General features: G+C 62.1%; 55 protein-coding genes and 1 pseudogene (2 of these 56 running past the window's edge). 25 read left to right on the top strand and 31 right to left on the bottom strand.

Annotation, left to right across the window (positions count from 1 at the left end; genetic code table 11):
• From M5B99_RS11125 to M5B99_RS11105, 5 genes are all read right to left on the bottom strand, one after another.
• Positions 1–1,003 carry the 5' portion of a uroporphyrinogen-III C-methyltransferase gene (locus M5B99_RS11125; RefSeq protein WP_248804059.1) on the bottom strand. Its footprint begins 125 nt before the window's first position, so only the first 1,003 of its 1,128 coding nucleotides appear in the window; it begins with the start codon at positions 1,001–1,003; its stop codon lies off the left edge, out of view.
• Positions 1,004–1,021: 18 nt separating this feature from the next.
• Entirely contained in the window at positions 1,022–1,789 is a 768-nt protein-coding gene (locus M5B99_RS11120) for a uroporphyrinogen-III synthase (protein WP_248804058.1), read from the bottom strand.
• Positions 1,786–2,727, bottom strand: coding sequence for a hydroxymethylbilane synthase (gene hemC / locus M5B99_RS11115; protein ID WP_248804057.1), 942 nt, complete (start codon positions 2,725–2,727; stop codon positions 1,786–1,788). Before hemC ends, M5B99_RS11120 begins: the two co-directional genes overlap by 4 nt.
• A gap of 139 nt (positions 2,728–2,866) precedes the next feature.
• Positions 2,867–3,613, bottom strand: coding sequence for a LytR/AlgR family response regulator transcription factor (locus M5B99_RS11110; RefSeq protein WP_248804056.1), 747 nt, complete (start codon positions 3,611–3,613; stop codon positions 2,867–2,869).
• A complete protein-coding gene (locus M5B99_RS11105; RefSeq protein ID WP_248804055.1) occupies positions 3,610–4,692 on the bottom strand; it encodes a sensor histidine kinase in 1,083 nt (360 codons plus the stop codon). Before M5B99_RS11105 ends, M5B99_RS11110 begins: the two co-directional genes overlap by 4 nt.
• Positions 4,693–4,877: 185 nt before the next feature.
• Between M5B99_RS11105 and argH the strand changes: the two genes are divergently transcribed.
• Complete coding sequence (gene argH / locus M5B99_RS11100; RefSeq protein ID WP_248804054.1) at positions 4,878–6,272, top strand: argininosuccinate lyase; 1,395 nt, start codon at positions 4,878–4,880, stop codon at positions 6,270–6,272.
• Between the two features lie 243 nt (positions 6,273–6,515).
• Here argH and M5B99_RS11095 read toward each other — a convergent pair whose 3' ends face one another.
• Complete coding sequence (locus M5B99_RS11095) at positions 6,516–7,175, bottom strand: glutathione S-transferase family protein (protein ID WP_248804053.1); 660 nt, start codon at positions 7,173–7,175, stop codon at positions 6,516–6,518.
• A 124-nt stretch (positions 7,176–7,299) separates the two neighbouring features.
• On the opposite strand from M5B99_RS11095, the gene M5B99_RS11090 reads away from it, so the two are divergent.
• The 3 genes from M5B99_RS11090 to M5B99_RS11080 all read left to right on the top strand — a co-directional run bounded on the left by M5B99_RS11090 (position 7,300) and on the right by M5B99_RS11080 (position 11,029).
• The gene (locus tag M5B99_RS11090) at positions 7,300–7,584 is read left to right on the top strand and encodes a hypothetical protein (RefSeq protein WP_248804052.1); all 285 of its coding nucleotides are present in this window, start codon (positions 7,300–7,302) and stop codon (positions 7,582–7,584) included.
• Positions 7,585–7,760: 176 nt separating this feature from the next.
• Complete coding sequence (locus M5B99_RS11085) at positions 7,761–8,006, top strand: TIGR02647 family protein (RefSeq protein WP_218224547.1); 246 nt, start codon at positions 7,761–7,763, stop codon at positions 8,004–8,006.
• 176 nt (positions 8,007–8,182) lie between these two features.
• Positions 8,183–11,029 (top strand): class I adenylate cyclase, encoded by a 2,847-nt coding sequence (locus M5B99_RS11080; RefSeq protein WP_248804051.1) that lies wholly within the window; start codon positions 8,183–8,185, stop codon positions 11,027–11,029.
• Between the two features lie 61 nt (positions 11,030–11,090).
• On the opposite strand, the gene rnk is transcribed toward M5B99_RS11080, so the two are convergent.
• From rnk to cyaY, 3 genes are all read right to left on the bottom strand, one after another.
• Positions 11,091–11,504, bottom strand: a complete 414-nt coding sequence (gene rnk / locus M5B99_RS11075; RefSeq protein WP_100942132.1) for a nucleoside diphosphate kinase regulator — start codon at positions 11,502–11,504, stop codon at positions 11,091–11,093.
• Between the two features lie 268 nt (positions 11,505–11,772).
• Positions 11,773–11,997, bottom strand: coding sequence for a DUF1289 domain-containing protein (locus M5B99_RS11070; RefSeq protein WP_248804088.1), 225 nt, complete (start codon positions 11,995–11,997; stop codon positions 11,773–11,775).
• Positions 11,997–12,353: an iron donor protein CyaY gene (gene cyaY / locus M5B99_RS11065; RefSeq protein ID WP_248794977.1), complete on the bottom strand. Its 357-nt coding sequence runs from the start codon at positions 12,351–12,353 to the stop codon at positions 11,997–11,999. The genes M5B99_RS11070 and cyaY overlap by 1 nt, the downstream gene beginning before the upstream one ends.
• A gap of 214 nt (positions 12,354–12,567) precedes the next feature.
• Between cyaY and lptM the strand changes: the two genes are divergently transcribed.
• From lptM to M5B99_RS11035, 6 genes are read left to right on the top strand one after another with little or no spacing between them, the layout of a single operon-like run.
• The gene (lptM, locus tag M5B99_RS11060; protein ID WP_191490125.1) at positions 12,568–12,729 is read left to right on the top strand and encodes an LPS translocon maturation chaperone LptM; all 162 of its coding nucleotides are present in this window, start codon (positions 12,568–12,570) and stop codon (positions 12,727–12,729) included.
• A 9-nt stretch (positions 12,730–12,738) separates the two neighbouring features.
• Positions 12,739–13,986, top strand: a complete 1,248-nt coding sequence (gene lysA / locus M5B99_RS11055; protein WP_248804050.1) for a diaminopimelate decarboxylase — start codon at positions 12,739–12,741, stop codon at positions 13,984–13,986.
• 4 nt (positions 13,987–13,990) lie between these two features.
• Complete coding sequence (gene dapF / locus M5B99_RS11050) at positions 13,991–14,821, top strand: diaminopimelate epimerase (RefSeq protein ID WP_248804049.1); 831 nt, start codon at positions 13,991–13,993, stop codon at positions 14,819–14,821.
• 13 nt (positions 14,822–14,834) lie between these two features.
• Positions 14,835–15,560 carry a DUF484 family protein gene (locus M5B99_RS11045; RefSeq protein WP_248804048.1) on the top strand — a complete coding sequence of 242 codons (726 nt, stop codon included), beginning with the start codon at positions 14,835–14,837 and terminating at the stop codon, positions 15,558–15,560.
• A gap of 2 nt (positions 15,561–15,562) precedes the next feature.
• Positions 15,563–16,459, top strand: a complete 897-nt coding sequence (xerC, locus tag M5B99_RS11040; RefSeq protein ID WP_248804047.1) for a tyrosine recombinase XerC — start codon at positions 15,563–15,565, stop codon at positions 16,457–16,459.
• Positions 16,459–17,166: an HAD family hydrolase gene (locus tag M5B99_RS11035; protein WP_248804046.1), complete on the top strand. Its 708-nt coding sequence runs from the start codon at positions 16,459–16,461 to the stop codon at positions 17,164–17,166. The genes xerC and M5B99_RS11035 overlap by 1 nt, the downstream gene beginning before the upstream one ends.
• A gap of 235 nt (positions 17,167–17,401) precedes the next feature.
• Here the strand turns inward: M5B99_RS11035 and sutA are convergent, their stop codons facing one another.
• The 4 genes from sutA to glnK form a co-directional block, all read right to left on the bottom strand.
• Positions 17,402–17,731, bottom strand: coding sequence for a transcriptional regulator SutA (gene sutA / locus M5B99_RS11030; protein ID WP_248804045.1), 330 nt, complete (start codon positions 17,729–17,731; stop codon positions 17,402–17,404).
• A gap of 102 nt (positions 17,732–17,833) precedes the next feature.
• Positions 17,834–18,259 (bottom strand): secondary thiamine-phosphate synthase enzyme YjbQ, encoded by a 426-nt coding sequence (locus tag M5B99_RS11025; protein ID WP_248804044.1) that lies wholly within the window; start codon positions 18,257–18,259, stop codon positions 17,834–17,836.
• Positions 18,260–18,471: 212 nt separating this feature from the next.
• Positions 18,472–19,812 carry an ammonium transporter gene (locus M5B99_RS11020; RefSeq protein WP_248804043.1) on the bottom strand — a complete coding sequence of 447 codons (1,341 nt, stop codon included), beginning with the start codon at positions 19,810–19,812 and terminating at the stop codon, positions 18,472–18,474.
• A 34-nt stretch (positions 19,813–19,846) separates the two neighbouring features.
• Entirely contained in the window at positions 19,847–20,185 is a 339-nt protein-coding gene (gene glnK / locus M5B99_RS11015; RefSeq protein ID WP_002555808.1) for a P-II family nitrogen regulator, read from the bottom strand.
• 416 nt (positions 20,186–20,601) lie between these two features.
• On the opposite strand from glnK, the gene M5B99_RS11010 reads away from it, so the two are divergent.
• The 6 genes and pseudogenes from M5B99_RS11010 to M5B99_RS10980 all read left to right on the top strand — a co-directional run bounded on the left by M5B99_RS11010 (position 20,602) and on the right by M5B99_RS10980 (position 25,038).
• A complete protein-coding gene (locus M5B99_RS11010; protein WP_152736696.1) occupies positions 20,602–20,862 on the top strand; it encodes an accessory factor UbiK family protein in 261 nt (86 codons plus the stop codon).
• Between the two features lie 298 nt (positions 20,863–21,160).
• A complete protein-coding gene (locus M5B99_RS11005) occupies positions 21,161–21,724 on the top strand; it encodes a hypothetical protein (RefSeq protein WP_248804042.1) in 564 nt (187 codons plus the stop codon).
• A gap of 136 nt (positions 21,725–21,860) precedes the next feature.
• A pseudogene (locus tag M5B99_RS10995) lies at positions 21,861–22,016 on the top strand (phage antirepressor protein); the annotation flags it as partial.
• A 154-nt stretch (positions 22,017–22,170) separates the two neighbouring features.
• Positions 22,171–22,635, top strand: coding sequence for a transcriptional regulator (locus tag M5B99_RS10990; protein WP_248804041.1), 465 nt, complete (start codon positions 22,171–22,173; stop codon positions 22,633–22,635).
• Positions 22,626–23,213, top strand: coding sequence for a mobile mystery protein B (locus tag M5B99_RS10985; protein WP_248804040.1), 588 nt, complete (start codon positions 22,626–22,628; stop codon positions 23,211–23,213). Before M5B99_RS10990 ends, M5B99_RS10985 begins: the two co-directional genes overlap by 10 nt.
• A 331-nt stretch (positions 23,214–23,544) precedes the next feature.
• A complete protein-coding gene (locus tag M5B99_RS10980) occupies positions 23,545–25,038 on the top strand; it encodes a YifB family Mg chelatase-like AAA ATPase (protein ID WP_248804039.1) in 1,494 nt (497 codons plus the stop codon).
• A 66-nt stretch (positions 25,039–25,104) separates the two neighbouring features.
• Here the strand turns inward: M5B99_RS10980 and M5B99_RS10975 are convergent, their stop codons facing one another.
• The 3 genes from M5B99_RS10975 to M5B99_RS10965 all read right to left on the bottom strand — a co-directional run bounded on the left by M5B99_RS10975 (position 25,105) and on the right by M5B99_RS10965 (position 29,534).
• Positions 25,105–26,319 carry an aldose 1-epimerase family protein gene (locus M5B99_RS10975; RefSeq protein ID WP_248804038.1) on the bottom strand — a complete coding sequence of 405 codons (1,215 nt, stop codon included), beginning with the start codon at positions 26,317–26,319 and terminating at the stop codon, positions 25,105–25,107.
• Positions 26,320–26,455: 136 nt separating this feature from the next.
• Positions 26,456–28,432, bottom strand: coding sequence for a methyl-accepting chemotaxis protein (locus M5B99_RS10970; protein ID WP_248804037.1), 1,977 nt, complete (start codon positions 28,430–28,432; stop codon positions 26,456–26,458).
• 181 nt (positions 28,433–28,613) lie between these two features.
• The gene (locus M5B99_RS10965; protein ID WP_248804036.1) at positions 28,614–29,534 is read right to left on the bottom strand and encodes a LysR substrate-binding domain-containing protein; all 921 of its coding nucleotides are present in this window, start codon (positions 29,532–29,534) and stop codon (positions 28,614–28,616) included.
• Between the two features lie 153 nt (positions 29,535–29,687).
• Here M5B99_RS10965 and M5B99_RS10960 point away from each other — a divergent pair, with 153 nt between their 5' ends.
• On the top strand, positions 29,688–31,091 hold the full coding sequence (locus tag M5B99_RS10960) for a NorM family multidrug efflux MATE transporter (protein WP_248804035.1): 1,404 nt from the start codon (positions 29,688–29,690) through the stop codon (positions 31,089–31,091).
• 24 nt (positions 31,092–31,115) lie between these two features.
• Here the strand turns inward: M5B99_RS10960 and M5B99_RS10955 are convergent, their stop codons facing one another.
• Positions 31,116–32,786 (bottom strand): putative bifunctional diguanylate cyclase/phosphodiesterase, encoded by a 1,671-nt coding sequence (locus M5B99_RS10955; RefSeq protein ID WP_248804034.1) that lies wholly within the window; start codon positions 32,784–32,786, stop codon positions 31,116–31,118.
• Between the two features lie 264 nt (positions 32,787–33,050).
• Here M5B99_RS10955 and rep point away from each other — a divergent pair, with 264 nt between their 5' ends.
• The gene (gene rep / locus M5B99_RS10950; RefSeq protein WP_248804033.1) at positions 33,051–35,060 is read left to right on the top strand and encodes a DNA helicase Rep; all 2,010 of its coding nucleotides are present in this window, start codon (positions 33,051–33,053) and stop codon (positions 35,058–35,060) included.
• Between the two features lie 56 nt (positions 35,061–35,116).
• A complete protein-coding gene (locus tag M5B99_RS10945) occupies positions 35,117–35,689 on the top strand; it encodes a xanthine phosphoribosyltransferase (protein WP_248804032.1) in 573 nt (190 codons plus the stop codon).
• Positions 35,690–35,818: 129 nt separating this feature from the next.
• Here the strand turns inward: M5B99_RS10945 and M5B99_RS10940 are convergent, their stop codons facing one another.
• From M5B99_RS10940 to dadA, 6 genes are all read right to left on the bottom strand, one after another.
• The gene (locus tag M5B99_RS10940; protein ID WP_248804031.1) at positions 35,819–37,732 is read right to left on the bottom strand and encodes an acetyl-CoA hydrolase/transferase C-terminal domain-containing protein; all 1,914 of its coding nucleotides are present in this window, start codon (positions 37,730–37,732) and stop codon (positions 35,819–35,821) included.
• A gap of 188 nt (positions 37,733–37,920) precedes the next feature.
• Positions 37,921–38,391: a c-type cytochrome gene (locus M5B99_RS10935; RefSeq protein ID WP_248804030.1), complete on the bottom strand. Its 471-nt coding sequence runs from the start codon at positions 38,389–38,391 to the stop codon at positions 37,921–37,923.
• Positions 38,392–38,576: 185 nt separating this feature from the next.
• Complete coding sequence (locus M5B99_RS10930) at positions 38,577–39,125, bottom strand: cupin domain-containing protein (RefSeq protein WP_100942162.1); 549 nt, start codon at positions 39,123–39,125, stop codon at positions 38,577–38,579.
• A gap of 129 nt (positions 39,126–39,254) precedes the next feature.
• On the bottom strand, positions 39,255–40,328 hold the full coding sequence (alr, locus tag M5B99_RS10925; protein WP_248804029.1) for an alanine racemase: 1,074 nt from the start codon (positions 40,326–40,328) through the stop codon (positions 39,255–39,257).
• Between the two features lie 88 nt (positions 40,329–40,416).
• Positions 40,417–40,770 carry a RidA family protein gene (locus M5B99_RS10920; RefSeq protein WP_248804028.1) on the bottom strand — a complete coding sequence of 118 codons (354 nt, stop codon included), beginning with the start codon at positions 40,768–40,770 and terminating at the stop codon, positions 40,417–40,419.
• Positions 40,742–42,046, bottom strand: coding sequence for a D-amino acid dehydrogenase (gene dadA / locus M5B99_RS10915; RefSeq protein WP_248804027.1), 1,305 nt, complete (start codon positions 42,044–42,046; stop codon positions 40,742–40,744). Before dadA ends, M5B99_RS10920 begins: the two co-directional genes overlap by 29 nt.
• A 159-nt stretch (positions 42,047–42,205) precedes the next feature.
• Here dadA and M5B99_RS10910 point away from each other — a divergent pair, with 159 nt between their 5' ends.
• Complete coding sequence (locus M5B99_RS10910; RefSeq protein ID WP_017125528.1) at positions 42,206–42,694, top strand: Lrp/AsnC ligand binding domain-containing protein; 489 nt, start codon at positions 42,206–42,208, stop codon at positions 42,692–42,694.
• A 2-nt stretch (positions 42,695–42,696) separates the two neighbouring features.
• Here the strand turns inward: M5B99_RS10910 and M5B99_RS10905 are convergent, their stop codons facing one another.
• Positions 42,697–43,050 (bottom strand): YkgJ family cysteine cluster protein, encoded by a 354-nt coding sequence (locus M5B99_RS10905; RefSeq protein ID WP_248804026.1) that lies wholly within the window; start codon positions 43,048–43,050, stop codon positions 42,697–42,699.
• 171 nt (positions 43,051–43,221) lie between these two features.
• Positions 43,222–43,467, bottom strand: coding sequence for a DUF1127 domain-containing protein (locus tag M5B99_RS10900; RefSeq protein WP_248804025.1), 246 nt, complete (start codon positions 43,465–43,467; stop codon positions 43,222–43,224).
• Between the two features lie 182 nt (positions 43,468–43,649).
• Here M5B99_RS10900 and M5B99_RS10895 point away from each other — a divergent pair, with 182 nt between their 5' ends.
• Together M5B99_RS10895 and M5B99_RS10890 are read left to right on the top strand one after the other, a co-directional pair.
• Positions 43,650–45,083, top strand: coding sequence for a PLP-dependent aminotransferase family protein (locus tag M5B99_RS10895; protein WP_248804024.1), 1,434 nt, complete (start codon positions 43,650–43,652; stop codon positions 45,081–45,083).
• 60 nt (positions 45,084–45,143) lie between these two features.
• On the top strand, positions 45,144–46,697 hold the full coding sequence (locus M5B99_RS10890; RefSeq protein ID WP_248804023.1) for a phospholipase D family protein: 1,554 nt from the start codon (positions 45,144–45,146) through the stop codon (positions 46,695–46,697).
• 104 nt (positions 46,698–46,801) lie between these two features.
• Here the strand turns inward: M5B99_RS10890 and M5B99_RS10885 are convergent, their stop codons facing one another.
• Positions 46,802–47,953 carry an MFS transporter gene (locus M5B99_RS10885; RefSeq protein ID WP_248804022.1) on the bottom strand — a complete coding sequence of 384 codons (1,152 nt, stop codon included), beginning with the start codon at positions 47,951–47,953 and terminating at the stop codon, positions 46,802–46,804.
• Positions 47,954–48,184: 231 nt separating this feature from the next.
• Positions 48,185–49,678, bottom strand: a complete 1,494-nt coding sequence (locus M5B99_RS10880) for an aldehyde dehydrogenase (RefSeq protein WP_248804021.1) — start codon at positions 49,676–49,678, stop codon at positions 48,185–48,187.
• A 237-nt stretch (positions 49,679–49,915) separates the two neighbouring features.
• Between M5B99_RS10880 and M5B99_RS10875 the strand changes: the two genes are divergently transcribed.
• Complete coding sequence (locus M5B99_RS10875; RefSeq protein ID WP_248804020.1) at positions 49,916–50,278, top strand: cupin domain-containing protein; 363 nt, start codon at positions 49,916–49,918, stop codon at positions 50,276–50,278.
• On the opposite strand, the gene M5B99_RS10870 is transcribed toward M5B99_RS10875, so the two are convergent.
• The 3 genes from M5B99_RS10870 to rpmB form a co-directional block, all read right to left on the bottom strand.
• The gene (locus tag M5B99_RS10870; RefSeq protein WP_248804019.1) at positions 50,279–51,658 is read right to left on the bottom strand and encodes a hypothetical protein; all 1,380 of its coding nucleotides are present in this window, start codon (positions 51,656–51,658) and stop codon (positions 50,279–50,281) included.
• Positions 51,659–51,819: 161 nt separating this feature from the next.
• Entirely contained in the window at positions 51,820–51,975 is a 156-nt protein-coding gene (gene rpmG, locus M5B99_RS10865; protein ID WP_003177274.1) for a 50S ribosomal protein L33, read from the bottom strand.
• Between the two features lie 12 nt (positions 51,976–51,987).
• Positions 51,988–52,221, bottom strand: coding sequence for a 50S ribosomal protein L28 (gene rpmB / locus M5B99_RS10860; RefSeq protein ID WP_007921114.1), 234 nt, complete (start codon positions 52,219–52,221; stop codon positions 51,988–51,990).
• 450 nt (positions 52,222–52,671) lie between these two features.
• On the opposite strand from rpmB, the gene M5B99_RS10855 reads away from it, so the two are divergent.
• Positions 52,672–54,261 (top strand): ABC transporter substrate-binding protein, encoded by a 1,590-nt coding sequence (locus M5B99_RS10855; RefSeq protein ID WP_248804018.1) that lies wholly within the window; start codon positions 52,672–52,674, stop codon positions 54,259–54,261.
• Positions 54,262–54,353: 92 nt separating this feature from the next.
• On the opposite strand, the gene radC is transcribed toward M5B99_RS10855, so the two are convergent.
• On the bottom strand, positions 54,354–55,028 hold the full coding sequence (radC, locus tag M5B99_RS10850; RefSeq protein ID WP_248804017.1) for a RadC family protein: 675 nt from the start codon (positions 55,026–55,028) through the stop codon (positions 54,354–54,356).
• A gap of 133 nt (positions 55,029–55,161) precedes the next feature.
• Here radC and coaBC point away from each other — a divergent pair, with 133 nt between their 5' ends.
• Positions 55,162–56,012, top strand: the 5' portion of a protein-coding gene (gene coaBC, locus M5B99_RS10845; protein WP_248804016.1) for a bifunctional phosphopantothenoylcysteine decarboxylase/phosphopantothenate--cysteine ligase CoaBC. The gene runs 358 nt beyond the window's last position; 851 of the gene's 1,209 nt are visible here — the first part of the coding sequence; the start codon lies at positions 55,162–55,164; its stop codon lies beyond the right edge, outside the window.

The following is a 56,012-nucleotide window of genomic DNA, read 5'->3' as shown; positions in this document are numbered from 1 at the left end:
TCACCGGCTGTTTGCTCAACTCGGCCAGGCGCTCGATCATGACCTTGCTCTGTGGATTGTCCGGGTTGAAGCTGCCGGTCAACACATCGCGGGCCTCGGTCAAGGCCTGGGTATAAACCCCGGCCTGGCCGTTCAACGCCGCCCACTGGGCCTGCTCCAGGGCCAGGCTGAGGGCCAGGCGGACCTGCATCAGGCTTTCCCCGGCGAGCAACGGCCGGACGTTCTTGTTGGCATTGAAGTCGATGCGGATATAACGCGAGATCTCATCCCACCACACGGCCCAACGGCTGGCGCCATCACCGTCGGCGGTCAGGCCGAGCAAGGAATCGCCGCGGTCCTTGTACTCCGGCGCCAACTCGTTGAGCTGGCGCGTCTGGTCGCGCAAGGCGCCCAGCTCCAGGAACAGGCCGGTGCGGTCCGGCTGCTCGGTGCTGCGCAGCGCGGCCAGGCTCTTGGCCACCTGCTCGCGAGCGGCAAAGGAGCCCGGATCGTTCTGTTCGCGCAGGATATCGTCGGCACCCTGCACCAGGGCCAGGGCGCTGGTGATGTCCTGCAACGCCGACAAGCGCAGGCTGGCCAGGCGCAGCAGATGCTCGGCCTCGGCCAGGCGCCAGTCCTTGCGGCTGGCACCCAGCACGCTTTCCAGGCGCTGGCTGAGGCGCTGCTGATCGCCCTGCAGCTGCGTCACCAGGCGCCGACGCTCCTCCAGCTCGCCGGCCCCCGGCAATTGATCCAGGCGCGAGGCCAACTGCTGCTCGCTCAGTTTGAGGGACTGCGCCTGATTGCCCAGGTCTTGCAGTTGCCCGGTTTGCTGTTGGTGGTTGGCTTGCAGGTTGCGCACCTGCCAGACACCCCAGCCGCCCGCCGCCGCGCCAGCGGCGCCGAGCAACAGGGCGAGGAGTGCCAGGCCATTGCCACGACGCGCCGCGGGCGCCACCGGCGGTTGAGCCGGGGTATCGACCACCGGCTGGGCTTCTTCTTTGGGCAAGGCTGTTTCGCTCACGTGTCCATCCTTTGCATTCTAGAGAGCGGGTTCGGGATGCCCCCGCAACGCCGCTAGCAAGGCCGTGGCGCTGGCGCCACGACAATCCACCACATGTTGGGCCCCTGCGGCGCGGGCCATTTCGGCCACCCGCGGGCTTGGAACAAACAACGGCAGGCGCGCCAGTTCCGGCCAGGCTGTCGCCGCCAACTGGAGCAGGTGTTGAAAACCCTGCCCACTGCTGACCACCAGGGCGTTCAGGCGTTCCGCCGCGACACGCTGGGCGAGGATGCCCTCGGCATAGTCGGGCAGCAACCGACGGTACAACTCAAGGTAGTCGACACTAGCACCCTGGCTGCGCAAACGCTCGGCCAGCAGCTCGCGCCCGCCCTCGCCACGCAGGATCAAGACCCTCGGCTCGGGCTGCGCCAACGCCTGTTGCAACGCCGGTAAAGCCAGCAAGGCCTCACTGTCGTCGCCCTCGGCTGGATAATCAACCTCAAGGCCATAATCAGCGAGGATCCGCGCGGTCGCGGCACCAACCGTGAGCCATTGCAGGAACGGCGGCTGCGGCCAGTACTGGTCCACCAGCTCGACCGCCAGGCGCGCCGCCGGTTTGCTGACCACGATCACCGCTTGATAGTGGGCCAGGTCGTAGATCATCGCCCGCCCGGCGCCGCCGAGGGGCAAGGGTTCGATCTCCAGCAACGGCAGGCTGCTGCTGAACACCCCCGCCGCGGCCAGGGTGCTCGCCAGCTCCGCCGACTCTGACGCCGGCCGGGTCAGCAACAGGCGCCAACCACTCACTCTTCGCCGGCCTCGCCGTAGACCGCCTGGAGAATCGCATCCGCGCCCTGGGCCAGCAACGCTTGCGCGACCTGTACGCCGAGGGCCTGGGCCTCACTTTGCGGAGCCCGGGCATCGGCGCTGAGCAGCAGGCCGCCCTTGGGATCGCCGACCAGGCCACGCAGCCAGATCTGCTCGCCTTCGAGCACGGCGTAACAGGCTATCGGCACCTGGCAACCGCCATTCAGGTGCTTGTTCAAGGCACGCTCGGCGGTGACCCGCACGGCAGTATCGGCATGGTGCAGGGGCGCCAGCAGGGCATGAATTTGCGTGTCGGCACTGCGGCACTCGATGCCCACCGCGCCCTGGCCACCAGCCGGCAGGCTGTCTTCGACGTTGATGGCCGAGGTGATGCGGTCTGCAAAGCCGAGACGGATCAGACCGGCGGCGGCGAGGATAATCGCGTCGTACTCACCGGCATCCAACTTGGCCAGACGGGTATTGACGTTGCCGCGCAGGAAGCGGATCTGCAGGTCGGGCCGACGGGTCAACAATTGCGCCTGGCGGCGCAGGCTCGAGGTGCCGACCACGCTGCCGGCCGGCAGCGCGTCAAGGCTGGCGAAGGTGTTGGAGACGAAGGCGTCGCGCGGGTCTTCGCGCTCGCAGATGCAGAACAGGCCAAGCCCTTCGGGGAAATCCATCGGCACGTCTTTCATCGAGTGCACGGCGATGTCGGCCTCGTGTTCGAGCAACGCGGTTTCCAGTTCCTTGACGAACAGCCCCTTGCCGCCGATTTTCGACAGCGGCGAGTCCAGCAGCTTGTCGCCGCGACTGACCATGGGCACCAGGACCACCGACAAACCGGGATGAGCCTGCTCCAGGCGGGCCTTGACGTATTCGGCCTGCCACAGGGCCAGCGCGCTCTTACGGGTAGCGATGCGGATTTCGCGAGAAGACATGGATCGATCCGTACTGAATAGATACGGCAGATAATAACAGCTCGGCCCGGCCCGCTTTGACTTGTATCAGTCAATAAGCGGCCTCCCTGGCCTGGAAATACCGGGTGGACGGTACCCTGCGTCTCGCGCAAGGCACGGATTAAAGCTGTTGCATCATCTTGCGCACGCCGGCGACATGGCGTCGGCTGACGATCAGCGCGTCGCCGCCCAGGCCCTTGAGGAACAGCTGAAAGTGTCCCAACGGCGTACGTTGCAAGCGCTCGATACGTTCGCGGGCCACCAGTGCGTTGCGGTGAATGCGCACAAAGCGGTCACCGAACTCGTCCTCCAGGGCCTTCAAGGGCTCGTCCAGCAGCACTTCGCCCCCTTCATGGCGCAGGGTCACGTACTTGTGGTCGGCAATGAAATAGATCACCTGGTCCAGCGGAATCAGCTCGATGCCCTTGCGGGTGCGGGCGCTGATATGACTGCGCGGACCGGCGCCGGATTCGGCGGCGGGTCGTGTCAGGGCCGCCAGTTGCACGCGGTTGGGACGCTCGGCCTTCTTCAGCGCTTCAAGCAGATGCTCGGCACGCACGGGCTTGACCAGGTAACCCACGGCGCTGACCTGGAACGCTTCCAAGGCAAATTCGTCATGGGCGGTACAGAACACCACGGCCGGCGGCGCTTCGCGTTCGCACAACCGCGCCGCCACTTGCAGGCCGTCAAGGCCGGGCATGCGGATATCGAGCAGCACCACATCAGGTTTGAGGCTGTCGATCAGGGACAATGCCTCTTCGCCATTGGTGGCGCTGGGTTCCAGGACACTGTAACCCTCGAGTTCGCCGACCAAACGGCTCAGGCGCTCGCGGGCCAGGGGTTCGTCATCAACGATCAGGACATTCATATTGCACTGGATTCCTGCGTGAGTCTCGCACAAGGATAGCGTAGACAGGTGAAGTGACGACCGTCACGGCGATCCACGCTAAGACTAGCGCGAGGCCCGAAAAGTGCCGTAAGTCGGGCACCGATATTTGCCAGTGCCAATTGAGTACCGCCCGACACCTGCCGTGGTGCGGCATCGTCGTAGGGATTGCTGATACACAATATGAACTCTCCCTCTTTATAGTCGGCTTCGACCCTGACCACGCCGCCTTCGATACGCGGTGCGATGCCGTAGATCAGAGCGTTTTCCAACAGTGGTTGCAAGGTTAATTGCGGGATCGGCAAATCCTCTGGAATTGTGCCCACCCTCCAGTCCAACTGTAGACGGTTGCCAAGACGATATTGCTCAATCGACAAATATCGTTGCGCTAATTCCAGTTCGTCACGCCACGTCACCAGGTTGCCGGGTTTGGCCAGGCTGGCACGGAACAGGTCGGACAGGTCCAGCACGGCCTGCTCGGCCTGTCGCGGATTGCTCACCACCAGGCTGGCGATACTGTTCAGGCTGTTGAACAGGAAGTGCGGGCGGATCCTCGCCTGCAAGGCTTCGATGCGCGCCTGCAACTCCGCCTGCTGCTGGCGACGCCACTGACTCTGCAGGTAAAAGTAGCGCAACATCAGGGCTGACATGATGAGGCTGATCAAGCCATGGCGCAGATAGTGTCCGAGCGCGCCCTCCGCCGACGACGGACCCGCCAGGGAGAAGTACTGGGTCAGGCCGGTGCAGACCAGGCTCAGCCCGACCACCAGGGCGCAGCACAGCACGCCGGCCAGTCCCGGACGCAAACGCGCCAGCCAGGCCCGCGCGCCGCACAACAACGCCGCCGACAACAGCACGATCCACTGCACATACAAGGAGGTCAGGGCCAGGCGCACCCAGTCGAAACCGACAGGCATCGGCTCGGCCAGCACCAGCACCATCACCAGCAGCTCAGCCAGCACCACCAGCACCAGCAGCGCCTCGGGCAGGCAGAGTTCAGGGAGGAAGAACTCCTGGGTCGTGGGCGCATCACGCCCGCCGTTCGATCGTGAAATAGGCATGGCCCCAGTCTCTGCGCCCGCGCCCGCGCCGACAAGCCGTTCGACAGATTCGGTCGAAATATAATCGGCCAGGGCCGTAAATCCACCCTGTGGGCGCCGGCCGGCTGACGGGCCCTGGCGCAACCCTGTTATGATCGGCGACGACTTTTCCGGCAACCCACTTTCAGCAGATCACGAGCGAATCCATGAGCACCGACAAGACCAATCAGTCCTGGGGCGGCCGCTTCAGTGAACCCGTCGACGCCTTCGTCGCACGCTTCACCGCCTCCGTCACGTTCGACCAGCGCCTCTATCGCCACGACATCATGGGCTCCATCGCCCACGCCACGATGCTGGCCAAGGTCGGCGTACTGACCGATGCCGAGCGCGACAGCATCGCCGCGGGCCTGACCACCATCCAGGGCGAAATCGAGGCCGGCCAATTCGACTGGCGCGTGGACCTGGAAGACGTGCACATGAATATCGAAGCGCGCCTGACCGACCGTATCGGCATCACCGGCAAGAAGCTGCACACCGGGCGCAGCCGCAACGACCAGGTGGCCACCGATATCCGCCTGTGGCTGCGCGACGAGATCGACCTGATCCTGGCTGAAATCACCCGCCTGCAAAAAGGCCTGCTGGAACAGGCCGAGCGCGAAGCCGGCAGCATCATGCCTGGTTTCACGCACCTGCAGACCGCCCAGCCGGTAACCTTCGGGCACCACATGCTGGCCTGGTTCGAAATGCTCAGCCGCGACTACGAGCGCCTGGTCGACTGCCGCAAGCGCACCAACCGCATGCCCCTGGGCAGCGCGGCGCTGGCCGGCACCACCTACCCGATCGACCGTGAATACACCGCCCAACTGCTGGGTTTCGACGCGGTCGGCGGCAACTCCCTGGACAACGTTTCGGATCGTGACTTCGCCATCGAGTTCTGTTCGGCGGCCAGTATCGCGATGATGCACCTGTCGCGCTTCTCCGAAGAACTGGTGCTATGGACCAGCGCGCAGTTCCAGTTCATCGACCTGCCGGACCGTTTCTGCACCGGTAGCTCGATCATGCCCCAGAAGAAGAACCCTGACGTGCCGGAACTGGTGCGCGGCAAGACCGGCCGGGTGTTCGGCGCGCTGATGGGCCTGCTGACCTTGATGAAGGGCCAACCGCTGGCCTACAACAAGGACAACCAGGAAGACAAGGAACCGTTGTTCGATGCCGCCGACACCCTGCGCGATTCGTTGCGGGCGTTTGCCGACATGATCCCGGCGATCAAACCCAAGCACGCGGTGATGCGCGAAGCTGCCCTGCGAGGTTTCTCCACCGCGACCGACCTGGCCGATTACCTGGTGCGCCGTGGCCTGCCGTTCCGTGATTGCCACGAGATCGTCGGCCATGCGGTGAAGTACGGCGTGGAAACCGGCAAGGATCTGGCGGAAATGAGCTTGGGAGAACTGCGCAAGTTCAGCGACCAGATCGATGACGACGTGTTCGCGGTGTTGACCCTGGAAGGTTCGGTGAATGCCCGCAACCATATCGGCGGGACTGCGCCGGCGCAGGTGAAGCTGGCCGTTGCACGCGGCCAGGCGCTGCTCGCCAGCCGCTGATCCGTAGTGTAGGGAAGCCAGGCAAGAGCGATTTCAAGCCTGGCTGAACCCTGTGGCGAGCGGGCTTGCCCGCGCTGGGCGGCGAAGCAGCCCTAAAACCTGCGACCCTGGCACATCAGACAGACCAAGATATCAGCGTTTGCGACTGCTGCGCAGCCGAGCGCGGGCAAGCCCGCTCGCCACAGGGTCGTGCCCGATCTCAAAAGGGTATTGCGCTGTACCCAGCTCCACGCCGCGCATTTCTTATTTCTTGGCCGCGACCATCGCCAGGAACGCCGGCATCGCCGCGTCCTTGTCCGCGGCAATCCGCTGCACATTCGGCCACTGCTGCAAGCGCTCCAGCAAGGCCTTGGCCTCGGGCATCTCGGCCATGAAATCAATCCCGAACAACTTCTGGCCGACCGCGCAGGCCAGGTCGACGCTGTAGAGAAAGTAGATATCCGCCACGCTGAACTCGCTGCCCGCGACATAAGGCGCGAACGCGCCATGACGCTTGAGCGAGGCAAAGCCCAACAACAGTTCGGCGCGAGTCTTCTCCTTGATCGCCTCCGGTACCGGCATCCCGAAGAAGGCTTCAGCAAACGAAGCACGCGCCGGCAATTCGATGTACAACTCGATTTCCTTGGCCAGCGCCAACACCTGGGCACGCTGGAAAGGATCGGCCGGCAACAGCTTCACCCCTGGCTGGGTGTCATCGATATACGGCAGGATCACCGCGGTTTCGTTGATGAAACCCTGCGGGACGCCCAGCACCGGGACCTTGCCACGGGGGCTGATTGCCAGGGCTTCCGGGGTCTGTCCGGCATAAAACGACACCTCCTCGAAGGGTACGCCCTTTTCCAGCAGCGCCAGCTTGACCATGTTGTAGTAGTTGCTGACCGCGAATCCATAAAGTTTGAGCATCACAAAGCCTCCAGGCCGTGCAGGGGGTTGGCCCGGCAGTTATAGAGCCTCGAACGAGCTCTCGCCAGCAGCATCACGCCCCTGAATGCAGTTAAACTGGTCGCCTTTCCTTGAGGAGTCCGCCATGAGCGAACCAACCGATATCGACAACGACGACGAAGCGTTCGCCGAGAGCACCCTGACCCAGGCCATCGAAAACCAGATCGAGACCGACAATCCGCCGGCGGCCAAGGCAATCTTCAACAAACTGACCCTGGTGGGTTACGAGCGCGAAGATATCCTCAACCTGATGGCCCACGTGCTGGCGGTGGAGATCGATGGGATGCTCGATGAGGATCGCCCGTTCAATACAGAGTGGTACGAGACCGCGCTGCGCGCGTTGCCGGAACTTCCACCCGAGAACAAGTAAGTCTCCTGGATTTACCACGCCCCCTGTCTACACTGATAACGCCCCGTCACCACCCGGCCCCGGGGCGTTGTCCCAACCGTCCAGTCGTACACGCATCGAAGACTGGACAGCGCGCTCAACTGCGATCACCTTAGGGGCGCTGTCGTCCAATAATTCCTAGAAAGTCTGGAGTCCTTATGTCGTATACCCCTGAGTTGGTTGCCGAACTGGAAATCCTTGCACTGTTCAATCTGGGCAATTCCCAGGAAGGCCTGAAAATTCACCAGACCGCCGCGCCAAAAGCCATCGCCGCCGCCCAACGCCTGTTCGAGAAAGAACTCATCACCCAAGCAGACGGTGGTTACCTGACCAGCCTGGGCCGTGACGCAGCCGAACATGCCCAGGGCCTGCTGACCATACTGGCGGTCAAAGAAGCCGCCTGACCCTTCGCCGCGCCCACGGGATCTCCTCCTGCCTGATCTCGCGGGCGCCGACGACAAAACCTTGAAAAACCGGCGTCCAGAAGAAATTCTGTTTAAGCGTCCTGCCACTTCGGCGCTAAACTGCCATCCTTGCGAACCCCTTCCTTTCGAGCCCCGCGAACCGGTTTGAGTAAGACATGACGCGTACCCACGAAATTCGCCCGAACCTGGACGAGGGAATCGATCGCAAAGTCCTCAGCCAACTGCGTGCGCGCTTCCTGAAGCTCAACCAGGGGCGCATGGATCGTGCCCTCGAAGGCCTGTCACCGCGCCAGCAAGTGGTGCTGAACCTGCTGCCGCTGTTTTTCCACGTCAATCACCCGTTGCTGCCCGGCTATGTCTCGGGCAGTACACCGGCCGGGCTGTCGGACTATGAGCCCGGCGAGCTGGCCTTGGCCGAAGCCCAGCGCCTGACCCGCTCCTTTTCCTATAAGACCCGCCACGGCAATCCACCGCGGCCGATCCACGGCCTGTTCCTGATGGGCAGCCTCGGCACCCTGGCCCAGGCTGAGCAGAGCGACATGGACATGTGGGTCTGCCACGCCAGCGAACTGAGCCAGGGCGAGCTGGCCGAACTGCGCAAGAAGTGCCAGCTGCTGGAGGAATGGGCCGCCAGCCAGGGCGCCGAGGCGCATTTCTTCCTGATCGACCCGAGCCGCTTCGTGCGCGGCGAACGCGATACACAACTGAGCTCGGAAGACTGCGGCACCACCCAGCATTACCTGTTGCTGGACGAGTTCTACCGTACCGCCATCTGGCTCGCCGGACGCACGCCACTGTGGTGGCTGGTGCCGGTGTACGAGGAGCAGCGCTACGACCAGTACACCCACACCTTGCTGTCCAAGCGCTTTATCCGCGCCAACGAAACCCTCGATCTCGGCCATCTGGCGCGGATCCCGCCGGGGGAGTTCATCGGTGCCGGACTCTGGCAACTGTTCAAGGGTATCGAATCGCCCTACAAATCGGTGCTCAAACTGCTGCTGATCGAGGTCTACGCCAGCGAACATCCACACGTCGAGTGCCTGAGCCTGCGTTTCAAGCAGGCAGTGTTCGCCAATCACCTGGACCTCGACGAGCTGGACCCCTACATCGTGGTCTACCGGCGCATCGAGGAGTACCTCAAGGCCCGCAATGAACCGGAACGCCTGGAACTGGTGCGGCGCAGCCTGTACCTGAAGGTCAACCGCAAGCTCACCGGCCAGAGCGCGCGCAACCGCAGCTGGCAGCGCCTGCTACTGATGCGGCTGGCCGCCGAGTGGGGCTGGGACCGCCGGCAACTGGCGCTGCTCGACAGCCGCAGCCAGTGGAAAGTCCGCCAGGTCAGCGCCGAACGCCGGGCCCTGGTCAACGAACTCAACTACAGCTACCGCTTCCTGACCCAGTTCGCCCGCACCGAACAGGCGGTCAGCCTGATCAACAAGCGCGACCTCAATGTTCTCGGCCGCCGCCTATACGCCGCGTTCGAGCGCAAGGCCGGCAAGATCGAGTTCATCAACCCCGGCATCGCCCCGGACCTGGCCGAAGACACCCTCACCTTGGTCCAGTCGCCCAACCGCAAGGAGCCGGGGAAAACCCACTGGGGCCTGTACAACGGCAGCCTGAGCGCCCTGGAGTGGGAAAACTTCGCCCCGATCAAGCGCAGCCGCGAACTGCTGGAGCTGCTGACCTGGTGCCACCGCAATGGCGTGATCGACGCCACCACGCGCCTGTCGCTACACCCCGGCAGCAGCGACCTGACCGAGTTCGAACTGTTCAACCTGCTGGGCAGCCTGCAACAGACCCTTCCTCTGCCACTGGGCAGCGTCAGCGAGGAACAGTTGCTGCGCCCGAGTATCGCGGCCGAAGTGCTGATCCTGGTGAACATCGGGGTCGACCCGCTCAAGCACCACCGCGACCTGAATATCCTGATGACCACCGAGCGCACCGACTCCCTGAGTTACGCCGGCGTCAGGGAAAACCTGGTGCTGACCCTCGACCAGGTCACGCTCAACAGCTGGAACGAAGTGCTGATCAACCGTTACCACGGCCCTCATGCACTGCTCGATTGCCTGCGCAACTACCTCAACCACCTGCCGATCGGGCGCCAGCTGCCGCGCCTGCGGGTGCGCTGCTTCTGCCACAACCGGGCGCAGTTCATTGCCCAACGGGTCGAAGAAGTCCTCAACACCGCCCAGGAATTGTTGCTCGGCAACCTCAACCATCGTTATCTGGTCCAGGTCCAGCAGCTCTATCACGTCCTGGAACTGGTGCAGGGCCACGTCAAGCATATCGCCCTGGACAGCCTGCCGGAGTTGTTCAACTACCTGAACCAGGATCTGTCCGTCTACAGTCCACTGTACGTGGACATCCGGGCGATGGAGGAGCACGACCTGGCGCTGGTGTTGCCCATGGGTCAGCCCGAGTGCGTGCAGGTGTTCTACCGGATCAACGAGACCTACGCAGAGCTCTATGTACTGGACGAATTCAACGCCCTGTGGCAACAGCGCCTGCCGTTCCATGACGAGCAAAGCCTGCTGGTGCCGCTGCAACGCTTCCTGCAGTCGATTCTCTACCGCCGCGAGGCGCTGATGCCCATGGACACGACACAGCCTTCGGCGGCGCTGGAAACCCTGTATTACCAGCTGCTGCCCTCGGGACCGGGGCGAGCGCGCCGGGTTGAAACCCGACCGGCGCCACAGACCCCGGTCAACAAGCCGTTCTATGACGTCCAGGCGATTGTCGGCAAGGCCGGAACTGATGCGGTCCAGGTCACCCTGTACTGCAATCAGCGGGAGTTTTCCGAACTGGAATACGGCGACCAGTTGTTTATCACGGTCGCCCGGGAAATCGTCGGGCAACGCCGGGAAGTCGAACGCTACCGCTGCTACATCACCGACCTGGACCTGAGCGCGCTGATCGGCGACGGGCAGGGTTCGAGCAATCTCTACCTGCGCTACAAGGCCGAACTGGAAAGCGCGCTGAACCTGGCACTGGACCAGGTCTGAGGGCACCCGCGGCGAAAGGCGGTCAGGTTGCCGGCGCCCGGCCAGGGGCGCCACGGCGGGCTCAGAGGTGGAAGTCGCCGGCGGCTTCGGGCTGGTATTCCACTTCCAGCAGGTTCAGCTTCAGGGTCTTGCCGCCCGGGGCCGGCCAGTCGATGTGCTGGCCGACCTGCAAACCGAGCAAAGCGCTACCCACCGGCGCGAGAATGGAAATCCGCCCTTCATCGGCATTGGCATCCTGCGGATACACCAGGGTCAGGCGATAGTCCTTGCCGCTGACTTCTTCACGGCAGTGCACCCGGGAGTTCATGGTCACGACACCGGCGGGCACTTCTTCGTGACCTACCACGCTGTCGGCGCGATCCAGTTCGGCTTGCAACGCGATGACGCCGGGCAGCGTGTCGTCCAGGCTGTCGATCAGGCGCTCCAGACGTTGCACGTCAAGGCGGGTGAGGATGATGGAAGGTGCGGTGCTCATGATCCAGGCAGACTCCTTTTTTCTGCACGATAAAAGCAAAACCCCGCCACGAAAGGCGGGGTTTTCACAGGCCTCGTCAACACGAGGCGTACCCGGACACTACCACAGCGGCGTAAATACACAACCCGGGAAAAGGGCCCGGTCCGGTGCAGAGATGGGATCTAGAGGACTGACCTGTGGCGAGCCACCTCGCCACAGGCAAGCCCCTGCCACAGGCAGCTCCATCGCCACAGGCAGCCCCCTTCTCCACAATGCCCCAGCGACCTCGTCAGGCCCGGGCCTGGCGCTGCCGGGCCTGCTCGCAGATCACCCGGCGACGCGCATCATCCGCCGCGCGCCACTCGCGGATATCCTCGACATGCCGAAAACAGCCGATACAAATTTTCTGCTCATCCAGCCGGCAAAGGCTCACACAAGGCGACGGCACGGCCGGGCTGACGTTGCTGTACAACGGCTTCGCCGGGCGTACCGGGGCGGTTTGCTGCGTCACGATCAGATCTCTTCGAAATCCAGGTCGACACCGGCCTGGTCCAGGGTAAAGCGCGCCAGGATCTCGTTGAGCTTCTCTTCGCTCTTCACACAGAACCAATAGCTGCCGTCTTCATCCTCGCTGCTGCTTTCCTTGTACTCGAAGTGATAGCCGCCGGTGGGCTTGGACGTCGCCAGCCAGAGCTGACGCAGCGGCTCCTGGCGACTGAAGATCAGCTGGCTGCCGCCTTCGAACTTCACGGTCAGCACACCGCCGGAGTTTTCCAGGTCCACATCCAGGCCACTCTCGTCGAACACATCTTCCAGATTTTGCTGGGTGTTATCGACCAGATCGTGAAAACGGGCTTCAGTCAAACTCATTGCGCGAACCTCGAAAAATGCCTGTCCCTTCAAGCGCCGCAAGATACGAGCGCTCCCGGACGATTGCAAAGCATAACCACGTGGGGCCAAGAGTGACATCAATAATCCACAAACGGTGCCCGGGCGCCGCCGGACGGGCAGCGGCCCGCATAGGCAAGCCGCCGGGTGGCCGGTATACTCCGGCGCAATTAATGCTTTTTCAAAGGATTTCGCCATGAAGCGCCTGATCTCTTCCCTTGCTGCGCTCCTCGCGATCGCTTGCCTCGTCTCCGCCTGCGGTCAAAAAGGTCCGCTGTATCTGCCCGATGACAGCCAGAACCCGAACGACCAGGCCAAGTCCTCGCAAGCCAAAGCGCACCAGCACGACACCTACTAAGGGATCACCATGGAAGCTTTTAACTACCGTGGCGGTGAGCTGTTCGCGGAAGGTGTAGCTTTGTCCGCCATTGCCGAGCGCTTTGGCACGCCAACCTACGTCTATTCCCGCGCGCACATCGAGGCGCAGTACAACGCGTATGCCAATGCCCTCGAAGGCATGCCGCACCTGGTCTGCTTCGCGGTCAAGGCCAACTCCAACCTGGGCGTGCTGAATGTCCTGGCGCGCCTCGGCGCCGGTTTCGACATCGTTTCCCGTGGCGAACTGGAGCGGGTCCTGGCCGCCGGCGGCAGCGCCGACAAGATCGTCTTCTCCGGCGTCGGCAAGACCCGTGAAGACATGCGCCGCGCTCTGGAAGTCGGTGTGCACTGCTTCAACATCGAGTCCAGCGAAGAGCTGGAACGCCTGCAAGTGGTGGCGGCCGAGCTGGGCGTGCGTGCGCCGATCTCGTTGCGGGTCAACCCGGATGTCGACGCCGGCACCCACCCGTACATCTCCACCGGGCTCAAAGAGAACAAGTTCGGCATCGCCATTGCCGATGCCGAGGATGTCTACATCCGCGCCGCGCAACTGCCGAACCTGGAAGTGCTGGGTGTCGACTGCCATATCGGCTCGCAACTGACCACCCTCGAACCCTTCCTCGACGCCCTCGACCGCCTTCTGGCGCTGATCGACCGCCTCGGCGAATGCGGCATCTACCTGCAGCACATCGACCTCGGTGGCGGCGTCGGCGTACGTTATAGCGACGAAGAGCCTCCGCTGGTCGGCGACTACATCAAGGCCGTGCGCGAGCGTATTGCCGGTCGCGACCTGGGGCTGATGTTCGAGCCGGGCCGCTACATCGTCGCCAATGCCGGTGTACTGCTGACCCAGGTCGAGTACCTCAAGCACACCGAACACAAGGATTTCGCCATTGTCGACGCGGCGATGAACGACCTGATCCGCCCGGCCCTGTACCAGGCCTGGATGGGCGTCAGCGCCGTGCGTCCGCGCGAAGCCGCCGGGCGGGTCTACGATATCGTCGGGCCGATCTGCGAGACTGGCGACTTCCTGGCCAAGGAACGTCAGTTGGCCCTTGAGGAAGGCGACCTGCTGGCCGTGCGCTCGGCCGGCGCCTATGGTTTCGTCATGAGCTCCAACTACAACACTCGCGGCCGCGCCGCCGAAGTGCTGGTGGATGGCGAGCAGATGTTCGAAGTGCGTCGTCGCGAGACGGTCGCCGAGCTGTATGCCGGCGAAAGCCTGCTGCCGGAGTAAGACCATGCTGCTGCGTTTTACCAAGATGCACGGCCTGGGCAACGACTTCATGGTCCTCGACCTGGTCAGCCAGCACGCGCATATCCAGCCCAAGCACGCCAAGCAATGGGGTGACCGCCACACCGGCATCGGCTTCGACCAGTTGCTGATCGTCGAGGCGCCGAGCAATCCGGAGGTGGATTTCCGCTATCGGATCTTCAATTCCGACGGCTCGGAAGTGGAACAGTGCGGCAACGGTGCCCGTTGTTTCGCCCGTTTCGTGCTCGACAAACGCCTGACCGCCAAGCGCCAGATCCGCGTCGAAACCAAGAGCGGGATCATCGAGCTGGATGTCCGCCAGGACGGCCAGATCAGCGTGAACATGGGCCCGCCGCGCCTGGTACCGGCCGAGATTCCGTTCCTGGCCGAGCAGCAGGCCAGCAGCTACGCCGTGGATGTCGACGGTCAGAGCGTCGACCTGGCCGCGGTGTCCATGGGCAATCCCCATGCAGTGCTGCGGGTCAGCGACATCAACAGCGCGCCTGTGCATGAATTGGGACCGAAGATCGAACATCACCCGCGCTTTCCGGCCCGAGTCAATGTCGGCTTCCTGCAAGTGATTGACCGCCACCGCGGACAACTGCGAGTCTGGGAACGTGGCGCCGGGGAAACCCAGGCCTGCGGGACCGGCGCCTGCGCCGCCGCGGTAGCCGCCATCAGCCAGGGCTGGATGGATTCGCCAGTGACCCTCGACCTGCCCGGCGGACGCCTGTCCATCGAATGGGCGGGTGTCGGCGAACCGGTGATGATGACGGGTCCTGCCGTTCGGGTGTATGAAGGACAAGTGCGTCTATAAGCGAGCCAATACCATGACCGACCAGCCTCAGGTTCCAGCCGAACAGCCCCACGAGCCGCCAGCGCAGAGCCTTGAGGCGGCGCAGGTCGCCGCCTACCTGGAGGCTCATCCGGATTTCTTCGTCGAGCACGAGGAACTGCTGCCGGCGCTGCGCATTCCTCATCGGCGCGGCGACACGGTGTCGCTGGTCGAGCGCCAGATGAAAATCCTCCGTGAGCGCAACATCGAGATGCGCCATCGCCTGTCGCAGTTGATGGACGTGGCCCGGGACAACGATCGCCTGTTCGAGAAAACCCGTCGCCTGATCCTCGCGCTGATGGATGCCGCCAGCCTCGACGACCTGGTCATGGCCGTGGAAGACAGCCTGCGCCAGGATTTCCAGGTGCCCTTCGTCGGCCTGATCCTGTTCGGCGACAACGCCATGCCGGTGGGCCGCTGGGTCAGCCATGCCGAAGCCCAACAAGCCATCGGCGGCCTGCTCTCGGAAGGCAAGAGCATCAGCGGCAGCCTGCGCGAGCATGAGCTGGACTTCCTGTTCGGCGAAGAACAGCGTAAGCAGATCGGCTCTACCGCAGTGGTTGCCATCAGCCATCAGGGCATACATGGCGTCCTTGCCGTGGCCAGCCGTGACCCGCAACACTACAAAAGCTCGGTGGGCACCCTGTTCCTCAGCTATATCGCCGAAGTCATGGGCCGCGTGGTTCCGCGCTTCACCCCCGCCCTGCGCTCGGTGCGCTAGCCATGGAGCGACAGCTGGACGCCTACTGCGAGCACCTGCGCAGTGAGCGCCAGGTGTCGCCCCATACGCTGCAAGCCTATCGCCGCGACTTGAACAAGGTCCTGGGCTTTTGCGCCAAGGAACAGATCGACAGCTGGAGCGCCCTGGATATCCAGCGCCTGCGCCGCCTGATCGCCCGCCTGCACCAGCAGGGCCAGTCCTCCCGCAGCCTGGCCCGGCTGCTTTCGGCGGTGCGCGGGCTGTACCTGTACCTCAACCGCGAAGGCCTGTGCACTCACGACCCGGCCACCGGCCTGGCACCGCCCAAGGGCGAACGCCGCCTGCCCAAGACCCTGGACACCGACCGCGCCCTGCAACTGCTGGATGGCGGGGTGGAGGACGACTTTATTGCCCGTCGCGACCAGGCCATTCTCGAGCTGTTCTACTCCTCGGGCCTGCGCCTGTCGGAGCTGGCCGGACTCGATCTGGAACAACTGGACCTGGCTGACGGCCTGGTGCAGGTCCACGGCAAAGGCAGCAAGACCCGCGTCCTGCCGGTCGGCCGCAAAGCCCGGGAAGCCTTGCAGAGCTGGCTGCCATTGCGGGCCCTGAGCAACCCGGCGGACGATGCCGTGTTTGTCAGCCAGCAAGGCCGCCGCCTCGGCCCCCGGGCCATTCAACTGCGGGTCAAGGCCGCCGGCGAGCGCGAACTGGGGCAGAACCTGCACCCGCACATGCTCCGGCACTCCTTCGCCAGTCACCTGCTGGAGTCGTCCCAAGATCTGCGCGCCGTGCAGGAGCTGCTCGGCCACTCGGACATCAAGACCACGCAGATCTACACCCACCTGGACTTCCAGCACCTGGCAACCGTCTATGACAGCGCCCATCCCCGGGCAAAACGCAGCAAGGACAGTGAGTAATGACGATTCAGCTGATCACCTTCGACCTTGACGATACCCTGTGGGATACCGCGCCGGTGATCCACAGCGCGGAGACCGTTTTGCGTGAATGGCTGGCCGAGCATGCACCGGACCTGGGCGGCGTACCGGTGGAACACCTCTGGGCGATCCGCGAACGGGTGCTGCTCAAGGAGCCGACGCTCAAGCACCGCATCAGCGCCTTGCGTCGGCGGGTGCTGTTCCATGCCCTGGAAGAGGCCGGTTACTCGCACGAGCAGGCTTCGCGCCTGGCGGAGGAGAGTTTCGAGGTATTTATCCATGCCCGCCACCAGATCGCCGTGTTTCCGGAGGTCGAGCCGACCCTGCAGGCCCTGGGCCGCTCCTTTGCCCTGGGGGTGGTCACCAATGGCAATGCCGATGTCCGTCGCCTCGGGCTCGCCGACTATTTCCGCTTTGCGCTGTGTGCCGAAGACATCGGTATTGCCAAGCCGGACTCACGGCTGTTCCACGAAGCCCTGGTGCGCGGCGGAAATGTCCCGGCCGGCGCGGCGGTGCATATCGGCGATCACCCTGGGGACGACATCGCCGGGGCCCAGCAGGCCGGTCTGCGGGCGATCTGGTACAACCCCACGGGCAAGGCCTGGGAGGCGGAACGGCAGCCGGATGCGCAGGTTCGCAGCCTGGCCGAGTTGCCGGCACTGCTGGCCGGCTGGAACAGCCCTGCCTGAGTAACACTTGTGGTGTGGCGAGCGGGCTTGCCCGCGCTCGGCTGCGTAGCAGTCGTAAAACCGACCACCTCGGCCTGCCTGAGGCACCGGATTCGCAGGTTTTAGGGCCGCTTCGCAGCCCAGCGCGGGCAAGCCCGCTCGCCACAGACCCGCCGCCCCTGCCCAATCAGGAGCCATGAAAAAGCCCGCGGCGACGGCGGGCTTTTTCAACAAAGCACAAACCCGGCGCTGAGACTCAGATAGGCCGGCTGCCGTATTTGTTATCCGGCTTCTTGGGGGGATCGGCCACCACATTGGCCTCGACTTCCTGCACCTTGCCGCCACGCGCAAGAAACTCTTCCATGGCTTTGGCCAGGGCATCGCGTTCCTTGTTCTTGGCTTCAACACTCGGTAGTTCGTCAACCGACACCGCCGCCTTGGCCTTGCCTTTGGCGGTGGGTACCGGCGCATCAGCGCCGTCGTCGTCGGCAACGTCTACGTCTTCAGCTGCCGCTTCCAGACCTTCTTCGGTTTCGTCGTCTTCACCGACCTCGAGGTCGTCGTTTTCCAGATCATCGTCGCTCATGTTCTACCTCATGACTTGCGAAAAGCAGATTAGTTATAGCCCAGCTACGCCGACTGTCGAAGGCTGCCAGAAAAAATTCAACATCCGCTGCATACCAGCGGCTTATGCCCCATCACCGTAAAGGGTGGCAAGGACTTTACGAGCACCGCCATGATCCCGGTGCTCGCCCAGATAGACACCTTGCCAGCTACCCAGGGCCAACCGTCCCGCCGTGACCGGCAAAGTCAGCTGACAGCCAAGCAAACTGGCCTTGAAGTGCGCCGGCAGATCGTCCGCGCCTTCGTCGTTGTGTTCATAATCGGCCTTGACCTGGGGTACCAGCCGGTTGAAAAAACGCTCGAAGTCGCGACGGACCACCGGATCGGCATTCTCGTTGATGGTCAACGAGGCCGAGGTATGCTGCAGCCACAAATGCAACAGGCCGACCTGGCATGCCTGGAGCCCAGGCAAACCGTCGAGCAACTCCTGGGTCACCAAATGAAAACCCCGGGGCCTGGCCCGCAAGGTAATCAGGGTCTGTTGCCACATACAGTTCTCCGCCCTTCGGCGCGCATTCTAGCGCGCTGTGGAAAAAAGCAAAGCGCCTAATACTCTTGCTTTGCTGTAAGCAATCGGCCCTTACAAAAACGCCCTGGGGTTTTGGCCGTAATGCCTTTGGATAAATCCTTTCAGTGCCTTTTTCAATGACAAACTCCAGGCAAAAAAATGCCCGGCAAGCCGGGCAGTTTTTTTTGCTGCGTTTACAAGTTGTAACCGCGCTCGTTGTGTTGCGCCAGGTCCAGGCCCACCGACTCTTCTTCGTCGGTCGCACGCAGCCCCATCACGGCATCCAGCACCTTGAGGATGATGAAGGTGACGATCGCCGTGTAGATGACGGTGAAGCCGACGCCTTTGCACTGGATCCAGACTTGTGCGGCGATGTCGGTGGTGGCAGTGTTGAAGCCGCCCATGGACGGTGCGGCGAACACACCGGTGAGGATCGCGCCGAGCATACCGCCGATACCGTGCACGCCGAAGGCGTCCAGGGAGTCGTCATAGCCCAGTTTGCGTTTCAGGGTGGTAGCGCAGAAGAAGCACACCACACCGGCCGCCAGGCCGATGATCAGCGAGCCCATAGGGCCGACGGTGCCGGCAGCCGGGGTAATGGCGACCAGACCGGCAACCACGCCCGAAGCGATGCCCAGGGCACTTGGTTTACCGTGGGTCAGCCACTCGGCGAACATCCAGCCCAGTGCGGCGGCAGCGGTAGCGATCTGGGTGACCAGCATCGCCATGCCGGCGGTGCCGTTGGCTGCGGCGGCGGAACCGGCGTTGAAGCCGAACCAGCCGACCCACAGCATGGCCGCGCCCACCAGGGTGTAACCGAGGTTGTGTGGCGCCATCGGGGTGCTCGGGAAACCTTTGCGCTTGCCCAGTACCAGGCAGGCTACCAGGCCAGCAACACCGGCGTTGATGTGCACCACGGTGCCGCCGGCGAAGTCGAGTACGCCCCAGTCGCCCAGCAGGGAACCCGGACCGCTCCAGACCATATGCGCAATCGGCGCATAGACCAGAGTGAACCACACGCCCATGAACACCAGCATCGCGGAGAACTTCATACGTTCGGCGAAGGCACCGACGATCAGCGCCGGGGTGATGATGGCGAAGGTCATCTGGTAGGTGACGAACACCGACTCGGGGAACAGCGACGTCGGTCCGGTGATGCTGGCCGGCGTTATGCCCGCGAGGAAGGCCTTGGCCAGGCTACCGACGAAGGAGTTGTAGTTGACGACGTTGGCTTCCATCCCGGTGGTGTCGAACGCCATGCTGTAGCCATAAATGAACCACAGAATGGTGATCAGACCGGTAATGGCGAAGCACTGCATCATCACGGAAAGAATGTTTTTCGAGCGCACCATACCGCCGTAGAACAGCGCGAGGCCCGGAATAGTCATGAACAGCACCAGGGCTGTCGAGGTCAGCATCCAGCTGGTATCACCGGAATTGAGGACTGGAGCAGGTACCGGGTCCGCCGCCATGGCCAAGGCTGGCATTACGAGGGACAACAGGGCTCCTAGCCCTGCGAATTTACGCAGAGTCATATTGTTTTCTCCTGGGGCGTTGGGGTTTGGCGGCTTAGATTGCGTCGGTATCGGTTTCGCCGGTACGGATGCGAATAGCCTGTTCCAGATTAACCACAAAGATCTTGCCGTCACCGATCTTGCCGGTGTTGGCCGCCTTGGTTATCGCCTCGATAACCCGGTCAAGATCCTTGTCGTCAATGGCGACATCAATCTTCACCTTGGGCAGGAAGTCGACCACGTATTCCGCGCCGCGATACAGCTCGGTGTGACCCTTCTGCCGACCGAAGCCTTTGACCTCAGTAACGGTAATGCCCTGCACGCCGATCTCGGACAACGACTCGCGCACGTCGTCCAACTTGAACGGCTTGATGATGGCAGTGACTAGCTTCATGAAACTCTCTCCCGAATTGGTGGACTTGCCCCAGGAAAACAAACCCGACTCAAGTCTAAGCGCAGTGCCTGGCTTTGTAACGCATCGTCGGTCCACATCTACCGCTCGACGCCAGCTAACCGCTGCTGGCGAAACTTCCCAGCTTCGTCTGCCGCACTGCATTCGTCACAGCGACTGCATCAGTGCATGGGTCACTGGCAACTAAGCAGAAAGCTTGCCAGCTCCATAAAAACCAACGTTTTCAGTCCCTTGGCCGCTGTGATGGGTGAAAAAGCACGTTGCGCCCCGGCTATACGCACAACAACGGTGCGCACCGCACTGGCGCAATGCGCGAAAACCGTGCGCCCGCCCCCATGGAAATGACTATAGACACTGCGTGGTACACTGGTTGGTAATCTGTTTCCGGAACCTTAGCCATGCTTGCGCCCAAAGCTTTCCTCGATGCCCTGAGCGGCCACGCCTCCCGTTTGTTCAGCGGTGAAACACCCCTGCCCCGCCAGGAATTCGAAAGTCAGTTCAAGGTGCTGTTGCAGAGCGGCTTCAGCAAGCTGGACCTGGTCAGCCGCGAGGAGTTCGACAGCCAGATGGTGGTGTTGGCGCGCACGCGGGCACGGTTGGAGAGTCTGGAGGCGAAGGTGGCGGAGCTGGAGGCGAGGTTGAATCCACCAGTGGAGTGACGTTTCATTGCCCGCTCCTGCTCTATGCGGGAGCAATGGGTTGCCGTTCGATTGCTCGCGCTGGGAATCTTGATTCCTCGCAACACTGCGCCTGAGTAAACCTGTTTGCCGATGCCCGTCGGAAACATCAATCGTTACAATATTTCCGGTGATATGTTCACGGCTCTTATTGCCTAATAGAACATGCGACGTCCATCTATTACTCTAAAATTACCGTCACCTACTGTAAGGGACGCCATCGGCCAAGCCAGCCCTCGCCCGTTTAATGACTGCTCATTGAAATCCAGTTTCAATATTCATGAAAAAAACAGCAAAACTTCTCATCTTCACTTCGCTACTTTTGATCGTCGGTTGCGCGAGCAAGATCAAGGTCCCCGAAGTCTCGGGAACCGTCCTAAAGGACAGCCAACCTGTTGAGAATATGAGGGTCCGGGTCATTACCGAAGTCCCACGGGAAACCACCACCCCTCTGCAATACCTGATAGCCCACGCGGTCGCTCAGACGACAACGCTGCGGACGCGTAGGCAATTCAAATTCGTGGTAAGCGTCTCAGAATTAACCTACACCAATGCAAAAGGGGGGTTTTATTTCTACCCCTTCGAGGTTGATCTACCCGAAGCAGAAATCGACGAGACACCTACACCAAGAAGCCGTGACCAAGCCGCCGAAAATCCGCTGCGTGGTGATACACCTGCGAGCCGACTACAAATCCAGTTCGAGCACAATAACCAATGGGTCCGGGGATGGGGCTTCGAACGTGGGAACAGGGCTTTACCTCAAGAAGGCCTGAAGTTGCAATGCGAGTTGCCCTCCGACAAGGACACCGCCCCAAGTACGGAAGTTATCTGCCACGAAAGATAATAAAACGCCCAATGCTACGAACACCTCATCCTGAGTTTGCTGTGCCCGCCCGAAATATCCCTCAGCTTGCTGCACTGGAATAATCAACTGCGGATCAGGCTGCAAGATATCGCCCCATATGCTGCCAGAGAGAAGGCCCGAAATGTCTCTCAGCCTGCTGCACTGGAACAATCAGCCCTGGATCAGGCTGCAAGATGTTCCTCATATGCTGCCGGAGGGAGAACAGCCACGTAGCATGCGAAACGCGCCGTGGTGGAAACGAGCGTCACGCCTACTTCCATCGTTTTCGTAAAGTTGGGGCTCTGGGGTCTCCTTGATGCGCCGCAGGACTGCACAGAGCCACCGGCACCAGCCTTCACACACAAGCCATTGTCAAAATTGTTAGCCTATAGGCATACATAAATGCCTATTTTGACAGCTTATAGGCTGTTAAAAAAGGAGATCTTATGCGTAATCCCTCACTCAGCCACCTGCGCCTGGCTCAGGTGGAACGGGCTCTCGAGCCCTTCGTAACCCTCAAAGGGAAAACTACCCCTCGTGGTGGCTGGCTGCGCTCGATTCGAGAATCCCTGGGCAGAACTGTACGCAGTCAGGCTGCTCTGCTCGGCGTGGCGCCCGCTACGCTTCAAAAATCCGAGCAATCGGAGGCAGATGACCGAATTACCCTCGGTCAACTGAGGAAACTGGCCAACGGGCTGGACTGCGAGCTGGTCTATGCACTGAAACCGAAGAAGCCTTTGCATGACATGGTCGAAGAGCGCGCAGAATTGTTGGCTCGGAAAGAGGTCATGGGGGGGTCGCACATGATGGCCCTTGAAGACCAGCGCCCGTCCGACTCATTCATCGAGCGCAAGGTAACTGAACGGCGCCAGGAACTGCTGGCTGGAGCGTGGGCTCGACTATGGCGGTAGAACTCGAACTGAAACCCGGGCAAACCCCTCTCGACCATGACGAAGCCGCAGGTCTCAAGCCAAAACACATCAGTACCCAGGGCGAGCTTGACGAGTGGGAAGCAGAAAACCTGCTCAAGGCCAGGCAGTGGCAGAATCGCCAGAAAAAGCTTGATGTGCTAAACGAACACTTCTGCCGCGACCTTCACAAGAAGATGTTCAGCGACACATGGAACTGGGCTGGCACATTCCGCAGAACTGAAAAAAATATCGGCTGCGATCCGATACAGATCTCGATCAAGCTGAATCAGCTCCTGGGCAATGTGGCGTACTGGGTAGAGAACAAGACGTTCACACCTGATGAGATAGCGGCTCGTTTTCATCACCAGCTCGTGTCGATACACCCCTCCCCAAACGGAAATGGCCGCCATGCTCGTTACATGACCGATGCACTTCTAAGGCAGTGCGGTTGCCTTGATTTCTCCTGGGGTAATGGGAATCTGGTTTCGACCAATGAGGTCCGTGATCGCTATATCCAGTCCCTCCGTGACGCCGATGCCGGCGATTACGCCCCACTTATGGTCTTCGTGCGCAGCTGAGCCAACCTTGGGAGCGACGTATCAAATGCAGTGAGCGCCGGTCCGCTGTTGCCATCACTACCAAGAGAAAAAAGATTCCAATACAATTTCTTCGCAGCCCTGGTCATTCCACTCCCGGGTTACTGAAACGGTGAAGAACCTAGGTATATGTGGCCCCGTTATGCGGGGCCTACTTGTTTCTGGCGACCTCACTGCCCAGCGCTAACCTTGCGTCACGCCCCACGAGCAGACAACGAATCGTCTGGACACATAAAAGCCCCCAAGCCCCTCCCCCACTCAACTAGTCTTCCAGAACCGCAGGAAGCGGCCCCTTCGCGTTCAAGGAAAGAACATGTCCCTGGCCATCGTCCACAGTCGCGCCCAGGTGGGCGTGGAAGCCCCCGCCGTCACCGTCGAAACCCATCTGGCCAACGGCTTGCCGATGCTCACGCTCGTAGGGCTGCCCGAAACCGCCGTGAAGGAAAGCAAGGACCGGGTCCGCAGTGCGATCCTCAACTCGGCCCTCGATTTTCCGGCACGACGCATTACCCTGAACCTCGCTCCGGCGGATCTGCCCAAGGACGGCGGACGCTTCGACCTGGCGATTGCCCTCGGCATCCTGGCCGCCAGCGTGCAGGTACCCGCCCTGACCCTGGACAACCTGGAATGCCTGGGCGAACTGGCCTTGTCCGGGGCCATCCGCCCGGTGCAAGGCGTGCTGCCGGCGGCGCTGGCCGCGCGTGCCGCCGGGCGTACCCTGGTGGTGCCGCAAGCCAATGCCGAAGAGGCCTCGCTGGCCTCCGGGCTGACGGTGATTGCCGTCGACCATCTACTGCAACTGGTGGCCCATCTCAATGGACATGCCCCCCTCAAACCTTTCGAATCCAGTGGCCTGCTGCACCTGAGCAAGCCCTACCCGGACCTGAGCGAAGTACAAGGCCAACTCGCCGCCAAGCGCGCCCTGCTGATCGCCGCCGCCGGAGCGCATAACCTGTTGTTCAGCGGTCCGCCCGGCACCGGCAAGACCCTGCTCGCCAGCCGTCTCCCCGGTTTGCTACCGCCGTTGGACGAACAGGAAGCCCTGGAGGTTGCCGCCATCCAGTCGGTCGCCAGTCATGTGCCGTTGAGCAGTTGGCCGCAGCGACCGTTTCGCCAACCGCATCACTCAGCCTCGGGTCCGGCGCTGGTAGGTGGCGGCTCCCGGCCACGACCGGGTGAAATAACCCTGGCACACCACGGCGTGCTCTTCCTGGATGAATTGCCAGAATTTGACCGCAAGGTACTGGAGGTTCTGCGCGAACCACTTGAGTCCGGTCATATCGTGATTTCCCGCGCCCGCGACCGGGTGCGCTTCCCGGCACGTTTCCAGCTGGTGGCGGCGATGAATCCCTGCCCCTGTGGATATCTTGGCGACCCCAGCGGACGTTGCCGCTGCACCCCGGAACAGATCCAGCGCTACAGCAACAAACTCTCCGGCCCGCTGCTGGACCGCATCGACCTGCACCTGACCGTGGCCCGTGAAGCCACGGCACTCAGCCCCAGCCAGCAAGACGGTGATAACACCGCACAGGCTGCCGCCCGGGTCGCCGAAGCCCGGCAACGTCAGCAACAGCGTCAGGGATGTACCAATGCATTTCTCGATTTACCGGCGCTGCGCGCGCACTGCACGTTATCCACAGGCGATGAAAAGTGGCTGGAAACTGCGTGTGAACGGCTGACGCTTTCGCTACGGGCAGCCCATCGACTGCTCAAGGTGGCGCGCACCTTGGCGGATCTGGAACAGGTGGAAAACATAAGCCGCGAGCATCTGGCCGAAGCGTTGCAGTATCGGCCAGTGTCTCAATAGAAGTGGCATCACTTGAACAAGGCCTGGCCGCAACACCCCATCATCGGCCAGGCCCTCCCCACCGGGTTATTCCTTACTCAGATCCACCAACGGCGTGCCCCGCACCTCCGTCTTGCGCCCGTCCTGAATCTGCGTCACCTGCTGCACCGCCTTATCCACAGCCGCCTTGTCCGCCAGCAGGCTATAGCTGATCTGGAACTGGCGTTTCTGCCCGGCCTCGATGGTCGGCACCAAGCCCAGCGGGCGCTGGTAATGGCGGTTATAGGAGAAGCTGGTCCCCGGCTCCAGCCCGGTGACATAGCCCTGGCCCTGGGTATCGGTGTTTTTCCACAGGGAGAACACCGGCAGTTGCTGGGTATTGAACCCAAGCGAAACCCCGAGACTGCCGGCCTTGTTGTGCAGCACCGCCAGGGTGTCGCCCTTGGCATCGGCATACGGCACGACGTTGTAGACAGTCTCGTCATAGTCTTTGGTCGGCGCACGGTAGGTCTGCCAATCTGGCAGGTCGCCCTTGGCCTTGTCGTTGAACGGCGACACCTGCTTCACCGGCGCCACGAAGCGCGCTCCCTGCTCCAGGAACGGAGTACTGAAGTTGCTGTGATACAGCGCCTGGTATTCCTTCGGATAATCGCCGTTGTTGGTCAGTGTGTCATTGAGCGCAAAACTCACGCTGCCGGGAACCGTCGACAGTTCGGTAGCCACCGAGAAGTCGACTTTCTTGAACGCCTGCTCCTTCAGCTCACCTTGCAAACGGATGGCATAAGGTGGTTGCTCATCGATATGCAGGGTGACCTTGCTGGCCGGAATGTTCGCCGCCCGCCCGTGCAAGGTCAGCAGTTCACCGTTATCGAGCCCTGGATGCCCGACCCACTCATAGCCGCAACGCACCACCATCTCGTTGAAGCCCTCCAGCCAGCCCAGGCCACCACGTCCGTTAAGTTCGATAAAGGCCGGATTGACCACCTCCTTGACCGGCGAGTCCCAGCCCAGGCGCACATCGCCCACGGACGCGTGCAGGACGTTCATGCCCCGCGTCGGTACTACCGAGAGTTTCATCGTGCCGTTGTCGATATCGACGATGCTGACCCCTTCCTGGCGGCCACCATGCAAGGTGCGCATCGTCACGGAGAAGGGCTTGGCGGTCTTGATCCCCAGTTGCTGACTGGTGATCTGGCGGTTCTGCGCGGGGGTGTCGCTGTCGAGCAGCACGTAGTCCCAGGCCATGGCATGGGAAGCTGCGGTCAGGGCGGTGACACCGAAGAGCAAGCGGAGAGAAGTCATGAGCTGTCCTTATTGGAATTGTCCGACTTTTATAACGCTGATGAAACGTTTCAGCAAGTCAGCCTGACAAATATCCATCAGTTCAAGGACCGCATGTACTCCCCCCGTATTTCAGCGCCTGCGACGAGGCGCCGTCTCAGCGAAACTGATCCACTTCCTGACGCAGCTCCGTCGCCAGGGTCTCCAGCTCCCGGGCCGTGAGCGCCAGGTTGGATACCACCTCGCGCTGCTCGCTGTTGGCCAGGGCAATACCCTGCAGGTTGCCGCTGAGCCGGGTCGCGGTGCTGCTCTGTTCCTGGGTCGCGGTGGTGATAACGGCGAACTGCTGACCGGCCGAACGGCTCTGCTCGTCGATCTGCGCCAGGGCCGAAGCCACATTGGCATTGCGCGACAGACCTTCCTGCATCAACCGATTGCCCTCTTCCATGGTGCTGATGGCGTGACCGGTCTGTTGCTGGATACTCTGGATCATCCCGGAGATCTGGTCGGTGGCCTCACGAGTACGCCCCGCCAGGCTACGCACCTCATCCGCCACCACCGCAAAGCCGCGGCCCTGTTCACCAGCACGGGCGGCTTCGATGGCCGCGTTCAGCGCCAACAGGTTGGTCTGATCGGCAATCGAGGTGATCACCCCGACAATCCCGCCGATTTCCTCGGAGCGTTGCCCCAGGGCGTTGATCACCTGCGCCGTGCTGCCCAGGGAACCGGCGATCTGCTCCAGGGACGTCGAAGCCTCCTCCATGGCGGTACGCCCGATGCGCGTCTGCCGGGCATTCTCCTGGGCCAGCCGCTCGGTATTGCCCATGTTGTCGGCGATATTCAGCGAGGTGGCACTGAACTGCTCCACGGCACCAGCCATGCTGCTGATCTCGCCGGATTGCTGCTCGATCCCTTCATAGGCACCGCCGGACAAGCCGGTGAGTACATGGGCGCGAGTGCTGACCTCGGCCGCCGCCTTGCGGATGTGCTCGACCATCGAGGACAGTGCCTGTCCCATCTGGTTGAAGCTGTCAGCCAACTGGCCGATCTCGTCATGGCTGGACACATCCAGGCGCACGCTCAAGTCCCCCGCCCCCAGGGCTTGCGCCTGGCGTACCAGATCGCCCAGGGGCCGCAACTTGCTGCGCAACAGCCAGATCGCCGCGCCGACGGCCAGCAGCATCGCCAGCAGGCTGCCAATTACCAGTTTAATGCCAACGTTCCAGGTCACGGCGCGGATCTCGGCTTTGGGCAAGCTCGCCACCACGGTCCACGGCCCCCCTTCAAAGGTCACCGCCACACTGTAGAAGTCCTCGTTCTTGTCACTCCAGAAGCGCCCATGGCCCGGTTGTCGGACCAGATCGACAACCACCGGGATTGCCTGTGCAAGATCCGTCACCCCGGCAGGCGGCACCAGCCAATGTTTCTGCTCATCGAGCAAGGCCAGGGAACCGGTCGCACCGATGCGAAAGCGCTTGAGGTTGTCGAACTGGGCATTCTGCGCATCGGTGTAGTCGAAACCGACGAACAGCACAGCGATTACCTTGCCGTCAGCATCGCGTACCGGTGTGTACTGGGTCATGTAGGATCGGTCGAACAGCAGCGCACGTCCGACGTACGCCTGGCCCGCCAGCAAACGCTGGTAGGCCGGATGCTGGTGATCGAGCAAGGTGCCGATGGCGCGACTGCCGTCCTGCTTGGTCAGGGAGGTGCTGACCCGGACGAAGTCCTCACCACTGCGCACGAACAGGGTCGCGACACCCGCGGACATCTGTTTGAACGCATCCACCTCGGTAAAGTTGTTGTTCAGCAGTTCATTGCCCAGGTACAGGCCCGGAGCTTGCACGCTGCCCACGGCGATCATTTGCTCGGGACGCACGCTCAGGCCACTGCTGAAACGTTTTTCGAACAATCCGCTCAGGCGCTGGGTACTTTCGCGCAAGGTGCCGTGGAAAGTGTTCAACTGGTCGGCCAGCAGGCGTGCTTCGCTGGCCAGGTGTTCTTCGCGGGTGTCGAGGTTGGCCGAGTCCAGCGAACGCAGGGCAAACACGGTGCTGCCACTGATCACCAGCGCGAGGATAACGGCGAGTGCCAGCCCCAGTTGCGAGGCAATTCGGGCACGAGGTCGAGACATGATACGGCTCCTGGGCGGGCGGCGAATCCTGTGGGTACTGGCAAGCCACATGGAAACATTTCCAATGAACAAGGTATGCACGAACCGTTTTTTGACGCCGGTTCCATGTCGGTAGATTCGGCGGCGCCAGCGAATACTTGAGTCATTTGGACGGATATCAGCGGCCGCCAAAAACAGCGTATCAGCCCAGACGCTGGACTTCGGGCAGGACCATGGCCGCGACCTCGCCCTGGAGGAAATCGCTGAGCCGCCGCAGGCGCTCGCCGCCCGGTCGGGTTTTCGGCCAGACCAAGTAATATTTCTCACCACTGTCGACGGCAGTCGGCCACGGCAAACTCAGACGTCCCTGAGCCACGTCCTCGGCCACCATCAGCAGGTCGCCCATGGACACCCCGTAACCCCGCGCCGCGGCAATCATGCCCAGTTCAAGGGTATCGAACAGTTGGCCGCCCTTGAGCGAGATCCGTTCGGACAAGCCCATGCGCTCCAACCAGCTACGCCAGTCCCGCCGATCGGGTGTCGGGTGCAACAACTCGACGCTGGCCAGGCGCTCGGCATCCCAAGGCTGCTCATTGAGCAGCGTAGGCGCTCCCACCGGAATCAACCACTCGGAGAACAGGTAGCTGGCCTCCCAGTCGGGCGGGAAATGGCCGTTGCTGAGCAGTACCGCGCAGTCAAACGGTTCCTGATTGAAGTCCACGCTGTCGACATCCATCCAGGCACTGGTGAGCTGCACCTCATTGCCCTCCTGCAAATGCCGGAAGCGGCTCAGTCGCGCCAGCAGCCAACGCATGGTCAAGGTCGAGGGGGCCTTCATACGCAGGATGTCGTCTTCGGCACGCAAGGTATTGCACGCTCGCTCCAGGGCGCCGAAACCCTCGCGGATCCCCGGCAGCAGCAAGCGTGCGGACTCGGTCAGTTGCAGATTGCGCCCGTTACGCTGGAACAGTCGACAGGCGAAGTGCTCTTCGAGGGTACGAATGTGCCGGCTGACCGCACTCTGGGTAATGGACAGTTCCTCCGCCGCCCGGGTGAATGAACTGTGGCGGGCCGCCGCTTCGAAAGCGCGCAAGGCATACAGGGGAGGCAGACGGCGAGGCATGGGGAGCGCTCCGATAACGCAATGCGCCAACCCTAGCAGAAACCGCCTTTGCATGAGTTTTTATCATGCGAGCAATCGGTTTTATCCCTTTGTGCAAATGCCCGGGAACCCTGAGAATCAACGGTTCTCATTACCTTCCGCCTGTCGAGCCTGATGATCATGAAGCATTCAGCACGCACCGAACTCTGGGCCATTCTGCGGTTGTCCGGGCCGCTGATCGCCTCGCAGTTGGCGCATATGCTGATGGTGCTGACCGACACCCTGATGATGGCCAGGCTCAGCCCCGAGGCCCTGGCCGGCGGCGGCCTGGGCGCGGCGAGTTATTCGTTCGTGTCGATTTTCTGCATTGGCGTGATCGCGGCCGTGGGCACCCTGGTCTCCATTCGCCAGGGTGCCGGCGATATCGAAGGCGCGACTCGCCTGACCCAGGCCGGGCTCTGGCTGGCCTGGGCCATGGCTCTGGTGGCCGGCCTGCTGCTGTGGAACCTCAAGCCGGTGCTGCTGATGTTCGGCCAGACGCCGAGCAATGTGCACGCCGCCACGCAGTTCCTGACGGTGCTGCCGTTCGCCCTGCCCGGCTACCTGAGCTTCATGGCCTTGCGTGGTTTCACCAGCGCCCTGGGCCGTGCCACCCCGGTGATGGTGATCAGCCTGTGCGGGACCGTGGCCAACTTCGCCCTCAACTACGTGCTGATCAACGGGCTGTTCGGCCTGCCCAAGCTGGGCCTGGCGGGGATCGGCCTGGTCACCGCGCTGGTCGCCAGTTGCATGGCCCTGGGGCTCGCCTGGCATATCAAGCAGCATCCGGCGTACCGCAACTACCCCTTGCTGCGGGGCCTGTCGCGGCCCAACTGGCAGTATCTGCGCGAACTCTGGCGCCTGGGCCTGCCGATTGGTGGCACCTATGCCGTGGAAGTCGGGCTGTTCGCCTTTGCCGCGCTGTGCATGGGCACCATGGGCAGCACGCAACTGGCGGCGCACCAGATCGCCCTGCAGATCGTCTCGGCGGCCTTCATGATACCGGCGGGGATCTCCTATGCCATCACCATGCGCATCGGCCTGCACTACGGCGCCGGACAACTGCTGGAGGCGCGCCTGGCCGGTCGGGTCGGTATCGCCTTCGGCGCCGCCGCCATGCTCGCCTTTGCCGCGCTGTTCTGGCTGGCGCCGAACCAGTTGGTGGGACTGTTTCTGGATCGCCACGACCCGGCGTTCCAGCCGGTCGTCGAACTGGCCGTCAGGCTGCTGGCGGTGGCCGCCTGGTTCGAGCTGTTCGATGGCACCCAGACCATCGCCATGGGCGCGATCCGCGGCCTGAAGGACGCCAAGACCACCTTCCTCGTCGGTCTCGCCTGCTACTGGCTGATCGGTGCTCCGGCGGCGTGGTTGCTGGCGTTCGACTTCAACGGCGGACCGACCGGTGTCTGGTGGGGACTGGCGCTGGGCCTGGCCTGCGCGGCGGTGAGCCTGACCCTGGCATTCGAGTGGCGGATGAAGCGGATGCTGGGACACCCCAGGACGCAAAGCCCACGGCGCAGCATCATGGATACAGCCTGAACCGACAGGCTGCCGCCCATGGTGTCAAACCACTTCCTGCACCGCCGGCTGAGCGGCATCAAAGTTCAGGTACTCCACCAGCTCCGCCAGTGGCAACGGCTTGCTGATCAGATAGCCCTGGGCCTGGTCGCAGCCGAATTCACGCAGCAAGGCCAGTTGCTCCGGGGTTTCCACCCCTTCGGCCACCACTTCCAGATGAAGATTGTGGGCCAGGTTGACCATGGCATGCACCAGCTTGCGGTTTTCCTCACGCGACTCCATGCCACCGACAAAACTCTTGTCCACCTTGAGCAAGGCGATCGGCAGGCTGTTGAGGTGCACGAAGGAAGAAAACCCGGTGCCGAAGTCGTCCAGGGAAAAGCGCACCCCCAGCCGCCCCAGGGCATCCATGGTCTGCTTGACCAGGTCGCTGCGACGCATCACCGCGGTTTCGGTAAGTTCGAACTCCAGCCATTGCGCCTCGACGCCGCGCTCGGCAATCAGCCGGCTCAAGGTCGAGAGCAACTGGCTATCCTGGAACTGCCGGAACGACAGGTTGACCGCCATGTGCAGCGGTGCCAGCCCCAGTTCGCGCAAGGCCTGCATATCCCGTAGCGCCCGGGAAATCACCCAGTAACCCAATGGCACGATCAGGCCGCTTTGTTCGGCCAGGGGCACGAACTCGCTGGGCGGCAGCAGCCCGCGCTCGCCATGCCGCCAGCGCACCAGGGCTTCGAGGCCGACGATCTGGCCGCTGCCCAGGTCGAGGCGCGGCTGGTAATGCAGTTCCAGTTCGTCACGGCGCAGGGCTCGGCGCAGCTCGCTTTCCAGGTCGGCGAGGCTGCGGGCGTTGCGATTGATCCGCTCATTGAAGATGTGAAAGGTGCAGCCCTGGGTGCTCTTGGCCTGCTGCATGGCGATATGCGCATGCCACATCAGCGGGTCGGCCCCGGCATTGGCACGGGTATGGGCGATGCCCAGGCTACAACCGATCAACAGGCTCTCGCCGTCGACCCAGTAAGGTTCGGCCATGGCCTCGACAATCCGTTCGGCCACACTCTCGGCCCGTTGCGGGGCCCGGCGGGTGTCGATCAGCAGGGCGAACTCGTCGCTGCCCAGACGCGCCAGCTGGTCACCGGCCTCCAGCTGACTCTTGAGCCGCGCGACCACCTGCAGGATCAGCCGGTCGCCGGCCTGGTGGCCGAGGGCGTCGTTGGCATGGCGGAAATTGTCCAGGTCCAGGTGCCCGAGGGCCAGGCCGCGCCCTTCGTTCTCGGCCAGGCGCGCCGCCAGCAGGGTCTGGAAACCCTGGCGATTGGCGATACCGGTCAGCGGATCCTGCTCGGCCAGGCGCTGCAAGGTGTTTTCCAGCACGCCGCGTTCGCGCACATGGCGCAGGCAGCGGCGCAAGGTCGGTGCATCGAGGCCCTGGCGAACCAGCCAGTCACTGACGCCCAGGGGCGCGACCAACGGTTCCTCTTCCAGTAACAGGATGGTCGGCAGGTTGCAGCGTCCCGGCGCCGGCTGCAGGTTCGGCACCGTCAGCAAGAGCGCCGCGCGGTCGGCCTCGAACAGGCGGCCGACCACCTCCCAGGACGGGGCATGGATCAGCACGGCTGAATCGCCCATAGGAGCCAGACACTCGCGCAACAAGGCCGCCCACTCAGGCTCATCGGCCAGTAGCAGCAAACGCAAGGGTTCGACAGGCTTAGACAAACCGACTCCCTAGACTCTGCAAAAAACGTTGGAGATCAACATTGCGACACGCTCAGGAGATTTTAAGTACGATTGATTATCAAGTGCTTTGTTGTGTAACACAATTCAGAACAATAGCCGGGAATGTGCTGTGCATCCTGCGGCAAAGTAACAAAACCGGCAAATTTAGATAGCGGCGCACGTCACAGTGTCGCAGAGACGCAGCAGAATCCTTCCAGCCTGTTAAAATGCCCGCCCTTTTCGCAACAGACTCCTGACTCCGTCATGTCCCGACTCAATCCCCGGCAGCAAGAAGCCGTGAACTACGTCGGCGGCCCTCTTTTGGTGCTCGCCGGTGCCGGCTCCGGCAAGACCAGCGTGATCACCCGCAAGATCGCCCACCTGATCCAGAACTGCGGCATCCGTGCCCAGTACATCGTCGCCATGACCTTCACCAACAAGGCCGCGCGGGAAATGAAGGAACGCGTCGGCACCCTGCTCAAGGGCGGCGAAGGCCGTGGCCTGACGGTGTCGACCTTCCACAACCTGGGGTTGAACATCATCCGCAAGGAGCATGCGCGGCTGGGCTACAAGCCCGGCTTCTCGATCTTCGACGAGGCCGACGTCAAGGCCCTGATGACCGACATCATGCAGAAAGAATACTCGGGCGACGACGGCGTCGACGAGATCAAGAACATGATCGGCTCGTGGAAAAACGACCTGATCCTGCCGCCCCAGGCCCTGGAGAATGCGCGCAATCCCAAGGAACAGACAGCGGCCATCGTCTACACCCACTACCAGCGCACGCTCAAGGCGTTCAACGCGGTGGATTTCGACGACCTGATCCTGCTGCCGGTGAAGCTGTTCGAGGAACATGCCGACATCCTGGAAAAGTGGCAGAACAAGGTCCGCTACCTGCTGGTGGACGAATACCAGGACACCAACGCCAGCCAGTACCTGCTGGTGAAAATGCTGATCGGCACGCGCAACCAGTTCACCGTGGTCGGCGACGACGACCAGTCGATCTACGCCTGGCGCGGCGCGCGGCCGGAAAACCTGATGCTGCTCAAGGACGACTACCCATCCCTGAAAGTGGTGATGCTGGAGCAGAACTACCGCTCCACCAGCCGTATCCTGCGCTGCGCCAACGTGCTGATCTCGAACAACCCGCACGAATTCGAAAAGCAGCTGTGGAGCGAGATGGGCCACGGCGATGAAATCCGCGTGATCCGTTGCCGCAACGAGGACGCCGAGGCCGAGCGCGTGGCCATGGAGATCCTCAGCCTGCACCTGCGCACCGACCGGCCCTACAGTGATTTCGCCATCCTTTACCGGGGCAACTACCAGGCCAAGCTGATCGAGCTGAAACTGCAGCACCACCAGATTCCCTATCGGCTGTCGGGGGGCAACAGCTTTTTCGGACGCCAGGAAGTCAAGGACCTGATGGCCTACTTCCGCCTGATCGTCAATCCGGATGACGACAACGCCTTCCTGCGGGTGATCAACGTCCCGCGCCGGGAGATCGGCTCGACCACCCTGGAAAAACTCGGCAACTACTCCACCGAACGCAAGATCTCGATGTACGCCGCCACCGACGAGATCGGCCTGGGCGAACATCTGGACAGCCGCTTCACCGATCGCCTGGCGCGCTTCAAGCGCTTTATGGACCGGGTGCGTGAGCAGTGCGCCGGCGAAGACCCGATTGCCGCCCTGCGCAGCATGGTCATGGACATCGACTACGAGAACTGGCTGCGCACCAACAGCTCCAGCGACAAGGCCGCGGACTACCGGATGGGCAACGTCTGGTTCCTGATCGAAGCCCTGAAGAACACCCTGGAAAAAGACGAAGACGGCGACATGACCGTCGAGGACGCCATCGGCAAGCTGGTGCTGCGCGACATGCTCGAGCGCCAGCAGGAAGAAGAGGACGGCGCCGAAGGCGTGCAGATGATGACCCTGCATGCGTCCAAAGGGCTGGAGTTCCCCTACGTGTTCATCATGGGCATGGAAGAGGAAATCCTCCCGCACCGTTCCAGCATCGAGGCTGACACCATCGAGGAAGAACGGCGCCTGGCCTACGTCGGCATTACCCGCGCCCGTCAGACCCTGGCCTTCACCTTTGCCGCCAAGCGCAAGCAGTACGGCGAGGTCATCGACTGCGCGCCGAGCCGTTTCCTCGACGAACTGCCGCCGGACGACCTGGCCTGGGAAGGCAACGATGACACGCCGACCGAAGTGAAAGCCGTACGCGGCAATTCGGCGCTAGCGGATATACGCGCGATGTTAAAGCGCTAGAATTGCACACTTTTTAATCTATCTTCAGCGCACAAGGCGCTATTCGAGGACGCCCCGTGGAAGCACTGCACAAGAAAATTCGCGAAGAAGGCATCGTGCTTTCCGATCAGGTACTGAAGGTCGACGCCTTCCTGAACCATCAGATCGACCCGCAGTTGATGAAACTGATCGGTGACGAATTCGCCGCGCTGTTCGCCGATTCGGGCATTACCAAGATCGTCACCATCGAAGCCTCGGGGATTGCCCCGGCGATCATGACCGGGCTGAACCTCGGCGTGCCGGTGATTTTCGCTCGCAAGCACCAGTCCCTGACCCTGACGGAAAACCTGCTCTCGGCGACGGTGTACTCCTTCACCAAGCAGGTGGAAAACACCGTGGCGATTTCCCCGCGCCATCTGACCAGCAGCGATCGGGTGCTGATCATCGATGACTTCCTGGCCAACGGCAAAGCGTCCCAGGCGCTGATCTCGATCATCAAGCAGGCCGGCGCGACCGTGGCGGGCCTCGGCATCGTCATCGAGAAATCCTTCCAGGGTGGCCGTGCCGAGCTGGACGCCCAGGGTTATCGCGTGGAGTCCCTGGCCCGGGTGAAGTCGCTGGCCGGCGGTGTCGTGACCTTTATCGAGTAAGGCCGCACCTCGACACCTGCATTTCCCGTTGACTCGCAACAAAGGTCAACGCGGATAGCCGTAGATACCGGCTTGCCGGCGATGGGCCCTCAAGTATTGCGGCGCCAGGACTGACGCTTTCGCGGGTCTTCAGTCAGGCAGCGTCTCCTGCAATCCCGCCAGCAGAAACCGCTGAAACAGCTCCTCCTTCAGCCCCTCCGGGTGGGTCAACCCCATGCGCTCCAGGTGCGCCGCAAAGGCCGCCGGCTCAGGCGCATCGAGCGCCGCCTTGCCCAGCTCGAGCGCCTCGGTGAGCTTGAACTTGCTCTTGAGCCAGTTCAGCGCCCGCAGCAGATCCCGCTCCTCCACACTGAAATCACTGCCCAGCGGATACTCCGGGAACAAATGCGGGTGACATGTGCGAATCGCCTGCAAACGTTGCGGGCTATTATCGGCAAAGCGTGGATCGAGGCGGAAATCCCCCGGTAGCTTGCCGGCTTTTTGCGCCTGTTCGATCAACTCCGACTGAAAGCGCGAATCGGCAATATTCAGCAACGCTTCAATGACCTGGGCGTCGGTCTTGCCACGCAAGTCGGCAATGCCGTACTCGGTCACCACGATATCGCGCAGATGCCGGGGGATGGTGCAATGCCCATACTCCCAGACGATGTTCGAATTGACCTCGCCGCCCGCCTCGCGCCAGCTGCGCAGGATCAGGATCGACCGCGCGCCCTCCAACGCATGTCCCTGGGCCACAAAGTTGTACTGCCCGCCGACACCACTGAGCACCCGGCCGTCTTCGAGCTGGTCCGCCACCCCCGCGCCGAGCAGGGTCATGGTGAAGGCGCTGTTGATGAACCGTGCATCAATACGCTGCAGGCGCTTGAGTTCTTCCTGGCCAAACAGCTCGTTGATATAGCTGATGGCGGTCATGTTGAACTCGCCCAACTGGTCCCGGGACAGTTCGTGCAAGCGCTGGTAAAAACTGCGCGGCCCGAGAAAGAAGCCGCCATGCACCATGACGCCACCGGTTTGCACGACACCGGCATTGGCCTGGCGTTGTCGCTCGAGGTCAGCATGGACCTTGCGTCGCACGATGCCCGCATCCACTAGAACCAGCAAACCGTTGACGAACATCTCGCTGCAACCGTAAAGCCCCTGGGCAAACGTCTCGATACCGCCCTCCTTGTCGAGCAGCGTTTTCCAGGGTGACAGGTCGATATCCGCCAACAACGCCTGGTAACCCTCGTTGTCCGCCTGACGGGCCAGCAAGGCCGCAGTCAAGGCGTCGCCCATGGCGCCGATGCCGATCTGCAAGGTACCGCCATCGCGCACCAGGGTACTGGCGTGCAGGCCGATGAAGTGATCCTGGGTGTCCACCGGCATGTTCGGGGTGGAGAACAGGGTGCTGCGTTCCGGCTCGTCGATCAGCAGGTCAAAGGCGTCACGGCTGAGTTCCGAATCCCCGGGCATGTACGGCAGGTCGCTGTGAACCTGCGCCAGCAGCAGGATGGTTTCTCCGGCGGCACGGCGCCGAGCGATCATCGGCAGCAGGTCGAGGGTGATATCAGGGTTGCAACTCAGGCTCAGGTGCCCGGGGTGTTCCGGGGCCTCGGCCACCAGTTGCGCGATCAGGTTCAGGCCGGCGGCGTTGATGTCGCGGGCGGCATGACTGTAGTTGCTGCTGACGTAATCCTGCTGAGCCTGGGTGCTGTGCAACAGGCTACCGGGCTGCATGAAGAACTGCTGGACGTGGATATTCGGTGGCAGGTTGTCCCGGCGCAGGGCGGCGAGGAAATCCAGTTCAGGGTAATCACCGAACACCCGCTCGACAAAGGGCTCGAGGAAACGTCGTTGCAAGCCGTCACCCAGGGCCGGGCGACCGAGACTCAAGGCGCTGTAGATCGTCAGCCGACGCTCCGGCAATTGCCTGATGCGCTGGTAGAGCGCGTTGATAAACCGGTTGGGTTTGCCCAGGCCCAACGGGCTGGCCATGTGGATATGCACCGGCAGCCGTGCCAACACCTCCTCGACCGCACGTTCGATAGAACAGGATTGCACCATCGGATCCTCCTCGCCTTTGCGTGAATTGAGGTTGGACCGAGCTTGCCGGGAATTGGCTGCAAATGACAGCCCGTTGCCTACAGGAATCATAGCGACCCGACGCTTTGCGTCGAAGCACCGATCCAATGCAGGCGTTCACAGGACGCAAAAGAGCCGCTCATCAGCGGCTCTTTTGGGGAAAATCAGTCTTATTTCAAGCCGGACATCTTCTCGATGGCACCTTGAAGCTCTTCAGTCGTACAGTCGGCACAAGTACCCTTCGGTGGCATGGCATTGAAGCCATGAGTCGCCACCGCCGCCAGGCCCGCAACGCCTTTCTTGCCTTTCTCCTCGTCCGAGGCTCCGGCAATACTCGCAATCACGGTGCTCACATGATCGGCCCGCTCTTTCCAGACGGCGGTATCACCGATTTTCGGCGCATTCAAAAGGCCGGTGCCATGACAAGCGTTGCAATGCTTGGCGATCACCTCATCCGGTGTCTTGGCTCCGCCGCCACCACCCACGGTAGCGGCCACTTCCATCCCCTTGCACACTTCGCCCTGGACACACACCTTGCCCACCGGCTCCAGACGCTTGGCGATATCGTCATTGACTGTCGTTGCCTGAGCGCTGACGGCCCACAGGGCGACTACGGTTGCTGGTACGGCCAGCATTTTCATAATTGGACTCACGCGTACACCCTCAATGGTGGCTAATCACGCCGCGAACCACGGTTTCGCAGGCGGGCGTGAGTATAGCGGTTCGACTGCCCCTGCGAAACAACCCCTAGAGTTACAGGGATATTAAGAGTGGCCAATCAATACTACCGGACGCCTTGAAATCCCTGACCTGACGCCTCTTGCTGTTAAAAATTCGCCGGTGTCGCTGCGCTGATTAGTCGCGCAGGTGTATCGAACGGATTACGGAAGCGATGCGGCTTGGTGCTTTCAAAATAGTAGCTGTCGCCCGCTTCGAGGACGAAAGTTTCTGCACCGACCACCAATTCCAGTCGACCCTCCAACAAAATGCCAGTCTCTTCGCCTTCATGGGTGAGCATTTCCTCTCCGGTATCGGCACCTGGAGGATAGATCTCATTGAGGAAAGCGATAGCACGGCTGGGATGGGCGCGGCCGACCAGCTTCATGGTCACGGCACCATCGGAGATATCGATCAGCTCGTTGGCCTTGTAGACGATCTGAGTCGGTTTTTCCTGGAGGATTTCCTCGGAAAAGAACTCGACCATGGACATGGGAATGCCGCCAAGAACCTTTCTCAGCGAACTGATCGAAGGGCTGACACTGTTTTTCTCAATCATTGAAATGGTGCTATTGGTGACGCCCGCGCGTTTGGCGAGTTCACGCTGAGACAGACCTTTCAGTTTACGGATGGATTGCAGTCGTTCACCGACGTCCAATACGGCAGCCTCCCAGGGATTCAGGCGATGTTGTAATTGAGCGATATCATGGCATAGCGTTCAGTATTTACAACACTCGAGCCCGAATCCTGTTCGGTGGGACGACCTGTGGCGCGGCCTGCTTTCCCGCTAGCTCCCGGTATAGAGCAGTGGCACCCGACGCAGGTTGCAGAAAATCTGATAGGGAATGGTCTCGGCCCGAGCCGCGACCTCGCTGGCCAGGACATTTTTGCCCCACAGCTCCACCGTCGAACCCAGCCCGGCCTGGGGTACATCGGTCAGGTCGATGCACAGCATGTCCATCGATACCCGGCCCAGCAACTGGCTGCGCTGGCCCGCCACCAGCACCGGCGTGCCGGTCGGCGCGTGACGCGGATAGCCGTCGGCATAGCCCATGGCAACCACACCGATCCGCATCGGCCTGGACGTCACGAACAGGCCACCGTAGCCCACCGGTTCGCCTGCCGGCAGCTCGCGCACGCTGATGACTTTCGACTCCAGGGTCATGACCGGCTGCAAGCGCGCGGCCAACGGGTGTTCTTCTTCGAAAGGGGTCGAGCCGAACAGCAGGATGCCGGGACGGACCCAATCGCTGGGAATCCGCGGCCAACCGAGCACTGCCGGAGAATTGCGCAGGCTGACCTCGGCCGACAAACCCTGGCGTGCTGCCTCGAAGGTCGCCACCTGCTCGGCGCTACGCGGGCAGCCCAACTCGTCGGCGCGGGCGAAGTGGCTCATCAGCACGATCTTCGCCACCTTGCCGCTGGCCTGCAGGCGCTGGTAAGCCGCCTGATAATCGGCCGGTTCCAGTCCCACCCGATGCATGCCCGAGTCGAGTTTGAGCCAGACATTGATCGGTTTGGCCAACACCGCCTGCTCAATGGCTTCCAGCTGCCAGAGCGCATGCACCACGCACCAGAAGTCGTGCTCGACGATCAAGGGCAGTTCGTCGGCCTCGAAAAAGCCTTCCAGCAACAGAATCGGCGCGCGAATCCCGCCGGCCCGCAACTCGAGGGCCTCCTCGATACAGGCCACGGCGAAACCGTCGGCCTCGGCCTCCAGGGCCTGGGCACAGCGCACCGCGCCATGACCGTAGGCATCGGCCTTGATCACCGCGAGGGCTCGGGCACCCGACACTTCGCGGGCCAATTGGTAGTTGTGACGCAGGGCTTGGAGGTCGATCAGGGCACGGGCAGGACGCATGGCGGCAAACTTCTGGACGGTCAACGGGGAATGAAAAACCGCTGCGAAAAGCCATGAGAGCGCCATCGCAACGGGAGAGGGATCGTACTTAAGGCAGAGCGGCCACGACCGACAGCTCGACCAGGATTTCCGGTTCGCACAGCTTGGCTTCGACCGTGGCACGGGCCGGCGCGACGCCTTTGGGCAACCACTTGTCCCAGACCGAATTCATGCCGGCGAAGTCGGCATCGATGTCTTTCAGGTAGATCGTCACCGACAGCAACTTGCTCTTGTCGGTACCCGCCAGGTCGAGCAAACGCTCGATATTGCCGAGGGCTTCGCGGGTCTGGGTTTCAATCCCGGCACTCATGTCGTCGCCAACCTGCCCTGCCAGATACACGGTGCCGCTGTGAACAACGATCTGGCTCAGACGTTCATTGGTGAGCTGGCGCTGGATTGCCATGTTTTGCAGTCTCCTGGGGGGTTTTGCCGTAACGGGAAATATCGAGGCCTTCGGCACTGATCTGCGGCTTTTTCTTCGCCATCAAGTCAGCCAACAGGCGACCCGAGCCACAAGCCATGGTCCATCCGAGCGTGCCGTGACCGGTATTCAGGAACAGATTGCGCAATGAGGTGGCCCCCACGATCGGCGTGCCGTCGGGTGTAGTCGGGCGCAAACCGGTCCAGAAGCTGGCTTGCTCGAGGTCGCCGCCCTGAGGATAAAGATCGCCGACGATCATCTCCAGCGTTTCGCGCCGTTTCGGATTCAGCGACAGGTCAAAACCGGCGATTTCCGCCATGCCACCGACACGGATGCGGTTGTCGAAGCGAGTGATCGCGACCTTGTAGGTCTCGTCAAGGATAGTCGAAGTCGGGGCCATGGCCGGGTTGGTGATCGGAACAGTCAGCGAGTAGCCCTTGAGCGGGTAGACCGGCGCTTTGATGCCCAGCGGCTTGAGCAACTGCGGTGAATAACTGCCCAGCGCCAACACGTAGCGATCGGCGGTTTCCAGCTTGCCGTCGATCCATACCCCGTTGATACGGTCGCCCGCGTGGTCGAGCCGTTGAATGTCCTGGCCGAAGCGGAACTCCACACCGAGCTTGACGGCCATTTCGGCCAGGCGGGTGGTGAACATCTGGCAGTCGCCGGTCTGGTCATTCGGCAGGCGCAAGGCACCGGCCAGGATATTGGTGACGCTGGCCAGGGCCGGTTCGACCCGAGCAATACCGGCGCGATCGAGCAATTCGTAAGGTACGCCGGACTCTTTCAGTACCGCGATGTCTTTTGCCGCGCCATCGAGTTGCGCCTGGGTGCGGAACAACTGGGTGGTCCCCAGGCTGCGGCCTTCGTAGGCAATCCCGGTTTCGGCGCGCAGTTCGTCGAGGCAGTCACGGCTGTACTCGGACAGGCGGACCATGCGCTCCTTGTTCACGGCATAACGGCTGGCGGTGCAGTTGCGCAGCATCTGCGCCATCCACAGGTACTGGTCGATATCGGCGGTGGCCTTGATCGCCAACGGCGCATGGCGCTGCAGCAGCCACTTGATGGCCTTGAGCGGCACGCCCGGGGCGGCCCAGGGCGAGGCATAGCCGGGGGAAACCTGGCCAGCGTTGGCAAAACTGGTTTCCATGGCGGCGGCCGGCTGACGGTCGACCACCACCACTTCGAAACCGGCCCGGGCCAGATAATAAGCACTGGTGGTACCAATGACGCCGCTACCCAATACCAGAACTCGCATGTGTCTATTCCTCAATCCGCGGCCAGCCGCCGGTGTTTAGTGTTCAAAGCCAAGATGCGCGCAGTGTAAAAAACAATAGCCAGTGCTTTTCACTATATAAGTGCCTATATTTGGCGAGAATTCTCGGCACTATCGCTTTTGACGGAGGGGCATTCCCTAATGAGAACCAACCATCAGACCAAGCGCGAGCTGGACAAGATCGACCGCAACATCCTGCGCATCCTGCAGGCCGACGGGCGCATCTCGTTCACCGAGCTTGGAGAAAAGGTCGGCCTGTCCACCACGCCTTGTACCGAACGGGTCCGTCGGCTGGAGCGCGAGGGCATCATCATGGGCTACAACGCCCGGTTGAACCCGCAGCACCTCAAGGGCAGCCTGCTGGTATTCGTCGAGATCAGCCTCGACTACAAATCGGGCGACACCTTCGAAGAGTTCCGGCGCGCCGTGCTGAAGTTGCCGCATGTGCTGGAATGCCACCTGGTCTCGGGGGATTTCGACTACCTGGTGAAGGCGCGGATTTCCGAAATGGCTTCCTACCGCAAACTGCTCGGCGACATCCTGCTCAAGCTGCCCCATGTGCGGGAATCCAAGAGCTACATCGTGATGGAAGAAGTGAAAGAGAGCCTGAACCTGCCGATTCCGGATTGAACCTAGACCAGCACCTGCCGGGTACTGGCGATGTATTCATGCACCTGCTGCTCGGCCCGTGGATGAATCATCTCCACGGGACGTCGGCCATTGGGGCAAGGCAGCGTCGGCGTCGTCCCGAACAAACGACAGATCAGCGGGCGTTCGTCATACACCGTGCACCCGTTCGGTCCCAGGTGCACGCAATTAAGCTCGTCGAGCGCCGCTTCCTGCTCGGCGGCGGTCTTGCGCGGCAGGCGGGCCATCTCCTCGGACGAGGTGGTCACCGGCCCACAGCAGTCGTGACAGCCCGGCACACACTCGAAAGACGGAATTTGCTGGCGCAGAAAGCGGATTTTCTGGCTGTTACAGCTCATCGAACGACGACCGGAAAGAAGAATAAGTGCGGATTTTGCCTGAAAAAGCGGCGTCCGGCAGCAAACCTCTCCATCTGAAGAAACGCCCCCCCTGTGGGAGCTGGCTTGCCAGCGATGAGGCCCTTGAGTCATACGCCCCCATCCGGACGCCATCGTCGGCAAGCCGGGCCGCTAGGAGCGCCAGAACGGCTTAATGCCTTCTTCCCTGGCCTGATCCGGGCTCAAGCCGATATCACGCAATTGCTCGGGTGTGAGTTCCAGCAAGGTCTTGCGGGTGCACAGGCGATGCCAGAACAGAGCCATGCGACCCAAGGCCGGCGTGCAGCGACGGGCGGAAGACGCCGTGACGACCCGCTCGTGCTCGATCACCAATTCCTGACTGCGCAATACCAGACGCACATCGCTCATGCCGTTCATTACCTCTGCTCCTTCGTTACTCGGTTGCCATGAGTACACAGGATGGATGAACAGCAAAAACCATTACAGATTCAATCAATTTTTATTAGATCAATACAGATCTCGCCAAAGCACGACTGAATCCTGTATTTTTGCCTTATCTGTACCGGCCTACGCTTTCCACCGTCACCGAGAACTGTGCCATGACCCTCTACGTCAACCTTGCCGAACTGCTTGGAACCCGCATAGAACAAGGTTTCTATCGACCCGGTGACCGCCTGCCTTCTGTACGGGCATTGAGTGTGGAGCACGGTGTCAGCCTGAGCACGGTGCAGCAGGCCTACCGCGTCCTGGAAGACAGCGGGCTGGCCCAACCAAAACCCAAATCCGGCTATTTCGTGCCCATGGGCCGCGAACTGCCTGCGTTACCGGTGGTCGGGCGCCCGGCGCAACGCCCTGTGGATATCTCGCAATGGGAACAGGTACTGGAACTGATCCGCTCCGTCCCCCGCGAAGACACCGTACAGCTGGGCCGCGGCATGCCGGACATCGACAGCCCGACCCTGAAACCGCTGCTGCGCAGCCTGGCGCAGATCAGCCGCCGCCAGGACATGCCCGGCCTGGCCTACGACAATATCCACGGCAACCTCGGGCTGCGCGAGCAGGTGGCGCGACTGCTGCTCGACTCGGGCTGCCAGCTCGGCCCCAACGACCTGGTGATCACCACCGGCTGCCACGAGGCCCTGTCCACCAGCATCCGCTCCATCTGCGAGCCGGGGGATATCGTCGCGGTGGACTCCCCGAGCTTCCACGGCGCCATGCAGACCCTTAAGGGGCTGGGCATGAAGGCTCTGGAAATCCCCACCGACCCGCTCACCGGCATCAGCCTCGACGCCCTCGAACTGGCCTTGGAACAGTGGCCGATCAAGGCCATACAGTTGACCCCCAACTGCAACAATCCGCTGGGCTACATCATGCCGGAGTCACGCAAGCGCGCCCTGCTGACCCTGGCCCAGCGCTTCGATGTGGCGATTATCGAGGACGATGTGTATGGCGAACTGGCCTACACCTACCCCCGTCCGCGCACCATCAAGTCCTTCGATGAAGATGGCCGCGTGCTGCTCTGCAGCTCCTTCTCCAAGACCCTCGCCCCGGGTCTGCGCATCGGCTGGGTCGCACCCGGTCGCTACCTCGAGCGGGTGCTGCACATGAAGTACATCAGCACCGGCTCCACCGCCCCGCAGCCGCAGCTGGCCATCGCCGATTTCCTCAGAAACGGCCACTTCGAGCCGCATCTGCGGCGCATGCGCAGCCAATACCAGCGCAACCGCGACCTGATGATCGACTGGATCAGCCGTTATTTCCCCGCCGGTACCCGCGCCAGTCGCCCCCAGGGCAGCTTCATGCTCTGGGTCGAACTGCCCGAGGGTTTCGATGCCTTGCGCCTGAACCGGGAGCTGCAGAACCAGGGCGTGCAGATCGCGGTAGGCAGCATCTTTTCCGCCTCGGGCAAATACCGCAATTGCCTGCGCATGAACTACGCTGCCAAGCCGACGCCACTGATCGAAGAGGCCGTGCGCAAAGTCGGCGCCGCCGCGATCAAATTACTGGCACAAAACGAGAGCAGTATCGATTGACCTTGACTCGCCAGACAGCGTCCATATGCCGACACCTCCCATGACCCGGGGCGATGACCATTGAAAGCCTGTTTGCTGCTCATTGCCTTGCTGTTGAGTGGATGCGCAACCCTGGATGCTCCTCGGCTTCCCAGCCAGGCCCTGGCGGCGACCGAATCGACCTTCGGCCGTTCGATTCAGGCCCAGGCCGCGCCCTGGCAGGGGCGCTCGGGCTTTCGCCTGCTGCCCAACGGCAGCGAGGCGTTCAGGGCCCGGGCCGAATTGATCCGCAATGCCCAGGTCAGCCTGGACTTGCAGTACTACATCGTCCATGACGGCCTGAGCACCCGCATGCTGGTGGATGAACTGATCAAGGCCGCCGATCGTGGCGTACGGGTACGCATCCTGCTGGACGACACCACCAGCGACGGGCTCGACTCGCTCATCGGCACGCTGGCCGCCCACCCGAATATCCAGATCCGCCTGTTCAACCCGCTGAACCTGGGCCGCAGCACCGGCGCCACCCGCACCTTGGGTCGCTTGTTCAATCTGTCGCAACAACATCGGCGGATGCACAACAAGTTGTGGCTGGCCGACAACAGCGCGGCCATCGTCGGCGGCCGCAACCTCGGGGACGAATATTTCGGCGCCCAGCCGGACCTGAACTTCACCGACATCGACCTGCTCGGCTTCGGGCCCGTGGCCGAACAACTCGGACACAGCTTCGACCAGTACTGGAACAGCGCCCTGAGCGTGCCCATCGGCAATTTCCTCTCCAGCCCACCGTCCGCGGCGGAACTGGCCAAGGCCCGGCAGCAGCTCAAGGACTCGCTGGGCAGCTATCGCCAGCACAATACCGCCCTGTACCTGAAACTTCGGGCCTACAAGAGCGAGCCGCACATGGACATCTGGCGCCGCGAACTGATCTGGGCCTGGAGCCAGGCCCTGTGGGACGCGCCGAGCAAGGTCCTGGCCAGGGACGAACCAGACCCACGACTGTTGCTGAGCACGCAGTTGGCGCCGGAATTGAAGAACGTCCATACCGAACTGATGATGATTTCCGCCTACTTCGTGCCCGGCCAACCGGGGCTGGTCTACCTGACCGGACGCGCCGACGCCGGGGTCTCGGTCAGCCTGCTGACCAACTCGCTGGAGGCCACCGACGTGCCTGCCGTGCACGGCGGTTATGCACCCTACCGCCAGGCGTTGTTGGAACATGGCGTGAAACTCTTCGAACTGCGCCGCCAGCCCGGCGACCGTGGCGGCAGCGGACCGCATCTGTTTCACAGAGGCGCCTACAGTGGCTCGGACTCCAGCTTGCACAGCAAGGCGATGATTTTCGACCGGGAGAAATCCTTTATCGGCTCGTTCAACCTTGATCCGCGCTCGGTCTTGTGGAATACCGAAGTCGGCGTGCTGGTGGACAGCCCGGAGCTGGCGGAACACGTCCGGACCCTGGCCTTGCGCGGCATGGCCCCGGCCCTGAGCTACCAGCCGCGCCTGGAGCAGGGGCAGATCGTCTGGGTCACCGAGGATAACGGACAGCTCCACACGCTGCACCACGAGCCGGGCAGTGGGTGGCGCCGGTTCAACGCCTGGTTCGCCAACCATATCGGGCTGGAGCGCATGCTCTGAAGATTCACAAGGCCTGACCTGTGGGAGCAAGCTTGCTCGCGATCAGCTGGCAGGCTGATGTTTCGATGGTGCCCGGGAGCCCGTCATCGCGAACAAGCTTGCTCCTACAGAGTCGTGGCCGGCTGCGCCATGCCAAAGGCCCCTTGACGCAACGCCAACACCAGCAACCCCAATGCCCCAGCCGCCATGAACAATGGCAAGGCATGCCCGCTGATCCACTGGCTGCCCGCCCCTGCCACCAACGGCCCGATCAGGCAGCCAATACCCCACAACTGCGCTACATGAGCGTTGGCCCGCACCAGCGCGTCGTCGCGATAACGCTCGCCGATCAGGATCAACGACAAGGTGAACAGCCCGCCCGCGCTGGCGCCGAACAGCACCCACAACGGCCAGATCAGCAAGGTGTCGATCAACAGGGGCACCGCCAGGCTCGACAGCATCAGGGCCAGGGCACAACCGGTGAACAGCGCACGCCGGGACAGCCGGTCGGCCATGGCACCAATCGGCAGTTGCAACAAAGCATCGCCGACCACCACCGTACTGACCATCGCCAAGGCGATATCCGCCGTGAAACCCTGGCGCAGACAGTAAACCGGCAGCAACGTCAGAATCATCGCCTCGAAGGCGGCAAACAGCGAAATAGCCCAGGCAATAGCCGGCAACCCCCGACAGAACCCCAACAGGTCCATCAGGGTGACACGACTGGACTCGGAGCTTGGCGCACCGCTGCGTCCCAGCAACAGGAACGGCGCGGCCACCAGCAAGCCCACACCGACCCAGAAACCGTAGTCGCCCTTGGTGCCCACGGCGGCCAGCAGCAGCGGACCAGACAGTTGGCTCAGCGCATAAGTGCTGCCATACAGGGCCACCAGGCGCCCGCGCCATTGTTCGACCACCAGTTGATTGATCCAGCTTTCGCCGAGAATGAAGACAATGGTCAGGATCACCCCGATCATCAGGCGCAGCACCAGCCACACCGGATAGCTGGGTAGCAGCGCCAGCAGACCGATGGACAAGGCCCCGGCCCACAGGCAGAGGGCCATAAGCCTGGCAGTGCCGAAGCGCGCCGCCAAGTGACTGGAGACACTGGCTCCCAGCAAGACACCAATGGCCGGCATCGCTGCCATCACACCAATGGCGAAGGCGCCATAACCCCAGCTTTCCAACCGCAGGGACACCAACGGCATGCTCACGCCCAGTGCCAGGCCGACACTGAGCACCGAAGCCAGCACGGCGAAATAAGTCGCCCAACGCATGTTCCACGCTCCTGTGGATAATTTCTGTTCAAGACAACACAGCCGGACTTCCTTGCGGAGAGTCCGGCTGTGTCAGGGCGCTGCCCGATCATGCACACAAAATCCTGATCAAGCGCCGACCTGTAGGAGCTGGCTTGCCAGCGATGCGGCCCTAGGGCTTTGCACCGCCCTTACGGACGCCATCGCCAGCAAGCCAGCTCCTACAGGTTCTGTTGCATACCCTGGATCGGTTTACAGCTTGATCCAGGTCGCCTTCAACTCGGTGTACTTGTCGAACGCGTGCAGCGACTTGTCGCGGCCGTTGCCCGACTGCTTGAAGCCACCGAACGGCGCGGTCATGTCGCCGCCATCGTACTGATTCACCCACACACTGCCCGCCCGCAGGGCCTTGGCAGTCAGGTGTGCCTTGGAGATATTCGCGGTCCAGACCGCCGCCGCCAGGCCATACGGCGTGTCGTTGGCAATGCTGATCGCCTCTTCCACGCTGTCGAAGGCAATCACCGACAGCACCGGGCCGAAGATTTCTTCCTGGGCGATTTTCATTGCATTGCTCACGCCATCGAAGATGGTCGGTTCGACGTAGGTGCCACCGCTTTCCTGAAGGGTTCGCTTGCCGCCGGCCACCAGCTTGGCGCCATCGGCATGGCCCGATTCGATGTACGACAGCACGGTGTTCATCTGCTGGGTATCCACCAGGGCACCGACATTGGTCGCCGGGTCCAGCGGGTTGCCCGGTTTCCAGGCTTTCAGCGCTTCAATCACCAGCGGCAGGAAGCGATCCTTGATCGAACGTTCCACCAGCAGGCGCGAACCGGCGGTGCAGACTTCACCCTGGTTGAAGGCGATGGCGCTGGCTGCGGACTCGGCGGCGGCCTGCAGGTTCGGAGCATCGGCAAAGACAATGTTCGGGCTCTTGCCGCCGGCTTCGAGCCAGACGCGCTTCATGTTGGACTCGCCAGAGTAGATCAGCAGTTGCTTGGCGATCTTGGTCGAACCGGTGAACACCAGGGTGTCAACATCCTGGTGCAGGGCCAGGGCCTTGCCGACGGTGTGACCATAACCCGGCAGCACGTTCAGCACGCCCGCCGGAATACCGGCTTCAACTGCCAGGGCGGCAATGCGGATCGCGGTCAGCGGGGATTTTTCCGATGGTTTTAGAACCACCGAGTTACCCGTGGACAACGCCGGCCCGAGTTTCCAGCAAGCCATCATCAATGGGAAGTTCCACGGCACAATGGCCGCGACCACGCCCACCGGCTCGCGGGTCACCAAGCCCAGTTGATCGTGGGGAGTGGCGGCCACTTCGTCATAGATCTTGTCGATGGCTTCGCCGCTCCAGCTCAGGGCCTGGGCCGCGCCGGGCACGTCGATGTGCAGCGAATCGCTGATCGGCTTGCCCATGTCGAGGGTTTCCAGCAGGGCCAGTTCCTCGGCATTGACCTTCAGCAACGCGGCGAAACGAATCATCGCGGACTTGCGCTTGGCCGGGGCCAGACGCGACCAGACACCGGAATTGAACGTCGCACGGGCACTCTCGACGGCGCGCTGGGCATCTGCCGCATCACAGCTGGCAACCCGGGTCAGCAGGCGGCCATCAACTGGACTGATGCACTCGAACGTCTCATTCGAGACCGCGGCGGTGTATTCACCATTGATGTAAGCGCGGCCTTCAATCTTCAGCTCACGGGCACGTTGTTCCCAGTCAGCACGAGTCAGGGTGGTCATTCGAGTGTCCTCCTCTTATTGAAATACTGGAGCCATGCGCTCTTGCGCCAGCACCGTTCGGAATTCTGCCCAACAGGCCCAGATTTTGGCCCATGGCACCCACCACCCTAAACCAGCGGCACCTAAAGTTTCAATATATTTGACACAAGGTCGTCAAACGCCGTTGCCATGTTCGTTTTAATAAACATAGACTCGGACCTTCCGCCCCAAGGCCCGCCATCGCAGAGGAAGAGCACCATGAGCATCCAGGACATCGTCGATTTCAGCGAAGCCACCCCCGCGCCGGAACGTTTTCGCCCGGCAGCGGAGAAAGTCTTCAAGGGCGATCCCGAGCAGACGATCTATAACCACTATGGCAGTCCCTGCGGGCAGATGAATGCCGGCGTCTGGGAAGGCGCGGTAGGCCAGTGGACGGTGAACTACACCGAGCATGAATACTGCGAAATCGTCCAGGGCGTCTCGGTGTTGCGCGACGCAGAGGGTAACGCCAAGACCCTGCGTGCCGGCGATCGCTTCGTGATTCCGGCGGGCTTCAAGGGCACCTGGGAGGTGCTGGAACATTGCCGCAAGATCTACGTGGTCTTCGAACAGAAGGCCTGATCAGACCTGGACGCACCAGGACCGTGGGTCCTGGGTGGACTTGAGCGGATAGGGAATATCCAACTGGAGGTCATCGCGCTCGAGACGCAGGCGCCCCTCGGCAGTTTCCTCGAACTCGGCTTCGGTCAAGGCCAGGATCCAGTAGAAATCCTCCCGACCACAGTCCTCCTTGATCCGGGAAGCCACCGTCGCCGTCCGGAGGTCGATTCGACCGTCGCTCAAGGCGAACCGGGCATCGACTCCGGTTTCAATTTTTTCGGGCAGCGTGGCGATACGGTAGGTATTGCCGAGTCCGAAACTCCCCTGCATGGCTCCTTGCGGCACCAGAAGGTGTTTGCCTGTCGGATCATTGAAACGCTGCAGAAAGGGTTCGAAGGCTTGTTCTGCCTGACGATTGGTCTCGGCAATCGCTTTTCGCAGGCGTCGCCCCAGGGACTCGTCAGGCGGGTTCTCGAGGGGCGGAACCGAACCCAGGAGGATCGACACGGGCATTTCCCCCCTGGCAACGCGAGGCAGCCAGTTCACACCCCGGCGATCGAGCAGATGCCCTGCCAGGGCACCCAGCGCATAACTTTCATGATCGGCCGCCAGGAACTCGGTCTGACTCGATGGGCCCAGCTTCTTGAGCATCAGCGCTTGCCATTCGGCAGTCTCCGGCCTCAGCCCGAGTGCCAGCAGTTGAGCAATCAACTCCACATACTGGGCACTGCCTTCGGAGCGATCGGTATTGCGTATGCGCGTCGACTCATCGGCATGCTCGCCCAACCAGCGGCGATACCAGTAGCTGGCCCGTGCCATCCCATCGGCTTCCCCCTGGACTGCCGCCAGCAAGTGACGAATCATCTGGTTGCGATACAGCCGCGGCTCGGCAACGGCGGGATAGCGGATGCTGCGCTCGGCCCCGGGATGATGCGCCCAAGCCGCCTCGGCATAAAAATGAAAGGCCTCGTGAGTCGCCAGGCCAAACAGCTCGGGAACCGCCTGCGGGTCCTCCAGCCGTTGCACCTCATCCTCGGGCAACGCTTCGCCCATCCCCACGAAAACGGCCGGACGACCTTGCCAGCGGAACTTGTCGAACGACTTGTATTCATAGGACGGCCCAAGCACCCTGACGGCCGCCATGTCGATCTCCTGCCCGCCGTGAGCGCTCATCAACCAGGCCCGTCGCCCGTTACTGGTCAACAGCTGGATATCGGCGAAGACATGGGTGACCTCGTTGAATTCAGCCAGCGCGGGCCAGGCGGCCCGAGTCGCCTCGATCATCCTGCGCACATAGGCGTCCGTGCCGACTTGAACCTTCGACGGCGCCGCCGAAACCGCAATACTCCCCGCCGCCAGGACCACCAGCAGCAGAATTCCAAACATTCTCGCAATCAGCATGAGCGCTCTCCACATCCGCATCCTTTCGGTGTTTACCCCAGTCTAGGAAAGGCGCAACGGGAAAAATGTAGGAATCAGGCATGCAGACGGCAGGAGCCGGCTGAAAAAAGGCGAAAAAAAACCCCGAACCAGTCGGGGTTTTTCTCGAAAAACAAAATCAATTACTTGATTTTGCCTTCCTTGTAGATCACGTGCTTACGAACAACCGGATCATATTTCTTGATCTCGATTTTGTCCGGAGTAGTGCGCTTGTTCTTGTCAGTCGTGTAGAAATGACCAGTACCGGCGCTCGAGATCAAACGAATCAATTCACGCATGATTTAGCTCCCTTATACCTTGCCATCGCGACGAAGTTCGGCCAACACGACATCAATGCCGCGCTTGTCGATGATACGCATGCCCTTGGCGGACACGCGCAGACGCACAAAACGCTTCTCGGACTCGACCCAGAAGCGGTGATGCTGCAGGTTCGGCAGGAAACGACGACGGGTTTTGTTGTTTGCGTGGGAAATGTTATTCCCAGTCACCGGACCCTTACCGGTAACTTGACAGACTCTAGACATGCCTCAGCCCTCTAAAACCACATGCCCAACCCGGCATGGGTTGGCCGCTTAATCTCTCAGTCATTTGGCGCCAGGCGCCGCGTTTCTTTAAGGGTCTTACCGGCTACACCTACAAGCGAAGGAACCGGGCCCCTAGAAAAGAGCGCTGCTTTATACCAGAAAGACTCAGATGCAACAACATCAAGTACGATTAAAACCTCGGCGCCGCAGCGCAAATGAGCGGCCAGGACGCCAGCAACGGGGGTTGGCGCCCTGAAAGGCCGCTCGTCGCACAATGCCGTTCGCCGACGCAAAAGGCCCGCCAAAGCTTGCGGTGAAAATATTGGGGGAAGCAGGCAAACTGAAAAAGCCGATAAAAACGGGATAGTCAATTGCCGTCCATACCTCTAGGGTAGGACTTTTCCAGACTGCACTCGCAGATGGGACAACGACCTGCAAAGGATACTGAATATGCGTCTCGCTGCCCTACCGCTATTGCTCGTCCCCTTCCTCGGGTTGCCGGCCCAGGCCGCCAGCACCCTGAGCGTCTGCACCGAAGCCAGCCCCGAGGGGTTCGACGTGGTGCAGTATAACTCGCTGACCACCACCAACGCGTCGGCCGACGTGCTGATGAACCGCCTGGTGGACTTCGACGCCGCCAGCGGCAAGCTGGTGCCCAGCCTCGCCGACAGCTGGAGCGTGTCCGACGACGGCCTGGTCTATGAGTTCAAGCTGCATCCGGGGGTGAAATTCCATCACACCGACTACTTCAAGCCGACCCGCGACCTGACCGCCGCCGACGTGCGCTTCAGCTTCGAGCGCATGCTCGACCCGGCCAACCCCTGGCACCAGATCGCCCAGAGCGGCTTCCCCCACGCCCAGTCGCTGCAGCTGCCGAGCCTGATCAAACGGATCGAGGCCACTGATCCGCTGACCGTGCGTTTCACCCTCGATCACCCCGACTCGACCTTCCTCGCCGCGCTGAGCATGGGCTTCGCCTCGATCTATTCGGCGGAATACGCCGACAAGCTGATGAGCGCGGGCACCCCGGAAAAACTCAACAGCCAGCCCATCGGCACCGGCCCGTTCGTGTTCGGCCGGTTCCAGAAGGACGCCTCGATCCGCTACAGCGCCAACCCGGACTACTTCGCCGGCAAGCCGGCGGTCGACAGCCTGGTCTTCGCCATTACCCCGGATGCCAACGTCCGCCTGCAGAAGCTGCGGCGCAATGAATGCCAGATCGCGCTCTCGCCCAAGCCCCTGGATGTCGCGGCCGCCAGCAAAGAGCCGACGCTCAAGGTGGAAAGAACCGCAGCCTTCATGACTGCCTTCCTCGCCATCAACAGCCAGCATCCACCACTGGACAAGCCAGAAGTGCGCCAGGCGATCAACCTCGCCGTCGACAAGACCAGCTACCTCAAGGCCGTGTTCGAAGAAACCGCCGAGGCCGCCAACGGCCCGTACCCGCCCAACACCTGGAGTTACGCCAAGGACCTGCCCGGCTACGCCCACGACCCGGAAAAAGCCAAGGCCTTGCTGGCCAAGGTCGGACTCAAGGACGGCTTCCAGACCACCATCTGGACACGGCCTTCGGGCAGCCTGCTCAACCCCAACCCGAGCCTCGGCGCGCAGCTGCTGCAAGCCGACCTCGCCGAAGTCGGCATTCAGGCGCAGATCCGCGTGATCGAATGGGGCGAATTGATCCGCCGAGCCAAGGCCGGCGAGCATGACCTGCTGTTCATGGGCTGGGCCGGTGACAACGGCGACCCGGACAACTTCCTGACCCCGCAATTCTCCTGTGCGGCGGTGAAATCGGGCACCAACTTCGCCCGCTACTGCGATGCGGGCCTGGACAAGTTGATCAGCGCCGGCAAGACCACCAGTGAACAAGGGGTGCGCAGCAAGCTGTATGAGCAGGCCCAGGCGCAGATCCAGCAGCAGGCATTGTGGGTGCCGCTGGCACATCCGACGGCCTTCGCCCTGCTGCGCAAGAATGTCCACGGCTATGCAGTGAGTCCGTTCGGGCGGCAGGATTTTTCCAAGGTCAGCGTAAAACCCTGATCGCCACACGATACGACGGTGGGCGCGATCCCTGTAGGAGCTGAGCTTGCTCGGCGCCTACAACAAAAAATCGTGGTGCCGTCCCGATCCCGTTACATCCAGCCGCGCTCCATCATCGACAAGGGCTCGCCCTCGCCGACGATAAAATGATCGAGCACCCGCACATCGACGAACTCCAGCGCCGTTTTCAGCCGCTTGGTCAGCACATGATCGGCCTGGCTGGGTTCGGCGACCCCCGAAGGGTGGTTGTGACACAGGATCAACGCCGCCGCATTGTGCGCCAGTGCCCGCTTGACCACCTGCCGCGGATAGACACTGGCGTTGTCGATGGAACCGTGAAACAACGGTTCGAACGCCAACACCCGGTGCTTGCTGTCGAGAAACAGGCAGGCGAACACCTCATGGGGCTCATGGCGCAGCATCGCCTTCAGGTAATCGCGCACCGCCCGCGGGCTTTCCAGTACCGAATCGCGGCGCAGCCGCTCGGCCAGATGCCGACGAGCCATCTCCAGCACCGCCTGCAATTGCGCGAACTTGGCCGGCCCCAGGCCCAACTGGCGACCAAACGTCTGCTGGTCGGACTCCAGCAGATTGCGCAGGCTGCCGAACCGGCTCAACAGGTGCCTGGCCAGGTCCACCGCACTCTTGCCGGAGACCCCGGTGCGCAGAAAGATCGCCAGCAACTCGGCGTCCGACAGACTCGCCGCGCCCTGCTCCAGTAATTTCTCTCGCGGCCGCTCCGCCGCCGGCCAATCACGAATACTCATTCCACCTCCCTGTCCTTGTGGCGCCGCTGTTCCCTGGCGGTCGCTGTGTTATCTTAGCCCATCATTTTTACCCCCGATCTGGCCTGGGGAGGCGTCGTCGGGGGTAGCCATCACCGGACTAAAAGGCAGGTCTATGCAGCGGCTGTATCGGAAACGCATCGTTCTCGGCGTCGGCGGCGGCATTGCTGCCTACAAGAGCGCCGAGCTGGTTCGCCGACTCCTCGACCAGGGCGCCGAAGTGCGCGTGGTCATGACCCGCGGCGGCAGCGAGTTCATCACCCCCCTGACCATGCAGGCACTGTCCGGGCATCCGGTGCACCTGGACCTGCTCGACCCGGCCGCCGAGGCCGCCATGGGCCATATCGAGCTGGCGAAATGGGCCGACCTGGTGCTGATCGCCCCAGCCACCGCCGACCTGATCGCACGCCTGGCCCAGGGCATCGCCAACGACCTGCTGACCACCCTGGTGCTCGCCACCGACGCCATCGTGGCCATCGCTCCGGCGATGAACCAGGCCATGTGGCGCGACCCGGCCACCCAGGCCAACACCCAATTGCTGCAAAGCCGTGGCCTGAAAGTCTTCGGCCCGGCCTCCGGCAGCCAGGCCTGCGGCGACGTCGGCCTCGGTCGTATGCTCGAAGCCACGGACCTGGCGCAATGCGCCGCCGATTGCTTCCAGCACCTGGCCATGACCGGCAAACACGTATTGATCACCGCCGGCCCGACCCAGGAAAACATCGACCCGGTGCGCTACATCACCAACCACAGCTCCGGGAAAATGGGCTTCGCCCTGGCCGAAGCCGCGGTGGAAGCCGGTGCCCGGGTGACCCTGATCACCGGCCCGGTGCACCTGCCGACCCCGGACCGGGTGACCCGCATCGACGTGGTCAGCGCCCGCGACATGCTCGCCGCCTGCGAAGCCGCCATGCCCTGCGACCTGTTTATCGCCTCGGCAGCGGTCGCGGACTACCGCCCGGAAGTCGT

The sequence above is a fragment of the Pseudomonas sp. MWU13-2100 genome (assembly GCF_023242365.1).
Lineage (GTDB): Bacteria > Pseudomonadota > Gammaproteobacteria > Pseudomonadales > Pseudomonadaceae > Aquipseudomonas.
Note: the sequence above shows the minus strand (reverse complement) of the source record. Positions and strands in the feature narration are given on the sequence as shown.

What these genes read in the sequence shown, in the direction of transcription:
- M5B99_RS11010 (WP_152736696.1), top strand. Translation starts at nt 20,602, where the DNA reads ATGCTTGCGCCCAAAGCTTTCCTCGATGCCCTGAGCGGCCACGCCTCC.
- xerC (WP_248804047.1), top strand. Translation starts at nt 15,563, where the DNA reads ATGGAGCGACAGCTGGACGCCTACTGCGAGCACCTGCGCAGTGAGCGC.
- M5B99_RS11090 (WP_248804052.1), top strand. Translation starts at nt 7,300, where the DNA reads ATGAGCGAACCAACCGATATCGACAACGACGACGAAGCGTTCGCCGAG.
- dapF (WP_248804049.1), top strand. Translation starts at nt 13,991, where the DNA reads ATGCTGCTGCGTTTTACCAAGATGCACGGCCTGGGCAACGACTTCATG.
- M5B99_RS10990 (WP_248804041.1), top strand. Translation starts at nt 22,171, where the DNA reads ATGCGTAATCCCTCACTCAGCCACCTGCGCCTGGCTCAGGTGGAACGG.
- M5B99_RS10885 (WP_248804022.1), bottom strand. Translation starts at nt 47,953, where the DNA reads ATGCGTTGGGCGACTTATTTCGCCGTGCTGGCTTCGGTGCTCAGTGTC.
- M5B99_RS11105 (WP_248804055.1), bottom strand. Translation starts at nt 4,692, where the DNA reads ATGCCTATTTCACGATCGAACGGCGGGCGTGATGCGCCCACGACCCAG.
- M5B99_RS11035 (WP_248804046.1), top strand. Translation starts at nt 16,459, where the DNA reads ATGACGATTCAGCTGATCACCTTCGACCTTGACGATACCCTGTGGGAT.
- M5B99_RS11025 (WP_248804044.1), bottom strand. Translation starts at nt 18,259, where the DNA reads ATGTGGCAACAGACCCTGATTACCTTGCGGGCCAGGCCCCGGGGTTTT.
- lysA (WP_248804050.1), top strand. Translation starts at nt 12,739, where the DNA reads ATGGAAGCTTTTAACTACCGTGGCGGTGAGCTGTTCGCGGAAGGTGTA.
- M5B99_RS10985 (WP_248804040.1), top strand. Translation starts at nt 22,626, where the DNA reads ATGGCGGTAGAACTCGAACTGAAACCCGGGCAAACCCCTCTCGACCAT.
- M5B99_RS10980 (WP_248804039.1), top strand. Translation starts at nt 23,545, where the DNA reads ATGTCCCTGGCCATCGTCCACAGTCGCGCCCAGGTGGGCGTGGAAGCC.
- cyaY (WP_248794977.1), bottom strand. Translation starts at nt 12,353, where the DNA reads ATGAGTTTGACTGAAGCCCGTTTTCACGATCTGGTCGATAACACCCAG.
- M5B99_RS10900 (WP_248804025.1), bottom strand. Translation starts at nt 43,467, where the DNA reads ATGAACGGCATGAGCGATGTGCGTCTGGTATTGCGCAGTCAGGAATTG.
- alr (WP_248804029.1), bottom strand. Translation starts at nt 40,328, where the DNA reads ATGCGTCCTGCCCGTGCCCTGATCGACCTCCAAGCCCTGCGTCACAAC.
- M5B99_RS11005 (WP_248804042.1), top strand. Translation starts at nt 21,161, where the DNA reads ATGAAAAAAACAGCAAAACTTCTCATCTTCACTTCGCTACTTTTGATC.
- M5B99_RS11110 (WP_248804056.1), bottom strand. Translation starts at nt 3,613, where the DNA reads ATGAATGTCCTGATCGTTGATGACGAACCCCTGGCCCGCGAGCGCCTG.
- M5B99_RS10870 (WP_248804019.1), bottom strand. Translation starts at nt 51,658, where the DNA reads ATGCTGATTGCGAGAATGTTTGGAATTCTGCTGCTGGTGGTCCTGGCG.
- M5B99_RS10875 (WP_248804020.1), top strand. Translation starts at nt 49,916, where the DNA reads ATGAGCATCCAGGACATCGTCGATTTCAGCGAAGCCACCCCCGCGCCG.
- rnk (WP_100942132.1), bottom strand. Translation starts at nt 11,504, where the DNA reads ATGAGCACCGCACCTTCCATCATCCTCACCCGCCTTGACGTGCAACGT.
- M5B99_RS11080 (WP_248804051.1), top strand. Translation starts at nt 8,183, where the DNA reads ATGACGCGTACCCACGAAATTCGCCCGAACCTGGACGAGGGAATCGAT.
- M5B99_RS10880 (WP_248804021.1), bottom strand. Translation starts at nt 49,678, where the DNA reads ATGACCACCCTGACTCGTGCTGACTGGGAACAACGTGCCCGTGAGCTG.
- M5B99_RS10960 (WP_248804035.1), top strand. Translation starts at nt 29,688, where the DNA reads ATGATCATGAAGCATTCAGCACGCACCGAACTCTGGGCCATTCTGCGG.
- argH (WP_248804054.1), top strand. Translation starts at nt 4,878, where the DNA reads ATGAGCACCGACAAGACCAATCAGTCCTGGGGCGGCCGCTTCAGTGAA.
- M5B99_RS10920 (WP_248804028.1), bottom strand. Translation starts at nt 40,770, where the DNA reads ATGGCAATCCAGCGCCAGCTCACCAATGAACGTCTGAGCCAGATCGTT.
- radC (WP_248804017.1), bottom strand. Translation starts at nt 55,028, where the DNA reads ATGAGTATTCGTGATTGGCCGGCGGCGGAGCGGCCGCGAGAGAAATTA.
- M5B99_RS10910 (WP_017125528.1), top strand. Translation starts at nt 42,206, where the DNA reads ATGAGAACCAACCATCAGACCAAGCGCGAGCTGGACAAGATCGACCGC.
- M5B99_RS10970 (WP_248804037.1), bottom strand. Translation starts at nt 28,432, where the DNA reads ATGTCTCGACCTCGTGCCCGAATTGCCTCGCAACTGGGGCTGGCACTC.
- sutA (WP_248804045.1), bottom strand. Translation starts at nt 17,731, where the DNA reads ATGAGCGACGATGATCTGGAAAACGACGACCTCGAGGTCGGTGAAGAC.
- M5B99_RS10975 (WP_248804038.1), bottom strand. Translation starts at nt 26,319, where the DNA reads ATGACTTCTCTCCGCTTGCTCTTCGGTGTCACCGCCCTGACCGCAGCT.
- rep (WP_248804033.1), top strand. Translation starts at nt 33,051, where the DNA reads ATGTCCCGACTCAATCCCCGGCAGCAAGAAGCCGTGAACTACGTCGGC.
- dadA (WP_248804027.1), bottom strand. Translation starts at nt 42,046, where the DNA reads ATGCGAGTTCTGGTATTGGGTAGCGGCGTCATTGGTACCACCAGTGCT.
- rpmG (WP_003177274.1), bottom strand. Translation starts at nt 51,975, where the DNA reads ATGCGTGAATTGATTCGTTTGATCTCGAGCGCCGGTACTGGTCATTTC.
- glnK (WP_002555808.1), bottom strand. Translation starts at nt 20,185, where the DNA reads ATGAAGCTAGTCACTGCCATCATCAAGCCGTTCAAGTTGGACGACGTG.
- M5B99_RS11095 (WP_248804053.1), bottom strand. Translation starts at nt 7,175, where the DNA reads ATGCTCAAACTTTATGGATTCGCGGTCAGCAACTACTACAACATGGTC.
- M5B99_RS11045 (WP_248804048.1), top strand. Translation starts at nt 14,835, where the DNA reads ATGACCGACCAGCCTCAGGTTCCAGCCGAACAGCCCCACGAGCCGCCA.
- hemC (WP_248804057.1), bottom strand. Translation starts at nt 2,727, where the DNA reads ATGTCTTCTCGCGAAATCCGCATCGCTACCCGTAAGAGCGCGCTGGCC.
- M5B99_RS11085 (WP_218224547.1), top strand. Translation starts at nt 7,761, where the DNA reads ATGTCGTATACCCCTGAGTTGGTTGCCGAACTGGAAATCCTTGCACTG.
- M5B99_RS10940 (WP_248804031.1), bottom strand. Translation starts at nt 37,732, where the DNA reads ATGGTGCAATCCTGTTCTATCGAACGTGCGGTCGAGGAGGTGTTGGCA.
- M5B99_RS10855 (WP_248804018.1), top strand. Translation starts at nt 52,672, where the DNA reads ATGCGTCTCGCTGCCCTACCGCTATTGCTCGTCCCCTTCCTCGGGTTG.
- M5B99_RS10905 (WP_248804026.1), bottom strand. Translation starts at nt 43,050, where the DNA reads ATGAGCTGTAACAGCCAGAAAATCCGCTTTCTGCGCCAGCAAATTCCG.
- M5B99_RS10935 (WP_248804030.1), bottom strand. Translation starts at nt 38,391, where the DNA reads ATGAAAATGCTGGCCGTACCAGCAACCGTAGTCGCCCTGTGGGCCGTC.
- lptM (WP_191490125.1), top strand. Translation starts at nt 12,568, where the DNA reads ATGAAGCGCCTGATCTCTTCCCTTGCTGCGCTCCTCGCGATCGCTTGC.
- M5B99_RS10895 (WP_248804024.1), top strand. Translation starts at nt 43,650, where the DNA reads ATGACCCTCTACGTCAACCTTGCCGAACTGCTTGGAACCCGCATAGAA.
- M5B99_RS10965 (WP_248804036.1), bottom strand. Translation starts at nt 29,534, where the DNA reads ATGCCTCGCCGTCTGCCTCCCCTGTATGCCTTGCGCGCTTTCGAAGCG.
- M5B99_RS11020 (WP_248804043.1), bottom strand. Translation starts at nt 19,812, where the DNA reads ATGACTCTGCGTAAATTCGCAGGGCTAGGAGCCCTGTTGTCCCTCGTA.
- rpmB (WP_007921114.1), bottom strand. Translation starts at nt 52,221, where the DNA reads ATGTCTAGAGTCTGTCAAGTTACCGGTAAGGGTCCGGTGACTGGGAAT.